Source organism: Streptomyces sp. NPDC033136 (assembly GCF_055578235.1).
Map to the genome: position 1 here is coordinate 22,420 of NZ_JBVIPD010000021.1, position 55,293 is coordinate 77,712.

General features: G+C 70.5%; 63 protein-coding genes and 1 pseudogene (1 of these 64 only partly in view). 23 read left to right on the forward strand and 41 right to left on the reverse strand.

Annotated elements, in window-relative coordinates:
* Window positions 1–146: 146 nt before the first annotated feature.
* On the reverse strand, window positions 147–743 hold the full coding sequence (locus ACZ5TL_RS30050; RefSeq protein ID WP_468593719.1) for a hypothetical protein: 597 nt from the start codon (window positions 741–743) through the stop codon (window positions 147–149).
* A gap of 516 nt (window positions 744–1,259) precedes the next feature.
* On the opposite strand from ACZ5TL_RS30050, the gene ACZ5TL_RS30055 reads away from it, so the two are divergent.
* The 4 genes from ACZ5TL_RS30055 to ACZ5TL_RS30070 all read left to right on the forward strand — a co-directional run bounded on the left by ACZ5TL_RS30055 (window position 1,260) and on the right by ACZ5TL_RS30070 (window position 5,300).
* Complete coding sequence (locus ACZ5TL_RS30055; protein WP_468593720.1) at window positions 1,260–1,865, forward strand: hypothetical protein; 606 nt, start codon at window positions 1,260–1,262, stop codon at window positions 1,863–1,865.
* Between the two features lie 1,486 nt (window positions 1,866–3,351).
* Complete coding sequence (locus ACZ5TL_RS30060; protein WP_468593721.1) at window positions 3,352–3,618, forward strand: hypothetical protein; 267 nt, start codon at window positions 3,352–3,354, stop codon at window positions 3,616–3,618.
* 298 nt (window positions 3,619–3,916) lie between these two features.
* Window positions 3,917–4,303: a hypothetical protein gene (locus ACZ5TL_RS30065; RefSeq protein ID WP_468593722.1), complete on the forward strand. Its 387-nt coding sequence runs from the start codon at window positions 3,917–3,919 to the stop codon at window positions 4,301–4,303.
* A gap of 199 nt (window positions 4,304–4,502) precedes the next feature.
* The gene (locus tag ACZ5TL_RS30070) at window positions 4,503–5,300 is read left to right on the forward strand and encodes an SAM-dependent methyltransferase (RefSeq protein ID WP_468593887.1); all 798 of its coding nucleotides are present in this window, start codon (window positions 4,503–4,505) and stop codon (window positions 5,298–5,300) included.
* On the opposite strand, the gene ACZ5TL_RS30075 is transcribed toward ACZ5TL_RS30070, so the two are convergent.
* Together ACZ5TL_RS30075 and ACZ5TL_RS30080 are read right to left on the reverse strand one after the other, a co-directional pair.
* Complete coding sequence (locus tag ACZ5TL_RS30075) at window positions 5,301–6,257, reverse strand: helix-turn-helix domain-containing protein (protein ID WP_468593724.1); 957 nt, start codon at window positions 6,255–6,257, stop codon at window positions 5,301–5,303. It lies immediately after the preceding gene.
* Window positions 6,258–6,346: 89 nt separating this feature from the next.
* The gene (locus tag ACZ5TL_RS30080) at window positions 6,347–6,625 is read right to left on the reverse strand and encodes a DUF397 domain-containing protein (protein ID WP_468593726.1); all 279 of its coding nucleotides are present in this window, start codon (window positions 6,623–6,625) and stop codon (window positions 6,347–6,349) included.
* A 305-nt stretch (window positions 6,626–6,930) separates the two neighbouring features.
* On the opposite strand from ACZ5TL_RS30080, the pseudogene ACZ5TL_RS30085 reads away from it, so the two are divergent.
* A pseudogene (locus ACZ5TL_RS30085) lies at window positions 6,931–7,509 on the forward strand (DUF5655 domain-containing protein); the annotation flags it as partial.
* Window positions 7,510–7,685: 176 nt separating this feature from the next.
* On the opposite strand, the gene ACZ5TL_RS30090 reads toward ACZ5TL_RS30085, so the two are convergent.
* The 3 genes from ACZ5TL_RS30090 to ACZ5TL_RS30100 form a co-directional block, all read right to left on the reverse strand.
* Window positions 7,686–9,053, reverse strand: coding sequence for an SPDY domain-containing protein (locus tag ACZ5TL_RS30090; RefSeq protein WP_468593727.1), 1,368 nt, complete (start codon window positions 9,051–9,053; stop codon window positions 7,686–7,688).
* 65 nt (window positions 9,054–9,118) lie between these two features.
* Window positions 9,119–10,237 (reverse strand): DnaB-like helicase N-terminal domain-containing protein, encoded by a 1,119-nt coding sequence (locus ACZ5TL_RS30095; protein ID WP_468593728.1) that lies wholly within the window; start codon window positions 10,235–10,237, stop codon window positions 9,119–9,121.
* Entirely contained in the window at window positions 10,237–11,508 is a 1,272-nt protein-coding gene (locus ACZ5TL_RS30100) for a DNA cytosine methyltransferase (protein WP_468593729.1), read from the reverse strand. Before ACZ5TL_RS30100 ends, ACZ5TL_RS30095 begins: the two co-directional genes overlap by 1 nt.
* 451 nt (window positions 11,509–11,959) lie before the next feature.
* Between ACZ5TL_RS30100 and ACZ5TL_RS30105 the strand changes: the two genes are divergently transcribed.
* Window positions 11,960–12,445 carry an NUDIX hydrolase gene (locus ACZ5TL_RS30105; RefSeq protein ID WP_468593730.1) on the forward strand — a complete coding sequence of 162 codons (486 nt, stop codon included), beginning with the start codon at window positions 11,960–11,962 and terminating at the stop codon, window positions 12,443–12,445.
* A gap of 162 nt (window positions 12,446–12,607) precedes the next feature.
* Here the strand turns inward: ACZ5TL_RS30105 and ACZ5TL_RS30110 are convergent, their stop codons facing one another.
* The 35 genes from ACZ5TL_RS30110 to ACZ5TL_RS30280 form a co-directional block, all read right to left on the reverse strand.
* Complete coding sequence (locus tag ACZ5TL_RS30110; RefSeq protein WP_468593731.1) at window positions 12,608–14,401, reverse strand: type IV secretory system conjugative DNA transfer family protein; 1,794 nt, start codon at window positions 14,399–14,401, stop codon at window positions 12,608–12,610.
* Between the two features lie 32 nt (window positions 14,402–14,433).
* Complete coding sequence (locus ACZ5TL_RS30115; RefSeq protein WP_468593732.1) at window positions 14,434–15,210, reverse strand: SPDY domain-containing protein; 777 nt, start codon at window positions 15,208–15,210, stop codon at window positions 14,434–14,436.
* Between the two features lie 2 nt (window positions 15,211–15,212).
* The gene (locus ACZ5TL_RS30120) at window positions 15,213–15,572 is read right to left on the reverse strand and encodes a hypothetical protein (protein ID WP_468593733.1); all 360 of its coding nucleotides are present in this window, start codon (window positions 15,570–15,572) and stop codon (window positions 15,213–15,215) included.
* Between the two features lie 239 nt (window positions 15,573–15,811).
* Entirely contained in the window at window positions 15,812–16,633 is an 822-nt protein-coding gene (locus ACZ5TL_RS30125; protein ID WP_468593735.1) for an SPDY domain-containing protein, read from the reverse strand.
* Entirely contained in the window at window positions 16,624–16,977 is a 354-nt protein-coding gene (locus ACZ5TL_RS30130; RefSeq protein WP_468593737.1) for a hypothetical protein, read from the reverse strand. The genes ACZ5TL_RS30125 and ACZ5TL_RS30130 overlap by 10 nt, the downstream gene beginning before the upstream one ends.
* 26 nt (window positions 16,978–17,003) lie before the next feature.
* Window positions 17,004–17,807 (reverse strand): SPDY domain-containing protein, encoded by an 804-nt coding sequence (locus ACZ5TL_RS30135; protein ID WP_468593738.1) that lies wholly within the window; start codon window positions 17,805–17,807, stop codon window positions 17,004–17,006.
* Window positions 17,804–18,187, reverse strand: a complete 384-nt coding sequence (locus ACZ5TL_RS30140) for a hypothetical protein (RefSeq protein WP_468593739.1) — start codon at window positions 18,185–18,187, stop codon at window positions 17,804–17,806. Before ACZ5TL_RS30140 ends, ACZ5TL_RS30135 begins: the two co-directional genes overlap by 4 nt.
* Window positions 18,188–18,463: 276 nt before the next feature.
* Window positions 18,464–18,871, reverse strand: coding sequence for a hypothetical protein (locus tag ACZ5TL_RS30145; protein WP_468593740.1), 408 nt, complete (start codon window positions 18,869–18,871; stop codon window positions 18,464–18,466).
* Between the two features lie 17 nt (window positions 18,872–18,888).
* Window positions 18,889–19,542: a hypothetical protein gene (locus ACZ5TL_RS30150; RefSeq protein WP_468593741.1), complete on the reverse strand. Its 654-nt coding sequence runs from the start codon at window positions 19,540–19,542 to the stop codon at window positions 18,889–18,891.
* Window positions 19,539–20,297 carry a hypothetical protein gene (locus ACZ5TL_RS30155; RefSeq protein WP_468593742.1) on the reverse strand — a complete coding sequence of 253 codons (759 nt, stop codon included), beginning with the start codon at window positions 20,295–20,297 and terminating at the stop codon, window positions 19,539–19,541. Before ACZ5TL_RS30155 ends, ACZ5TL_RS30150 begins: the two co-directional genes overlap by 4 nt.
* A gap of 25 nt (window positions 20,298–20,322) precedes the next feature.
* Window positions 20,323–21,027 carry a hypothetical protein gene (locus ACZ5TL_RS30160; protein WP_468593743.1) on the reverse strand — a complete coding sequence of 235 codons (705 nt, stop codon included), beginning with the start codon at window positions 21,025–21,027 and terminating at the stop codon, window positions 20,323–20,325.
* Between the two features lie 13 nt (window positions 21,028–21,040).
* Complete coding sequence (locus ACZ5TL_RS30165; protein WP_468593889.1) at window positions 21,041–21,886, reverse strand: relaxase/mobilization nuclease; 846 nt, start codon at window positions 21,884–21,886, stop codon at window positions 21,041–21,043.
* A complete protein-coding gene (locus tag ACZ5TL_RS30170) occupies window positions 21,886–22,674 on the reverse strand; it encodes a hypothetical protein (RefSeq protein ID WP_468593744.1) in 789 nt (262 codons plus the stop codon). Before ACZ5TL_RS30170 ends, ACZ5TL_RS30165 begins: the two co-directional genes overlap by 1 nt.
* Window positions 22,671–23,108, reverse strand: coding sequence for a hypothetical protein (locus ACZ5TL_RS30175; RefSeq protein WP_266478597.1), 438 nt, complete (start codon window positions 23,106–23,108; stop codon window positions 22,671–22,673). The genes ACZ5TL_RS30170 and ACZ5TL_RS30175 overlap by 4 nt, the downstream gene beginning before the upstream one ends.
* Before the next feature lie 100 nt (window positions 23,109–23,208).
* Complete coding sequence (locus tag ACZ5TL_RS30180) at window positions 23,209–23,700, reverse strand: hypothetical protein (protein WP_468593745.1); 492 nt, start codon at window positions 23,698–23,700, stop codon at window positions 23,209–23,211.
* A 172-nt stretch (window positions 23,701–23,872) separates the two neighbouring features.
* Complete coding sequence (locus ACZ5TL_RS30185) at window positions 23,873–25,672, reverse strand: vWA domain-containing protein (RefSeq protein ID WP_468593746.1); 1,800 nt, start codon at window positions 25,670–25,672, stop codon at window positions 23,873–23,875.
* Window positions 25,669–26,811 carry an AAA family ATPase gene (locus tag ACZ5TL_RS30190; RefSeq protein WP_468593890.1) on the reverse strand — a complete coding sequence of 381 codons (1,143 nt, stop codon included), beginning with the start codon at window positions 26,809–26,811 and terminating at the stop codon, window positions 25,669–25,671. The genes ACZ5TL_RS30185 and ACZ5TL_RS30190 overlap by 4 nt, the downstream gene beginning before the upstream one ends.
* 191 nt (window positions 26,812–27,002) lie before the next feature.
* Window positions 27,003–27,224, reverse strand: coding sequence for a hypothetical protein (locus tag ACZ5TL_RS30195; protein WP_468593891.1), 222 nt, complete (start codon window positions 27,222–27,224; stop codon window positions 27,003–27,005).
* Window positions 27,225–27,261: 37 nt separating this feature from the next.
* Complete coding sequence (locus ACZ5TL_RS30200; protein ID WP_468593748.1) at window positions 27,262–28,452, reverse strand: hypothetical protein; 1,191 nt, start codon at window positions 28,450–28,452, stop codon at window positions 27,262–27,264.
* Window positions 28,449–28,904: a hypothetical protein gene (locus ACZ5TL_RS30205; protein ID WP_468593749.1), complete on the reverse strand. Its 456-nt coding sequence runs from the start codon at window positions 28,902–28,904 to the stop codon at window positions 28,449–28,451. Before ACZ5TL_RS30205 ends, ACZ5TL_RS30200 begins: the two co-directional genes overlap by 4 nt.
* A 36-nt stretch (window positions 28,905–28,940) precedes the next feature.
* Entirely contained in the window at window positions 28,941–30,047 is a 1,107-nt protein-coding gene (locus ACZ5TL_RS30210; protein ID WP_468593750.1) for a hypothetical protein, read from the reverse strand.
* Window positions 30,040–30,783 (reverse strand): glycosyltransferase, encoded by a 744-nt coding sequence (locus tag ACZ5TL_RS30215; RefSeq protein ID WP_468593893.1) that lies wholly within the window; start codon window positions 30,781–30,783, stop codon window positions 30,040–30,042. Before ACZ5TL_RS30215 ends, ACZ5TL_RS30210 begins: the two co-directional genes overlap by 8 nt.
* Before the next feature lie 44 nt (window positions 30,784–30,827).
* Window positions 30,828–31,337 carry a hypothetical protein gene (locus ACZ5TL_RS30220; RefSeq protein WP_468593752.1) on the reverse strand — a complete coding sequence of 170 codons (510 nt, stop codon included), beginning with the start codon at window positions 31,335–31,337 and terminating at the stop codon, window positions 30,828–30,830.
* Between the two features lie 141 nt (window positions 31,338–31,478).
* Window positions 31,479–32,555, reverse strand: a complete 1,077-nt coding sequence (locus ACZ5TL_RS30225; RefSeq protein ID WP_468593894.1) for a DUF8094 domain-containing protein — start codon at window positions 32,553–32,555, stop codon at window positions 31,479–31,481.
* Window positions 32,556–32,564: 9 nt separating this feature from the next.
* Window positions 32,565–33,494, reverse strand: coding sequence for a hypothetical protein (locus ACZ5TL_RS30230; RefSeq protein ID WP_468593753.1), 930 nt, complete (start codon window positions 33,492–33,494; stop codon window positions 32,565–32,567).
* Window positions 33,495–33,679: 185 nt separating this feature from the next.
* Complete coding sequence (locus tag ACZ5TL_RS30235) at window positions 33,680–33,859, reverse strand: hypothetical protein (protein WP_468593754.1); 180 nt, start codon at window positions 33,857–33,859, stop codon at window positions 33,680–33,682.
* Window positions 33,860–34,320: 461 nt separating this feature from the next.
* On the reverse strand, window positions 34,321–34,893 hold the full coding sequence (locus tag ACZ5TL_RS30240) for a hypothetical protein (protein WP_468593755.1): 573 nt from the start codon (window positions 34,891–34,893) through the stop codon (window positions 34,321–34,323).
* Between the two features lie 11 nt (window positions 34,894–34,904).
* A complete protein-coding gene (locus ACZ5TL_RS30245) occupies window positions 34,905–36,419 on the reverse strand; it encodes a VirB4 family type IV secretion system protein (protein WP_468593757.1) in 1,515 nt (504 codons plus the stop codon).
* 28 nt (window positions 36,420–36,447) lie between these two features.
* On the reverse strand, window positions 36,448–36,909 hold the full coding sequence (locus ACZ5TL_RS30250) for a DUF6238 family protein (protein WP_468593758.1): 462 nt from the start codon (window positions 36,907–36,909) through the stop codon (window positions 36,448–36,450).
* 99 nt (window positions 36,910–37,008) lie between these two features.
* Window positions 37,009–38,481 (reverse strand): SCO6880 family protein, encoded by a 1,473-nt coding sequence (locus ACZ5TL_RS30255; protein WP_468593759.1) that lies wholly within the window; start codon window positions 38,479–38,481, stop codon window positions 37,009–37,011.
* Between the two features lie 81 nt (window positions 38,482–38,562).
* Window positions 38,563–39,948, reverse strand: coding sequence for an SCO6881 family protein (locus ACZ5TL_RS30260; RefSeq protein WP_468593760.1), 1,386 nt, complete (start codon window positions 39,946–39,948; stop codon window positions 38,563–38,565).
* A gap of 36 nt (window positions 39,949–39,984) precedes the next feature.
* Window positions 39,985–40,677, reverse strand: a complete 693-nt coding sequence (locus ACZ5TL_RS30265) for a hypothetical protein (RefSeq protein WP_468593761.1) — start codon at window positions 40,675–40,677, stop codon at window positions 39,985–39,987.
* The gene (locus tag ACZ5TL_RS30270; RefSeq protein WP_052836973.1) at window positions 40,677–40,991 is read right to left on the reverse strand and encodes a DUF6112 family protein; all 315 of its coding nucleotides are present in this window, start codon (window positions 40,989–40,991) and stop codon (window positions 40,677–40,679) included. Before ACZ5TL_RS30270 ends, ACZ5TL_RS30265 begins: the two co-directional genes overlap by 1 nt.
* A 214-nt stretch (window positions 40,992–41,205) precedes the next feature.
* On the reverse strand, window positions 41,206–41,571 hold the full coding sequence (locus tag ACZ5TL_RS30275; protein WP_468593762.1) for a hypothetical protein: 366 nt from the start codon (window positions 41,569–41,571) through the stop codon (window positions 41,206–41,208).
* 152 nt (window positions 41,572–41,723) lie between these two features.
* Entirely contained in the window at window positions 41,724–42,857 is a 1,134-nt protein-coding gene (locus ACZ5TL_RS30280) for a C40 family peptidase (protein WP_468593763.1), read from the reverse strand.
* 516 nt (window positions 42,858–43,373) lie between these two features.
* Between ACZ5TL_RS30280 and ACZ5TL_RS30285 the strand changes: the two genes are divergently transcribed.
* The 17 genes from ACZ5TL_RS30285 to ACZ5TL_RS30365 form a co-directional block, all read left to right on the forward strand.
* Window positions 43,374–44,129 carry a DNA-methyltransferase gene (locus ACZ5TL_RS30285; protein WP_468593764.1) on the forward strand — a complete coding sequence of 252 codons (756 nt, stop codon included), beginning with the start codon at window positions 43,374–43,376 and terminating at the stop codon, window positions 44,127–44,129.
* 250 nt (window positions 44,130–44,379) lie between these two features.
* Complete coding sequence (locus ACZ5TL_RS30290) at window positions 44,380–44,931, forward strand: DUF4913 domain-containing protein (protein WP_468593895.1); 552 nt, start codon at window positions 44,380–44,382, stop codon at window positions 44,929–44,931.
* Complete coding sequence (locus ACZ5TL_RS30295) at window positions 44,928–45,413, forward strand: hypothetical protein (RefSeq protein WP_468593765.1); 486 nt, start codon at window positions 44,928–44,930, stop codon at window positions 45,411–45,413. The genes ACZ5TL_RS30290 and ACZ5TL_RS30295 overlap by 4 nt, the downstream gene beginning before the upstream one ends.
* An 18-nt stretch (window positions 45,414–45,431) precedes the next feature.
* Complete coding sequence (locus tag ACZ5TL_RS30300; RefSeq protein ID WP_468593767.1) at window positions 45,432–46,130, forward strand: hypothetical protein; 699 nt, start codon at window positions 45,432–45,434, stop codon at window positions 46,128–46,130.
* Window positions 46,131–46,148: 18 nt separating this feature from the next.
* A complete protein-coding gene (locus tag ACZ5TL_RS30305) occupies window positions 46,149–46,895 on the forward strand; it encodes a hypothetical protein (protein ID WP_468593768.1) in 747 nt (248 codons plus the stop codon).
* A 147-nt stretch (window positions 46,896–47,042) separates the two neighbouring features.
* The gene (locus ACZ5TL_RS30310) at window positions 47,043–47,396 is read left to right on the forward strand and encodes an SH3 domain-containing protein (RefSeq protein ID WP_468593770.1); all 354 of its coding nucleotides are present in this window, start codon (window positions 47,043–47,045) and stop codon (window positions 47,394–47,396) included.
* A gap of 100 nt (window positions 47,397–47,496) precedes the next feature.
* Entirely contained in the window at window positions 47,497–47,979 is a 483-nt protein-coding gene (locus tag ACZ5TL_RS30315; protein ID WP_468593771.1) for a hypothetical protein, read from the forward strand.
* Window positions 47,976–48,419, forward strand: coding sequence for a hypothetical protein (locus tag ACZ5TL_RS30320; RefSeq protein WP_468593773.1), 444 nt, complete (start codon window positions 47,976–47,978; stop codon window positions 48,417–48,419). The genes ACZ5TL_RS30315 and ACZ5TL_RS30320 overlap by 4 nt, the downstream gene beginning before the upstream one ends.
* A 10-nt stretch (window positions 48,420–48,429) precedes the next feature.
* Window positions 48,430–48,843, forward strand: a complete 414-nt coding sequence (locus ACZ5TL_RS30325; protein WP_468593774.1) for a hypothetical protein — start codon at window positions 48,430–48,432, stop codon at window positions 48,841–48,843.
* Between the two features lie 42 nt (window positions 48,844–48,885).
* Window positions 48,886–49,728, forward strand: coding sequence for a winged helix-turn-helix transcriptional regulator (locus ACZ5TL_RS30330; RefSeq protein WP_468593776.1), 843 nt, complete (start codon window positions 48,886–48,888; stop codon window positions 49,726–49,728).
* The gene (locus tag ACZ5TL_RS30335; protein ID WP_468593777.1) at window positions 49,725–50,240 is read left to right on the forward strand and encodes a regulator; all 516 of its coding nucleotides are present in this window, start codon (window positions 49,725–49,727) and stop codon (window positions 50,238–50,240) included. Before ACZ5TL_RS30330 ends, ACZ5TL_RS30335 begins: the two co-directional genes overlap by 4 nt.
* A complete protein-coding gene (locus ACZ5TL_RS30340) occupies window positions 50,237–51,472 on the forward strand; it encodes an MFS transporter (protein WP_468593778.1) in 1,236 nt (411 codons plus the stop codon). Before ACZ5TL_RS30335 ends, ACZ5TL_RS30340 begins: the two co-directional genes overlap by 4 nt.
* Window positions 51,473–51,498: 26 nt before the next feature.
* Window positions 51,499–51,801, forward strand: a complete 303-nt coding sequence (locus ACZ5TL_RS30345; RefSeq protein ID WP_468593779.1) for a hypothetical protein — start codon at window positions 51,499–51,501, stop codon at window positions 51,799–51,801.
* A 48-nt stretch (window positions 51,802–51,849) separates the two neighbouring features.
* Window positions 51,850–53,094 carry an ATP-grasp domain-containing protein gene (locus tag ACZ5TL_RS30350; RefSeq protein WP_468593781.1) on the forward strand — a complete coding sequence of 415 codons (1,245 nt, stop codon included), beginning with the start codon at window positions 51,850–51,852 and terminating at the stop codon, window positions 53,092–53,094.
* Window positions 53,091–54,242 (forward strand): MFS transporter, encoded by a 1,152-nt coding sequence (locus ACZ5TL_RS30355; RefSeq protein WP_468593782.1) that lies wholly within the window; start codon window positions 53,091–53,093, stop codon window positions 54,240–54,242. Before ACZ5TL_RS30350 ends, ACZ5TL_RS30355 begins: the two co-directional genes overlap by 4 nt.
* Window positions 54,239–54,868, forward strand: coding sequence for an HAD family hydrolase (locus ACZ5TL_RS30360; protein WP_468593783.1), 630 nt, complete (start codon window positions 54,239–54,241; stop codon window positions 54,866–54,868). Before ACZ5TL_RS30355 ends, ACZ5TL_RS30360 begins: the two co-directional genes overlap by 4 nt.
* Window positions 54,869–54,896: 28 nt before the next feature.
* Window positions 54,897–55,293, forward strand: the 5' end (the start) of a protein-coding gene (locus tag ACZ5TL_RS30365) for an SPDY domain-containing protein (protein ID WP_468593784.1). Its footprint extends 470 nt past the window's final position; 397 of the gene's 867 nt are visible here — the first part of the coding sequence; its start codon is at window positions 54,897–54,899; its stop codon lies beyond the right edge, outside the window.

Below are 55,293 nucleotides of genomic sequence, written 5' to 3' on the forward strand. Positions count from 1 at the left end.
GGGGGGGGGGGTTTTCCAACGTCGGGGGGGGGGGGGGGGGGGGACTATCAATGGTGCGCGGGATCGCCGGTTTGGCTAACCGGCGATCCCGCGCTATGTTGCCCCGCCCTTCGGTGTTGGTGATCAGCGTGAACGACTGGCCAGACCTACTCCCACGGGTCTGTCCGCGGTGGGATTCTGCACGGCTCAGCCGCCAGTAGGGCTGGCTGAATTGCGGCACACGCCTTTACATAGGCCGTCCTGTAGTCGTCATCGACATCGTCGAGCACGGTTGGTGAAGAGGCTCCCAGGCGGAGTCGTCCACTCGCGGGACTTTCGGGCAACCGGGTCAGTACGGGTGTCCCTAGGCGCGCAAGTTCTGCGTCGACCTGTTCGACGAAGGCCGGTGAACAGGTGTCCGGGCTGGCCGGTGTGTGCCGCAGCACTAGACCCGCGATGGGAACACGGTCGAGCGGGATTCCGGCGAGGTTCTCGTGGCGCCAGGCCATGGCGGATGCTGCGGGACTGACTGGTACTTCACGGTGCTCGGCGATGCCGTTGCGTGCCTTGGCAGTTACAAGCCTCTCTTCGTATCTGGAGCTATGGGTCACGACGAAGTGGCTGTCTGCGGACTCTTCGATGTATGGCTCCATTCCGTAGTTTTCGTTGCAATCTACGAAGATGACCCAGTCGAAGTGATCGCGTGCCTCTTGGAGCAGGGCGTTCACTTCCTTTCGGGACCCGTATGCGGCGTAGGCGTACAACGAGCCGCTTCCTGGGACCAATCGTGCTGGTCGCCACGGAGGGGAGGGGGCGATGCTGGGCTGAGCGTCCGGGGGCCATTCGGGCCCTGTGTGGTGGCGGAGTCGCCGGCTCTCTGGGTCGGCACTGAAGTTGTGCCTGACTACGAGGACTGCACTGCCTTCGAGTGCCCAGGCTGCACCAATTTCCAGCGCAACACCTTTAAGGTTCCACTGGCTTGGACCGAAGCGAGGGGCGAGAAGTTGAGTGCATCGGCCTCGTGCCTGGCCGCCGCTTGTGATGTCGGTCGGCCGTGGTGAGTGGATGTTTGCCGCCTGCGAGCTGGTGACGGCATCGCCGTGGCTGGGGAAGCCGACCTCGCCCAGAGCTGTGAAGTGACGGGGTCTCCGCGGCTCATGCAGTTGGGGGCTGGCTGACGCAATGGTTTCCACGCGGAGGGTGCCGCGCCAGCCACTGCCGCTGCCGGCTGGCGTGAACTCCATGACGCAGCCATCACCGTCACACCGGTGGTCCCCCCGATGGGTGAGCAGGCCAAGGCCAGCAACGGGTTCGAGCAGGATCGCGGCGAGCCGGTCGTCATGGAGGGGACCGCTCGGGTCAACCTCGCGCCGGACGTACCAGTTCATCCCATGGTCCGTGCGTTCAGCGGTGACCTGGATGCCCACGTGGCCTGCCAAGCGGTCCCAGAGCCGAACCCGTCGAAGCACGGCGCTGGCGAGACCAACCGCTGGAAGATGGTCATCAATGACCGTCCGGGGCCTGGGCTTTCTGCGGACGACGAACTTCTCGGGGGGAAGCGCGCTGGGGTCGATGGTCCACAGGGGCACTCGACGTTCCGCGGAAAGAGCCGCCTCGTGGGCCTCAAGAAGTCCGCCGAGGTCTGCACTGTCCATCGAGGAGAGAGCGATGACGCCCGCTTCGGGCCGGCGTGCGAACGCGATCTCGATGCTGCTGTCGACAACCGTGGCCCACAATCCAGGAACCCCGTGGATGGTCCGCTGGCCACGCTCTCGATAGGGGAGCATCTCCAAAGCAGGGCGTACCAGGTCGCTGCGCTCGAAGCGAATTCCCAGACGTCGGGTTTCGGGAACGACTTCAGTGATTCCGAGTGGGTAGCGACTTGAATCCTGAGGTGTGCCGACGTGCTGCAGAACCAGGGATTCTAGGCTCTGTTGCGTTTCCTCGGTCCTCGGGAGGATCGATCCCCAGTCGGACTGCTCTTGGACGCGGAGTCGTGCCACACGCAACGACTCTCCAGTCAACTGCTGTCGCGCGTACGCAACCTGGTCCTTGACGGACATCATGCCCTCCTCGTGAGCGTGCCCCGACCCAGCACACAAGGCGCATGCAAATCTTCAGTTACGGGATTTACCGCGAGAGAGTCGAAGAGGGTTGTCCGGCGGTACTTAGGGTCGGTTGCAGTACCCGGAGCTGGCCGCTTCGTGGGGCCAGGTGGTGCCAGTGCAGCGCAGCCGCGGGCATGATGTCAATCCGATCGAGAAAGATCCACGCCGCCATCACCCAAATGGTGGGGGAGCGCGCCGGCGGCTTTACGGAGCGGTCAACGCCGACGTGAGTCCGGGCGTTGACGTGGCTGGCTGGGCGGCAGCACGAAGGCACAGTGGCTGACGCGTGGTGCCAGCTGTGCGTGAGGCTGACGTGGTCCGACTCCGTGGGCGAGGAGGGACTGGACCGGCCCAGACCGTCCAAGTGACCCAGTTTTTGCTCGGGTGCTGGGCAGTGAAGGCGTCGAACGGGACGCTCGCGTCCACGGTGTGCTTCCAACCAGCGGCGCTGAGAGGCTGCATGGCGGAGGTAACCGTCTTCTCGTCCATGGAGGACCGACGGCCGTGTCCCAGCCGTCGCCGTCGGCGAGGTGGATGAGCAGGTCCTGCAGCACGGGGGCGGGGCCTGTTCGCCTCTACGCCGAATGCCCCGCCCGTCTCGGTCAGGAGACGCCGCTATGTAGGAGTCATGGCCCTCTTGGAACGCGGACGACCGACTCGGGGCCTGGGGTAGTGCGGCCTCCCTTCGGCGGACAGGGGCGGCGGTGGAATACCAGTGCTGCTCAGGAGCGCCGGTTTGGCCAACCGGCGCTCCTGAGCTAGGGTGTCCCGCTTTCCCAACCGGAGGCTGTCTCGGCTGTCGGCCGAGACCGGCTCATCTATGGTGCGCTCCTCATGCGCAGCACGGGACTGACCGATACTTCCTTGCCCTCTCCCGTGGTAGACGTCGTCCGGCACGAGAGCCCGGAGAATTCAGGATTGCAGCTACGGCCGGCCTGCGATTCCCTCGAAAGAGTGATCCCTGTGGCAGAGCGCGGTCACGTTTTTCACGAGGGCGGAGATTCTCCTGTTCGGAACTGATCGCATCGTGGATCTTAGTGAGAGCGTGGCGGCGCTCTCTCTACATGAAGTGGCCGGTGCGGGCGTCCGCGTTCACAAGCGCCGAGAGTTCCCGCTTCCGTTTTCACGATTGTCAGCTCGTGCTGTAGTCCGTGCGGTGGGTCTAGCGTACGAATGCACGAAGATGGACCCCAAGTTGGCTGGCGCTCGCGTCGGGGCCCATCTCCTCGTGCTTCGTCACCCAACGCACCAGGAGGTACGGAAGTTGATTCAGCACGTCCGCAGGGGGCTGGCACGCCTTGTGCCGGCGGCGCCCGTCGGTAGCATTCCGCTGCCTGCACTGTTCCAAACGGCCGTTGCCAGCGTTTTCCTGCTCACGTTCCGGTTTGGCTCCGCGCTGACCGTCGCAGTCATGGCCGTGGCGGTCATCAAGCCCGGGGCTCTGCCGCCGGAAGTGCAGATGATGATGACGGCGTCGGCATTGTCGGATCGCAGTGCCGTCTCCTTCGTCAAAATCCGCTACGCCGACTGACGCAGCGGTTGGCAGGACAGCCCGCGTCCCGGCTGGCAGGTCGGGTCAGAGTTCAGGCGTCTGCTCGGCGCTGTTCGAGCAGACGCCCTCTTGACTCTCCTCCCTGATGACTGCACCACCACCGCGGCGCACCCGCGCCCGGCGCACCACTCTGCCCTCGTGGGAGGGGCGGCGCGGTCATCCTCCAACCTGTGGGGTGAATACCATGCTGCTGCGCCACGGCCCCGGCGGGGAGCGCGCGACTCTCCAACCCGGCCACCCCGACCCCGTACTGGCCCACCGGCTTCTGGCACCGCCCATGAGTGCACCCCTCACTTACACCGCGTTCTGCCACGACCGCTGGCCGGTTTACTGGCGGTTCGGCTGCACCGTCGCCGGCTCGCCGCACCGCGGCGGTGAACTCGCCTACGCTGCCCTGCAGGAACTCGCCGCTCGCTGGCCGACGGTGCTGGGAAGCGCATCCCTCTCGGCGGCGGCCTGGGATTTGCTGTCACAGAAGTGCGCGGCTCGGGGGACGGGACCAGCCGCGCGGCTGTACCGCGTGCTCCCTCGCCTTGAGGCCGACGCGCTCGTGCTGCGCCACAAGTTGGGGCTGACGTCCCAGCAGTCCGGCTGCGCAATGGGACTGGCGGAGGCGGACTTCGAACTGCTGCACAGCCGGGCCGTGCTGAACCTCGGGCAGTGAATATGACACCGTCGAATGCCGACTGGTGTGCGCCGGGGCATCAAGCGCCGTCAAGGGCGGCTGATTTGATTCGAGGGTGCATCGCCCGATGGTGGTGGCCGGTGGCACACATGCGAGCAACTCTCCTAACATGGGCCCACCATCGATGCCCCGCGTCAGCGCAGGTAGACGCGGGGAACTGTAGCGTGGGGAGCAGCTCATCGTTGATACAAGCAAACCCAGCGTTGCCAGAATGTATGACCACCTCCTGGGCGGCACGGACAATTACATCGTAGACCGGGAGGCATGTGATGAATTGCTGTGTCTTGCCCCCAGTACACGTGAGTTGGCGTTAGTAAACAGGGCGTTCCTTGTTCGTGCTGTCCGATATCTCGCCCGTCAGTGCGGCGTGCGACGGTTCCTCGACCACGGCTCCGGCCTGCCGACCCGTCCGAACGTTCACCAGGTCGCGCAGGAGGTCGACGAGGCCAGTGAAGTGGTCTACGTCGACAACGACCCCGATGTCCTCAGTTACGGCCGCATGATGCTGGCGGAGGACCCGGAGACGACGGCCGTCCTGGGCGCGGACATGCGTGACACGGACGCGATCTTCGAGAGCGGGGAAGTCAGACGCCTGCTACGGGACGAGCAGCCCGTAGCGGCCCTGTTCGTGAGCGTTTTGCACTGCATCCCTGATGACGATGATCCGTGGGAGCTGGTGAACCGAGTCGCCCGGCGGCTGCCTCCCGGCAGCTACATGGTGATCTCGCAGTTGGCGAGCGACGACCCTGAACTTCGGCACCAAGTAACGGAGTTCATGCGAAAAGCCACTGGCGGGCAGTGGGGCCGCGTCCGCTCGATAGAGGAGGTAGAGCGGTACTTCGAGCACCTGGAGGTGCTGGAGACGCCGGGGCCCGTCGAGGTTTCACGCTGGCTGCCGGACAGTGACTTGGCTCCGTGCCAGACGGACCCGGACCCGGAGTGGATCGAGTTCGGCGCCGTGGCGCGGATTAGGTAACTACTCGGCGGGACTACGGGACAGTTCGGCGATGCACTCCAGCAGGAAATCCAGGGTCTCCTGCTTCGACAGTGTCTTGCCCCACCACTCGTCGATCGACGCTTGGTAGACCTCCACATCGCTCGGCTCGGAGTAGAAGGTGCCGCCGCGGTTCATATCTTCCAGATAGATCGTCCGTCCGGTCGCGCTGTCGTGCGGCTTGAACAGCGTCATCGCCGTATGGACGGGCAGCTTCGACCGCGTGGCGGAGGACGGCAGGATACGGATGTGCACGTTGGGCTTGTTCTCGGCGAAGTTGTGCAGATGCCGCAACTGCTCGCGCATCACGATCTTGCCGCCCCGCGCCCCGCTTACAGCCTGCTCGTGGATCACTGCGGAATACTGAGGCCCGTCGTACTGATCGAGCAGGTGCTGGCGACGCAGCCGCAGCTCCAACCGCCGCTCCACGGCCGCAAGGTTCTTCTCCCGCGTCTTCCGTTCCGGGTAGGTGTCGTAGAAGTCCTCCATCACCGCCCGGGCGTAGCCAGCGGTCTGGAGCAGGCCGGGGATGAGGAGGTAGTGACACGTCTTGATCACCTTGGACTGGGCCTCAAGGGCTAGCAGGCCGACCATGATGTCGCCGGCCACGTCGGAGAAGTGCGTCCACCACTGCTCACCGCGGGACTGCTTCAGTAACGTCTCCACTTCTTGGCAGATCTCAGCAGGAGCGTTGTAGAAGCGCAGCAGGGCGTAGATGCGCTCCTCCTTGAGCTTCCCAGTGGTGACCTTCTCGCACCGCTGCAACGTCGCGAGGGAACCGATCTGCGGGATGTTGCTGGCGGCCACCTGTTCCAGCGTTAGCCCGCTCTGGGTACGCAGATGCCGCAGCAGAGCCCCGATGAGCTGTGCTGCGGCGATCGGCGTTGCAGGGGGCGCTTGCCCCTCCCGGCCTACCAGGGCCAGAACCTGAGTGGACATCCGAACTCCTCGCGGTGAACGACGGCTTCGCGTCGCGCGCCAAGGATGGACAGTCGGGTGGGGCGTGGGCAAGCGCTGGCCGAGTGTTTTTAGACAGGCATGTTGCTGAACTCTCCCTTGGCTACACCGTCGACGAACGCGTCGAACTCGTCCTTCGTGTAGATGAGTGCCGGCCCGTTGGGGAATCGCGAGTTGCGGACGGCGTATTCATTCTCACTGAGACGCGCGACTTCGATACAGTCGTTCTTCGCATCGCTGGCCCTTGCCTTCTGCCACTGCGCGTCAGCGATCTGGTCGGCTGCCATGCCGTTTTCCCACTTGCCCATCCCGCGCCTGCCTTCCGTTCGTGGCCAGCGGTGATGCTTCACCGCCGCGCTACCTCAGCTGGACACACCCATGTGAGTTTTCACGTCAGAGTGAAATTTTCACGGAGTGTGAGAACGAGCAGGATTCTAGACCGAGGAGGGCTTGAGCGGTGTCCCTCGAAAGGGGCGTTCTCACCTCGCAGGAAAATCATTAGTAAGATCAACAGGTGGGTGCCTGTCCGGATGGCACGTCGGGGTGAAGAATGGCCGGACTTGAACCGGTGGCGATTCTGTGAACTCGGTGGCGTGGGGATGGCGTCAGCATGGCGACGCAACATAGAATTGACGTGTCTATGTAAATCCTTGGGGTCCGTGACCGGCTCGGGGTGACGGCCGCGTCCCAGGTCCTGTGGAGCGGCCCGCGCCTGATCTGTATCGCCGGCGACTTCACCCGCTACGACGTGCATGCCGTGCGCGAGCACCGGCGCTCGATCGACCTGGTCCGCTACCGGCTCTTCGGCAGTGACCTGCTCGGGCTTGAGACCGTGGCCTCGGTGAGCGGCGGCATGCAGGTGGCCCGCCGGGCACGGCGCCGGGCGGTTGCCCGGGCGGCGGACGACGTCCAGGGCGCGTCGATGGTGGAGTTGGCGGGCGCGGTCGACGAGGTCCTGCTTGGACTCGGGGACGGCGTGAACCGGGTTGAGCGCAAGACCTACCGGGCGTATCAGCGGCTGCGGAACTTCGCCTGCTTGTGCCCGCCGCAGCGCAGCAAGCTGCTGGTCTACCTGAAGGTCGACCCGAAGGACGTCGACCTTGTTCCGGGCTTCACCCGGGACGTGTCCGGTCTCGGTCACCACGGAACGGGTGATCTGGAGGTCCAGCTCCGTACGCCGAGGGACGTGGAGCGGGCGCAGGAGCAGTTCCGGGCAAGCTACGCGGCGGCATGATCGCCTGCAAAGGCCGGCCTCGTGGCGGGCTGCGCTACGTGTCGTGTCTCGGTCGTGGGGGAGCCGTTCGACGTGCGGGCAGGGCGTGGCGGTGGACTATCTATGGTGTGCGGGATCGCCGGTTTGGCCAACCGGCGATCCCGCGCTATGTTGCCCCGCTCGTTCGGGGTCGATGATCAGCGTGAACGGCTGGCAGGTTGGCCGGCCGCAACCGCCGGAGCCGCCGACACGCTGGTGGCTAGGTGGGTCCTGTGTTCACGGCCCGGCTGCGTCTGGCGCGTGCCGGTCTCGTGGGCGAGAGTTTCGGAGAGGTCGGCCAGCAGCGGACTCGGGGTGTGCGGGGACGCGGTGATGGCCCAGGTGGGGCGGTCCGAGTCGGGCCCGGCCCAGATGGTCCAGGTGGCCAGGTTCTGACTCGCGTGTTGTGCGGCGAAGGCGTCGAACTGGACGCCCGCGTCCCCGCCGGGGGAGGTCCAGCGGATCCATCGCCCGTTCACGGTGTGCTCCCATCCGGCGCCGGAGAGCGGCTGGGTGGCTGCGGTGACCATCTTCTCGTCCACTGAGGCGCTGATGACAGTGTCCCAGCCGTCGCCGTCGGCGAGGTGGATGAGCAGATTCTGCAGCACCGGGGCGGGGGTGGCGCCGGTCGCGGTGAGGACCCACATGCGGTCCGAGACAGGTGTCTCGTAGGCGGCCACAGTCCAGGCAGTCTCGTGGGCGGGGGTTTCGTGGACGCGTTCGATGCGCAAAGTCTGCGACTCGTGGATGGCGTGGGTCGTGTCATCTGACCAGGTGCGCCACTTCTCCCAATCGCCGTGTGCCTCAAAGAAGGCGTCGAGCAGGGCGTCGTGGTCGCCGGCATCGGCCAGGTAGACCGGAACCGTCTCCAGCTCCGGGCCGGACGATCCAGGCTCGCATGCGGTGACGTTGAAGATGGCGCGGGCTTCGACGGCGGCCCGTTCGGTGTCGGTCAGGGGTGCCGGGCCGGGGCGCATGTCGGCGCCGTGGACCTTCTCGAAGGCGAGCAGGGCCTGCGCGGGTGAGTCGAATGTATCGGCGACCTGGCGCAGGTGGTCTTCGCCGTGCAGGTGGACGGACTTGCCGCCTCGGGCGAGGTAGGTGCCGACCGCGACGGTGGTGTGGCCGTCGTGGGCGTGGGCGTGGATGAGGAGGTGACCGTGGCGGATGTCGTCGTGGATCTTCTGGGCCTGATTGGAGACTTCGCGGATTTCGCTGCGGGTGCACCACGGCATCGGGTAGTTCGCCCAGGTCCATTCCTCGTCCATGGCTTCCCGGAGCCGAGGGGTGATCTCGACGGTGATGCCTTCGGCGATCAGGTGCTTGGCTGCGTCCTCGGCCCAGTACGGCTCCTCGTGATCGATGCGGGCCAGGACCAGGACGTCGTCGGCGACGACGGTCCAGTCGGCTGCCTCTAGACCCATAAGGGCGAGGCGGGCCTGGGCGCCCGTCAGGACGGCGGTGACGGCGCTGGGGTGCGTGGGGTGCACGTCAAGGTGGACGTGGGCGTCGGTGGTGGGAGTCACGTTGGGGTGTCGTCTCTTCTGCCGGTGGCCGGGCCTTCGGCTGCGGCCACCGGCGTAGGCGGGGGCTATCGGGTTGTTCGTGTGGAGCGCACGGTGTGTGCGGCCGTGGTGGTCGGCGGGCCCGCGCGGGTGGTGGGCGCCGGCCGCCGTCGCGGTGTCGGGGCGGGTCCGGTGGCGTGCTGCCAGCGGGTGCGGGCGGCGCTGATGTCGGCGAGGGAGCGGCGGGCGCCGACGACGAGCTGAAACGGGGTGTTCGCCGGATCGGCGGCGTACGCCTCGATACGCCGGCCGGTGTGCTCGGCCGTGGCCAGAAGGGAACGCTGCAGGGCCCTCTCGGCCCAGTGCTCGACGGATCCGGCCGGTTCGGCCAGCAGGCGCAGCACCTCGCCTGGTTCAGTGCCGTCGTCCAACAGGCTGCGCTGCTGTGCCTCCCACAGAATGGTGACGGGGTCGACGGGTTCTCGGCGGTGAGCAAGGGTGGTCAGGCACTGCCACAGGCCGGCGTGTAGCGGCAGGGTGAGGTCGTCGGGCAGCAGCCACCGGACGGAGTCGATGTCGGCGGGGTAGGCCGTGGCGGTGGCGAGCAGTATCTGCTCCTCCTCGACGGCTTCCGCGCGGTCGGATGCGACGGGCGGCGGCGGTGCCGTGGTGCGGGGCAGTGCGCCTGCGCGTGGCGGGAAGCGGTTCGCGATGTCGTCCACGACGGCGGCGAGCGCGTCGGCCTCGGCGAGCACCGTTTGGACGGACTGCGGGAGGGTGGCGTCGCGGACGGTGTGGATGAGGCGTTCGGCGGCCGTCAGCAGGCGGCGGCGGGCGTGTTCCGCCTCGACCATCCGGGCATAGGCGGGGGCGTGGCTGGGCCAGGGGCAGACCTGGATGAGGGTGTGCAGGTAGGAGGCGGTCAGCCCGCGCGCCTGCTCGCGACCTGTGGCGAGCACGCGGTCGAGCCACTTGGTGTTCTTCGCGTGCTCGGCAGGGTCAGGCCGGGGCAGGGTACTGATCGCGACATACAGAGCGGTGTGCGCGGCGGTGGAGAACGAGTCGGCAGCGATGCCGCTCACGTCGTCCAGACGATGCGGGTCGAAAAGGAGGGCTCCGAGGAGGGCCTGCTCGACGTGGAACACCGGCTGGGGCGGTGCGATGGTGTCGCGGTCGTTTTCGTCGGATTCGTGGGCGTGGGGCATCAGGCGGCGAGGGTGAAGTCGTCGGGGTTGAGGGTGACGCCGAGGTGCGGGGCGAGGAGGTGGCCAGCGAGCAGCGGGGGCACGGCGTTGCCGATCTGGGAGAACTGCTGGCCCTTGTTACCGGCCCAGGGGTAGTCGGCGGGGAAGGTCTGCAGGAGGCCGGCCTCGCGGGCAGTGATCCGGATCGGCTCGGGAAGGGCCGGCGCATCGGTGTCTTCGGCCGGCGGCGAGGTGGGTTCGGCGATCCAGGTGCACTCGTTCGCGCGGTGCCCGAAGAACAGCGTGCCGGCCGGCTCCTGGATTGACCGGACGGTTGCGTTGGCCTGGTTGTTGGTGCGCAGGGACCAGGACCAGCGGTGGGCCTCGGAGGTGAACGTGGGCGCCGGGGCGTCGGTGGCCCGGTTCTCGCGTGTGCCGTGCCGGGTCGCCCATCCGGTGCCTTCACGACGGGACTTGAGGACCACCCCGTCCGGCCGGGGCATCCAGGTGCCGCGCTCCCGGGCGTCGGACAGCGTCTTGCGGGAGCCCGACGGGAACGGTTCGGGCCCGCCGCCGGGGCCACCGCCCGCGCAGACGGTGGGGACGGGCCGGTCGGTCGCGCCCCATCCGAGGGCCTCGGCCATGCTGACCCAGCGAGAACGGCCCGGACCGAACAGCGATTCTGGCTCTGCGAGTTGGGAGTGCGTGGGCGTGGGTGGCTGTGCTGTACGGACGCGGGAGGCCAGGAGGATCGCTCGCTTCCTGGTCTGCGGGACGCCGAAGTCGGCGGCGTTGAGGATCCCGTACCAGACGGAGAAGCCCCACCCGCGCAGGACGGCGGCGTACTGCTTCCACAAGGGCAGCACGTCCGGTACTTCCTCCATGGCGACCCAGTCGGGCTCGCCGACCGTGTTCAGCGCGTGCAGGTAGCGCATCGGCTCGGCGGCGAGCAGGGAGCGCTCGTCACGGCATCCGAAGAGGAGGCGTTCGCGGGTGTCGCGTCCGGCGGCCAGGTCCTCGACCGCCGTGTGCACCAGCGGTTGGTCGAGCAGGCCGAGGCGCTTGCCGGCCATGCTCCACGCCTGGCACGGCGGCGAGGCGATCATGCCGTGCGTGCGGCCGATGAACGGCCAGGTCGGATACATCGCCACGTCGGTGCGGATGGTCAACTGGCCCGCCGCAGCGCGGGTCTTGCACGCCCACTGGTCCCATTCCAGCCCGACGTCGCGCACGCCGAGGACGTGCAGTGCCCTGCTCCAGCCGCCCGACCCCGCGAAGAGGTCGAGTATCACGTGGCCAGCCCGAAGTCGTCCTGCGTAAGCGCGTCGGCGTCGCCGCGGCACGCCCAGGGCGAGCAGCCGTCCTCGACGCCGTTCTCCAGCGCGTCGGCCTCGTCCGCACCGATGCACAGGGCGGTCCGCTCGGCGGCGGTGACGTGGTCGATCGGTGCCTGGCTCAGCGGGACGCGGGAGCGGTGCAGGAACGCCTCGCCGAGCAGTCGGCTGCCCGATGCGTTGGCGCGGGCATTGCCCTGCCGGATCGCTTCGTCGAATTCGACGACGTCCGCCCATTCGGACGGAGAGGTGTCCCTGATGTGCCTCCACTGCGCATTTCCGTGGAACGGACAAGTTATTGAGAATCGAGACAGGAGCGTGACCTTTCGGTGGGTGAGGGCGCGGACGCCTGGAGGCGGTCCGTCGAGGGGCGTTGCGGCGGTCGTGAACCGGCCCGTAGCGTGCTCTGATGCCTTTGCTGAACCTGCGTCACGCGGTCCGTGCGATCGTTTTGGATAGGGAGGACCGCATCCTGCTGTGCAGGTTCGTGCTTCCGGAGAGGGTGGTTTGGGCCGCTCCCGGAGGAGGGATCGAGGCCGGCGAGACACCTCAGGCGGCACTGCGCCGTGAGCTGCATGAGGAGATCGGGCTCGTGATCGACGACTCACCGCCGCACGTGTGGCATCGGAGGGTTGTCGGGCCCGGATATGTGAGTGGGTATGACGGCGCGGTTGAGGACTACTTCCTCATCCGCACTGCTGCCTTTCGGCCGAATGGCGCACTGTCGAGTGACGAGTTGGCCGCTGAAAACATCACGGGTTTCCGCTGGTGGCAGCTGCCAGAGATCGCCAACTACCAAGGGCCGGACCTCTTTGGGCCGCGTGACCTTGCAGATGCGCTATCCGGATTGATCAAGGACGGAGTCCCCGATCAGCCACTGGAGCTTGGGCTGTGAGTCTGGTGGCCCGGTGGTGACTGCACTGGTGCCAGTGGTGAGGCCGTTCGGCGCGGCTGGTTGAAGTGCGGGGGCGTCATTCGGCGTCTTTTTGCGCTGGGCGAGACACGAAGTCCTTTGCCTCACGGGAGCGGACCGGCACCAGGTGCAGGAGGGCGTCGCTCACGCGGCCTTCCCGGAGTCGGACTGCGTCGGCGCGTGCTTCGCCACGGCGCGGGCGGTGATCGCCTTGGACGCGCGGGCGGAGGCTGCGGACAACTCCTCTGCTCCTGGCTCCCGGTACCAGGGGCGCAGGTCGAGCATGGCGGCGCGCATGCCGGTGGCGAAGCAGAGAGCGGTGCCCTTGGGCAGGGCGCGGATCGCGTCGGCGGGCAGGATCCGCTCCTGCCGCATGCTGACCGAGGTCGACTTTCCGGACTCCGAGTGCGAGGTGGACCGGGTTTCCACGTCGTGGTCGCCGATCAAACGGCTGAGTTTGTCTGCGAAGTCGGGGTCGTCGATACCGGACCCGATCACCTTCACGGTAGAGGCCGACCACATGGCGTCCATGCCCGCGTCTCCCCAGACCTTCTGGCCCTGGCGGTAGGACTGCAGGATGGTGATCGGGATGATGCCGCGGCTGCCGAGGTGGGAGTACAGGTCCGGCAGGTCGCTGATCTTGCACACGTTGGCGGCCTCGTCGAGGATCGCCAGCATGGGCGGGTCCAGGCGTCCGCCGGCGCGTTCGGCCTGGGCGGTCGCCGCGCGCATCACGGAGTCCGCGCACGCGGCGATCAGCGCCGAGGCCCCGCCTCCGCCGTCCTTGCTCAGCAGGAACAGTGTGTCGGTGGAGGTGACGAACTCTGAGGGGCGGAACTCGGGAACGTCCTTCTGCGGGGTGACCCAGGCGGCGATCTCGCTGTTCAGCAGTGCGGCGGCGTACTGGCGGGCGGTCTCGTAGATGCCGTCGCGGGTCTCGGGCGGTCCCTCGACGGTGCCCTTGAGCTGAGCGGCGACAGCGGCGAAGTCGTGGTCGCGGAGGATGTCGAGCGGGGTGCGGTCGGCGGGGAAGGCGAGCCACTGCATGATGTCGGTGATCGGCCGCTCGTCGAGCGCTGCGGCCAGCAGCAGTTGGGACAGGATGTTGCTGCCGGCCTTGGACCAGAAGTCGCCCTGCTGGGAGGCGTCCACCGAGGCGGCGAGGAAGTGTCCGGCGAGCCGGTTCGCCCCGTCCAGGGTTGTCGCGCTGGCGAGGGGGTTCCACCACATCTCGCGTGCGGCGTGCGCGATCTGCTGTGGGTCCATGCTCCACACCTGCCCGACGCGGGAGCGGGCCTCGTATGTGGCGGTGAAGGCGTCGCCTGCGGCCTTGTTCGACGTCAGCAGGACCGGGCCGGGTGCGCCGAGCATGGAGGGGATGGCGAGCGAGGTGGTCTTGCCGGAACGGGGCGCCATGATGGCGACGGCCACATCTTCGTAGCCCATGCGCACCTCGTGCCGGGTGTTCTGCAGGTTGCCCAGGAGGATGCCGGTGTCGCGGGCTTCGATGTGCTTGGCGTCCTTCAGGCTCGGGCGGAGCGAGCGGGCCTTGTCGGTGATCGCCTTGGCCATCAAGGGCTCGATGTCCCGGGCCTTGGCCATGCCGGTGATCTTCTTCCGGCCGCCGCCGCGGTTCTTGTGCCGGATCCACAGGGCGACCGCCGTCATCCCGAGAGCCAGGAGGAGCAGAACGGGAACGATGCGTGCCCCGACGAGCAGGGCGTTCTCCCCGGCCTCGGGCCAGACCTGCTCGGGGTGGAGCAAGGCGTTGGTCGGCTGGTAGGGGGCCCAGCTGCCTCCTGTGAGGGAGGCGGTGACGTTGCCGCACAGCCAGGCCAGGTGGGACAGGGGGACGACGACGGCGAGCACGCCGAGGAGGAGGCGCAGGACGAGGTCGTACCCATCGGTGTTGCTGCTGGAGGAGGAGGAGGGGGGCAAGGGCTAGGTGCTTCCAGGCGGGGACGGAGGGATCAGCGCTGGCGGTGGCGCTCGGCCTGCGGCCGTTGCGGAGGACGCGTACTCGTCGCCGGCGGGCCGGATCGGCGTGCGGCGAGGGAGCGGATGCGTTCTTCCAGGGCGCCGGCGACCTGCGTGGCCGGTACTTCCCGGTGCGAGAGGCTGATGAGGTCCGGGCTGCGAGTTGGGAGGCTGGAGGGGCCGGCGGTGCGCGGCACCGGTCGGGGGTCGGCGAGCGCGGCGGTGAACGCGGTGATCAGGCGCGGTGGGGTGTGCTCGCTGAAGTGGGCTTGCCACAGCAGAGTCCGGAAGTCGCGGAGGGCGGTGTCGACCCACCAGGCCCCGGTCGTCTCGTCGGCCTCGACGCGGACGGTGCCGTCGGGTGAGGCCAGCCGGTGGTGGCTGTAGGCCGGAGTCCAGCCTGCTGTCAGAAGCGGCTCCTGCGGATCCCAGTTGTCTGCTGGATCGGCAGTGGGATCGGTCAGCGCATCGGTGAACGCAGCGATCATTTCGACGGGGGTGCGGGCATCGAAGCTGGCGAACCAGGCGGGCCGGTCCGGCGCGGGGGCGTGCTGCAGAGTCCACCATCGTCCGTCGGGGTCGGGCTCCAGCCGCAGGAGGGCCTTCTGGTCGGGGCTGGAAAGCAGGACGCGGGGCATCAGGGGGTCGTGACCGTAGCTCCAGCCGCAGGCACGGTGGAGGGGGACCGTGATCCAGGCGGGATCGCCGCCGCCGGCCAGGTGGCGCGGGGCGATGTAGTCGATGTCGACGTTGGCGGGGCGGTCAGGCATGGTCACCGTCCCCTCGCGCCGTGTCCGCTGCGCCGGGACGTCAGGGCGGGGAGCTGCGGGCGCTTCGGCCGGGTCGGTGCTTGGCGTGCGGCGGCCTGGATGTCGAGGATGGCGCGGCCGTGGCAGGCCCAGTCGTCCAGGTAGCTCCAGCACTCGGCGTGGTGCTCGTCCAGCGCGTCGACGTACGCTTCGCTGCCCGGTCCGGTGCCCTCGGGGAGCTGGGCCCGGGTCTGGCGCCATTGAGCGTCCAGGGCGTCGAGGTGGCTCAGTGCTTCCTCCAGGATGGTCAGTTGACCGGGCCAGCTGGGCCGCGTGAGGTGTGCGGGCAGGTGCTGGAGCTGGAGGCGGGCGGTGGCCAGCAATTGGCGGGCGCCAGGGCGGATGCTGGCGAACGCTGCGGCGGTGTCTGCGTCACGGACGGCGGCCCGGCGGCCGTAGGCGTCCTCGTCGAAGGGCCAGCCGTCCAGGTCCGTGTTGAACTCGGTGAAGGCGTCCCAGGACGCCAGGATCCGTTCACTGTGGCGCAGGTAGCGGTTGAGGCGCCGCAGTGAGGTGCGGCGGCCGTGGTTCGTGGTGCGGGAGATGGGAGCATCCTTTTAGGTCAGCGGCGGGCGGCCGGCTGGACGGCGGTAGGGGGCGCCGGGGGTGTCGCGGGGGCAGTCTGCTGACGGCGCACGGCGCGGGCCTGTGCGCGGAGCGTCTTCACCCGGGCGGTGTGCGCGTCGACTACCTGCTGCGGGCGCAGCGGGCTCGGCTCCCGGACGGCGCTGTAGTGGGCGGTGCGGTCGAACATGCCGCGCTGCAGCGGGCTCTGGTCGGTCAGCGCGCCCAGGAAGGCACCGGCGAGGCGATCGGGAACGTGCTCGTCGAGGAAGGCATGCCAGATCCGCCGGCCCGGGAATGATTCGTCGCTGCTTGTCCTGACCTCGATGTGCCAGGACGGCCGTTCATGGAACTCACTCATGGGGCGGTGTTCGATGCGGCACAGCGCGTCCGGAGAGAGCGCTCTCCCGGCATCCTCGTACTGCCAGCCTGCGCTGGTCACCGGCTGCCAGGGGTCCGGCTGGGGTGAGGGTGGTGTGATGAGGGCGTCGGTGAGGCCGGCGAGGACCTCGGCCGGCACGAGTTCACCGAACTCGGCGTACCAGTCGTGTTCGTTGTCGCCGGGGGCGGCCCGCAGCCGCCACCAGGCGGAGGTGGCGGACTGCGGGTCGAACTGCAGGCGGTAGCGGTGATCGGGGCTGGCCATCACGATCTCGGCGCTGAGCGGGTCGGAGACCGTGGCCCATCCGGCCGCGGCCAGGCCGTGGGTGACGTGGCGGGCGTCGCCCGGGCCGGCGAGGTGGCGAGGGCTGGTGTCGAAGGGGATCTGCCCGGCGTGCTGGTCGGCGAAGGCGTCGAGCTGGCGCTCGCTCAACGGCACCGGCTGCACCCCTGCTCGCTCTCGGCGTCGTCGTGCAGCGCGCGCAGCTCGTCCAGGACGTAGTGGAGGGTGTGCTGGTCGGTCTGCTCCCAGGCGGCGGAGCGCAGCTCGGAGATCAGGAGGTTGACGTGCGCTGTGCGTGGGATGGCCTGGTGCTCCTGGATGGTGCGGGCGAGGGCACGCAGGGTGTCGGCGAGCTGGACGGGCAGGCCCGTGTACTCGTCGAGGAGCGGCTCGACGAGGGCGAGGGCTTCGGCGGGGTCGGGATTCTCGCGCAGGTACTCGGTGACGTCCGACAGCGTTTCGGTCAGGGCGCGAAGGGTGTCCGGGGTAGGGGCAGGCATCGGGCTCCTTGAGATGGGGATGAAGGTCAGCGGCGGGTCCGGGCACCGCCGGCCGGGGTGTAGGGACGGGCGGTGGTGCGTGGCCGGGCGCTTCGGGCGCTGTTGCGGGCCCAGGTGGCGGCGCGGGCAGCTGTGATCCGAGCCTGTTGCCACGCGCTGAGCTGGGAGGGCTTGACGGAGACCGACCAGGTACGGATCTGGGCGCTGTGCGGGACACGTCCGCGTGGGCGCATCACGGGGTCCGGGCCGGCAAGTTCGGCTGAGAAGGCTTGAACCAGGTGCATCGGCGTGTTCGGCGTGAAGTGGGCAGTCCAGCCGTTGCCCTGCTTGTCCTGCGCTCCGGTCCACCACATCGCCGAGCCATCGACGCCCTGGCGGTACTGCATCCACGCGGTCCCGTCGGGGCTGGTCGCCATATAGTCCTGGCCCTCGAACCGCATGTGCCAGTTCTGCTCCTGCAGAGGTGCCCAGACGTTGGGGGCGTGTGCGGAGCGGGGGCGGGTGAGGGCGTCGGTCAGACCGGCGACGATCTCCACCGGCGTCTGCCGGCCCAGGTGCGCAGACCATTCACCGGTCGCGCCGCCTGCCCGGCCGTGGATGGTCCATCCGCCCGGCAGGATGTAGGGGTCGTAGGCGACGCGGACGGTGCGGTCCGGGCTCTCCATGAGCAGCGGGCCGCCCTTCTTGGACTTCTCCCGCCAGCCCGAGGCGCGCAGGAACTCCGAGACGTGCCGGACGTCACCGCCGCCTGCCAGGGCACGGGGCTGGACGAGGTAGTGCTGCTCGGCCTGCTCGCCCGGCCCCCAGCCCTGCCACTGCTTCTTCTTCACCGGCGCCGCCGTACGACGAGCGGGGCAGGAGCCGGAGGCTTCGCCGCGCTGGTGGCCGGTCGGGTGCCGAGGTGCTGGAGCAGGTCCTGGTGCTCGTCCAGGTCCAGGCTGATGTCGTGCAGTTCGTTGGCGGCACGGCCCAAGGCGAGCCATACCTCCGCTGGCAGGGCGCCTCGTTCCGCCTCGCTCTTGGCGAAGTGGCTGCCGGCGATGACGAGGTGAGTGACGCCGCCGAGGACTCCGTTGTCCGGGTCGAGGACGCGGGCGATGACCTGCGCGGCCTGGGGCGGGGGAAGCTGAGAGAGGTGGTCGGAGAGCTGGCCGAGCTGGCGGGTGATCTCGTCGGCCAGTCTCACCGGGTAGGGGGCGGGGTGGGACATGCTCCTCCGGGTGCGTGGACGGTCAGTGATGGTGGCGCTGCCCGACGCGTTGCGCCTCGGTGGGGACGGCTTCCGGGCGGGCGCCGGCCAGTGGGGAGGCGCGGTCGGGACCGGCCGTGATGCAGGCGCGTAGATAGCGGCGGAACAGGGCTGTTGCGAGCCGGGGTTTGAGCCCATGGCTGATCGGTGCAGGTGTGCGTTCTGCTACGGGTTTCTCCGTGGAATCGGGCGGCGGGGAGGTGGGCGGCCCCGGCGCGGTGCCGGGGCCGCCCGGGCTTACGGGGTGCGGCGGGCCGGTGCGGGGCGCGAGGGGGAACTGGCGGGCACCGGTTGCTGCGGGGCGGGGCGGGCCGCGCGCGCCCGGAGGCGGTGCACGGCCTGCTGGTAGAGGGCCTCGTCGAAGACCTCGGGGTCGCAGTTGACCGTGTATCCGGCCAGGAGTAGGGCGGGGATGGCGCGGTTCGCCAGGCGTTTCTGCTCCTCGGCACCGAGGTGATCGGGCACGGTGTGCCAGATGTAGAGCGGCTCGCCTGTGGGGTATTCGTGGCGTTCGAGGCCGAGCTGTTCCAGCAGGTCGTGGAGTCCAGCGGGGGCGCCGGTGGGGGTGTCGGCGTGGATGGTGGTCGTCAGGGCCTTGATGTAGATCTCTACGTCTGTGCCGTACTCGTCGGCCAGATTGGCCATACGTTTCTTCTCCGGGGTCAGCGGCGGCGGGTAACCGGGGCCTGTGCACGGCCCGGTGCCGGGGCCGGTGCGGTGGTCGGCGGCTGCGTTGGGCGGGCGGCGTGGTTGCGGGCGTGCAGGGTGACGCGGGCGGCTTCGCTCAGGGAGTTGGCGGTGCTGCCGAGCCGTGCGATGGGCTCGGGTTCCTCGCCAGGCGCGGCGCCGTGGAGATCACTGGCGGTGATCCAGGCGCGGACGATCACTTCTCTAGTCAGGGGCAGCAGCCCGTGCATGGGGGCCGCGACCTCGGTCAGGACCTCGGCCACCGCGCTGCTGGTCTCGGCGGCCGAGGCCCGCTCGGCGAGTTGGGTGAGGTAGCGCAGGGCTGCGTCACGTTCGCCGTCGGGTGTGGCCAGCATGTTCAGGGCGGGGTCGAGGTGGACGCTGTGGCCGGCGGCGAGCAGGGCGTGCGAGGCGGTGGTCGCCTTCAGGCGCTGCTGCTCGATGGGCAGGCCGTGCGGAAGACGGTGGTAGTCACCGCGGGGCCCGGGAGCGGAGACGAAGCCGCCGGTCCGCTGGAGAATGTCCGCGGCCTGCTCGGTGCCGCCGATGGCCACGACCAGGCCGGTGCGGGAGTCCTTGGTGATGGTGACGTACTCCAGGACCCAGAAGTCGGGCTCCCTCTGGTTCATCGCGTCCTGGCGGTGGGTGTGCGAGTGCCGGCGGGGGCCGGCGGCATGGGCGCCTGGGCTGCGGTGGGCGCGGTCCGGGCTGCCGGGTGCTGGAGAGCGGTGCCGATACCGAGCGCGTCGAGCTGCGGGCCGATCTCACGCAGCGCGCGGGCCTGGGCCTGGGAGTCGTCGCCCTCCAGGCGGTAGATGCCGCTGTGCGGGTCCTGGACGAAGCCGTGGGCGAGGAGGATCGTGCCGGCCCGGTCGTCGGCAGGGGCGGTGGCGACGCTGCCGTCCGGCTGCCAGGTCAGGACGACCCGGTCCGGCTGGGAGGGCTGGATGCCGCCCAGGGCGTTGTGCCGGACCTGGGCGAGCGCACGGTCGTAGCGGACGAGCAGGTCGCCGGCGACCTGCTCGGCACCGAGGAACGGGTCGTCGGTCAGGGCGATGCCGTTGGGCTCGGAGACGCCGCGGTACGCCTCATCCGGCAGGGCGCGGGGGGCGATGGCGGCGAGGAGGAAGCCGTCGCGTTCGTCGTGCCGGTCGATCAGAACGAGCTGCGCGCCGTCAGGGCGGCTGAGGACGGCTGCCTGCTGCAGGGGGTGTTCGGCCAGGGAGGCAGCGACCAGGTCCAGGTCCCAGATTCGGTCGGTGAGTTCGGCGAGGTCGTCCTTGTCGTCGGCCGTCAGGTGGGTGCTGGTCCAGGTGTCGGGGAGTTCGCCGGCGAGGACGTCGGCATAGGAGGCGAGGCGCTCGGAGGCGCTGTGGTCGTGCATGGTGTCCTTGGGCAGTTGCAGGGGCTCAGCGGCGCAAGCGGGCGGCACCGACGGGTGGCGGTGCCAGGGCCGGCATGGCACGCGGCGGGGGCGGGCAGGCGCACACCGCGGAGCGTTCGGTCTCGTGGTCGGGAACCTGCTCTGTGCAGGCGCGGCGGCCGGGGTGAGGGGCGTGCCGGTCGGCCAGCCGTTCGCGGGTGTGCGCGAGGTCGGAGTGGATGACGGGCAGGTATGCGTCGGCGAGGTAGCGCAGGCGCCCGGCGGTGTACGGATCGCTCGCGTCGCCGAGACCGTCGAAGAACTCCGCCAGGGCGCCGAGGGTTTCCTCGAACCCGGCGAGGATGCCGTCGTGGGGCGCGGTGAGTTCGGTGAGGACGTCGGCTGCCTCTGCGGTGTCGGTGGCCTCGCGGAGGCGTTCGGCGAGGTGGGAGACCGAGGCGCCGAGCGCGGGATAGCGGGCGGGGCGGGCTTCGGTGCCGAAGGGCTCGTCGCAGTCGACGTGGTACCCGACGGCCCGCAGGCGCCCTACGGCATCGGTGGCGAGACGGGACTCGTCGTCCTCGGTGAGGTCGGCGGGGGCGCGGTGGTAGCTCTCGTGGAGGCGGACGACAGCGACGAATCCCGCGCGCTGGAGAATGCTGTGTGCCTCAGCGTCGCCCCCGCGGGCGAGGAGTTCGCCGGAGTGCGGGTCACGGCGGATGTCCAGGAAGCGGCCGGTGGTGCGGGGCAAAGAGACGTTTCTCCTACGGAGATCGGTGAGCGGTGCGCTGGGCCGCGGCCGGTGCGGCGGCGACCCGGGGCTGGGCCAGATGGGCCGCAGTGGTGTCCAGGTCCTGCTGAATCGCGTGGAGGCGGCGGGCGATCAGCTCCAGACGGTGCGCCGTGTCCGTGCCGGCAGCCCCCGGCTGGTGGGCGATCCGGTACGCGGTGTGCTCGACCAGTCCGCGGACCGTGGCCAGCGGGCCGGCCTGCTCGTCGGCAAGCTGCGTGAGGACGCCCGCGAGCTGTGCGGAAGCAGCGGGGACCGTACGGGCAGCGGGCCGCTTTGTGGGGCCGGTGCGGGCGGGGATCAGGTTCATGTCCTGCTCGATGCGGCGCGCTTCACCGGCAAGGCGCTGCAGGATGTCGGTGGGCGGGGTGTGCCAGGTGCCGTCGAGGTGGAGCAGGTTGACGAGCAGATCCAGGCGTCCGGGCTGAGCGTGGACGGCGATCCACCGACAACCGTGCTCCGCGGCACCGGGAACCTCGATACCAGCGGCCCGAGCGAGCCGGTGGGCGGCCTCGGACCACTCGTAGCCGGTCAGCTCCCGGTCGTCCGGGTGGAGCCGGATGTCGAGGTGGAGGATCGCCCGCCGGTCGTCGTCCGGGCTGGCCGCGAACGGGTGCTCCAGGTACGGGTCTTCGAGGTGCTCGGCCCACTGAACGGACGTCCAGGTTCTCTGCTCGTCGTCCGGGGTGTAGTAGTCCAGGCCCGGCCAGTGGGCGACCACGGTGTACTCCGTCAGGCACTCGTTGGTTGAAAGGGGCCGACCGAGCGCCTCGTCGAGCGGTTCGCGCGGCGAGTAGGTCCGCGCGCGCACGCAGGGCATCATGACGGCACCCCGCTCGACGTGCGGGTGGTCGACCGGTACTGCTGAAGGTCGCGAGCCGCACAGATCAGGGAACGCTCGCGGACCAGGTCGGCGTGAACCGAGATGTCTCCCGGCGGGAGGCAATCGATCGCCCTGTCGATGGCGCCCAGCCCTTCGTCGTACCGGCCCAGCCGGCGCAGGGCCCCCGCCACGCGGAACAGGACGATCGGATCGGTGCCTGTGGCGAGGGCCGGCCGGGAGCTGAGGGCCAACAGACGCTCCGCGCCGTGGTCCAGGTCCTGGCCGAGCCACAGTCCGTGCAGCAGGACGTGCAGGGTCTTGATGTGCTCCTCGGCCTGGGTGAGGACCTCGTCCATGACCGTCAGGCCCTCGGGGCGGGACTGGCCCAGCAGTGCGAAGGCGTACAGGGCACGGGTGTAGCAGTCCAGAGGCTGACGCGTGGGTTCCGCGAGTTGTTCGACGAGTTGCTGGAGGGTGGGGCAGCGGAAGTCGAACCGCAGGGCGCTCAGGTACAGATGCACCAAGGTGCGGGTGGTGATCGGATTGCGGTTCGTTGCGAGGACATCCTCCGGGGACAGCAGGCCCAGGACGCTGCGGGCGGCTGACCGTGCCGCCCAGGCGGCGTCCGCGCACACCTCGGCTGAGGTTTTCCAGTCGGCCCGGATGCCGTGGAGGTCTTCGGCCAGGCGCAGCGGCCAGGAAGGATCGTCCGGAGTTGCGGTGGCTCGGGCCCTGGCCTTGTGGAGCGCAGCGGCACGGTCGGGGCGGTTCGTGGGGGGAGTCATCGGCCGCCCCTGGTGTCTGCGGTGTGCACGAGCTGGCCCAGGGCGGTGGTGGTGTACCAGCCGCAGTCGATCAGCTCGTCGCGGTCGGCGAACCGTGCGAGGAGGGCGTCTTCCATGGCCCGCAGGTAGATCAGGCAGTCCGGGCAGCGGCGCGAGAGGTGCACGAGGTAGCGGGGGTGAGCGGTGACGTAGGACTGGGCACCGCCGGTGGGATCACGCAGTCGCCATCCGTCCTCGTCGGTGGGGGTGTGCCAGGAGGGGGCGACGATGCGCATGGAGTCTCCCCACAGTTCTCCGCCGGCCACGCCCTTGAGGACGACGACGGTGTCTCCGGCCTGGAAGTGGGCGTGGGTGATGTCGCGGGTGGGAGTGAGTGGGTCGGGGGTGAGGGCGGTGACGGGGGTGGGTTGATGGTCCCAGGACGGAGGGAGCACGCGGTTCCTTCCACGCGATGGCTGGCGGGGTGGGAGCATCAATAGTCCGGAGGAACGCCGGTTTGGCTAACCGGCGTTTCCCGGCTATGTTGCCCCGTCGTCAGCGGAACGGGTTCTCCGTCCCGCGGTCCGCCTCGGTGGCTGCGTCGAGGAGTTCGAGCAGGTCAGTGCCTTCGGAGTCGCGCTGGTCGATCCACCATCCGGCACGGGTGATAGAGCGGGCTTTCTCCTCCAGCTCTGCCCAGTCCGCCTCGTCCCAACTGCCCTCTATGACCAGGGCGGTGTGCGCGGCCGTCATCAGCTGATGGCGGGAGCGCTCACCCCAGTCCAGGGCCTTCTCCGGGCCCTCCAGCTGCGGCATGTCGAACTGCTTGGCCCAGGTGGCGGCTGCCTCCTGCTCCTCGGCGCGCTTCTCCGCGAGCCACTTTTCCTTGGACTCGGAGTCGGCGTCGCGCGCCGCCTTCCAGCAGTCGGTGCAGTCCTTCGACGCGAGCCAACGGGCGAAGCCGGCCCGCTTGTCGGCGGGGCGGTTGGACAGGTCATGATCTACCCGGTGAGAGCAGGCGTGCTCCACGGTCCAGTGCGTACTCACCCCCGGGGAATTCCGTTTGATGGGCGTTACGTTCGAGATCGGGCTGCTGGTCTGGGGCTTCAAATCGAGTGCCTTTCGTTGACGGTTGGGGTTGCACGATTTATGCGGCGGGCGGAGGTGGTCTGGAGTGCTTGGTGGTGGTCTCGGGGACGCTTGCGCCTTCTGCGTCGTCTCAGCGGGTCCTGCGGATGGCGTCTGTGGCCGCCGTGGCGATGGCGACGGGAGCGCTGGAGGGCTGGGGCAGGTGCAGCAAGGTGGTCCCCGGCAAGTGGCGGGATTCCGCGGTGAGGGTGAGCTGGAGTACGGCGCAGCCGGCGGTCGTGAGCTGCTTGACGCGGGTGACGGCTTGAGCGGTTTCGTCGCTGCCGTACCGGGCGTCGGTGACGATCACGAGGAGGCGGCCGGCGCCGGGGCGGCTGAGTTCGAGGCCGTGGTCGAGTGCGTCGATGGCGTTGGCGAGGTTGTGGTGGCCGCCGGTGGCATCGAACGTCGTCACGCGCTCTGGTGCTCGGTGGGTGGGACGGGTCAGTGCGGTCAGGTGCCTGTCGTAGGCGATGGTGGCGGTACGGGAGTCGGGGTCGGTCAGGGCTGCTGCGCGTGCCACGATCCAGGCAGCGGACGCGACGGGCGCGCAGGCGGCACGCATGGAGCCGGAGACGTCGACGGCGATCCCCACACGCAGTGGTGGGGTGGGGGAGTTCCGGCGGCGGGTGTGGGTGAACGGTTCTGCGGTGGGGACCGACCCGGCCGCGCGCTGAGCGTCGCGGGCGAGGGCCGCGCGCATGTTGAGGCGGCCGGGCGGGGTGGGGCTGGTGGTCCGCTCCTCGGTCCGCTCGCGGTAGGCGGCGGCACGCAGGGCGCGGCTCAGGCGCGCGGCGGCGCTCTGCTCGGCGGCGGTGGGCCTGCGGGTGCCGGTGACCGGGTTGCCGGAGGGCGCCGGTGTGCCGTCGGGGTTGACGGTGGTGCTACGGGCGTTGAACACCGACTTGGCGGTGGCGGCGGCTTTGCGTCGCTGGCCGGCTCGCTGGGCGCGGTCCTGAGCCTGCGCCTTGGACCGTGACGCCATGGCGTTGACCGCTGCGGCCTGTGCCGCGAGGTCGGCGGCGTCGGTGGCTGCCGTGCTGTCCATGACGACCTCCACGGCGCCGGACAGCAGATCGGTGAGGTTCTCCGGCACGGGCAGGGCGGGGGCCGCGGCGTCCAGAGCGTCGCACCATTTTTGAGCGTGCGCGAGCATGGTCGTGGCGTCGTGGTCGGCGCACTGGTGGGCTCCGGTCCAGATGCGGGTGAGGGTGGTCAGCAGGTCTGCGCCCAGCACCTTTTCGCACAGATCGGCGACGGCCCGGGTCTCGCCGGCGTCCAGGATGCCGACGTCACGGCGGCCGAGGATCAGGGCTGCCACGGCGGCGGCGTGCTCGATGCCCTGGAGGGTGGGGTGGGCGATGTCGGGCATGACCAGGGTTCGGGCACTGGTGCGCAGGTACGTGCGGTCCGTGGGCCGCGTGATCAGGTGTGCGCCTTCGACACGGCTCTCCTCCAGCAGGAGCGCGGCCTCGACGACACGGGGGTCCGCTCCGGCAGGCTGTGTCCAGACGGAGTGGGCCGCGTGCGCGGCCTCGTGGACGAACACTCCCCAGGCGGCGGGATACCGCTCCTCGTCGCCCATGATCCGCGGATGGATCTCGTGGGGCTGGAGGGGGGCGAACAGGCGGGCGTCGAACTCGACCTCGCCCAGAGTGGGGAAGAACGCGGCCGGTGCGCCGCTGCGCGTGCCGGGGCGGCAGGTGACGAGGAGGTCCTGGCGGCCGGAGAGGTCGACCAGCCGATCGCCGAGTTCGGCTCCCACGCGCAGCCACGCGGCCGGGGAGGAGCGGGGTTGCGCGGGCGGGGCGCCGTCGTCGTCCCAACGTGCGAGGTCGGCGTCGTCGTCCGGCGTGGTGGCGGGGGACTGGACGTGGTGGTGGGCGCTCATCGCGGGCGGCCCCGGTGTGCGGAGCCGGTGCTGCCCGGGGGCTGCCGGGCGGCTGAGGCGGGGAGCTGCTTGCCGAGGGTGAGGGGCGCGATCTTCTTGACGCCGACAGCCTTGGTGACGGCGGCGGCGACGGCGTCGCGATCCTCCACAGGAGCGATGCCGACCAGGTTCGCGAGCGCGGCTTTGGTGCCGAGGACGGCCTCGGTCTTCTGGTAGCTCAGCAGTTCCCGCAGTTGGGGGGCCCAGCCCAGCTCGCCGAGCTCGACCTGGTGGGCGAGGTGTCGGGCGACCCGGACCACCCGGGCATCGATCCTCAAGGCCAGGGCGAGGTCGTAGTCCGTGCCGATCTGGATCTGCACGCTGAACCGGCTCGCGAGCGCCTCCGTCAACACCGCGCCGTGGACGCCGGGATTGTGGCCCGCCACCACGTAGAAGCCCGGCTCGGCCTTGATGGTCTCGCCCTTGTGGGCCTTGACCTGGATCTGCCTGCGCCCGTCCATCGCGGGATACAGCGCCGCCAGGACCTTCGGTGAGATCAAGGTGGCATCGTCGATCAGCAGGGCGCGGCCCTCGGTCATCGCGGTGACCAGCGGACCGTACTGGAAGACGTAGGCTCCCGCGTCGTCCTGTGTGTACTCGCCGATCAAGTCGCCGACCGTGGTGTCGCCGTCACCGGCGACGGTGAGCAGGTCCGGGAACGCCGCCTCGACCAGACTCGTCTTGCCGGTGCCCGGAGGGCCGTAGAGCAGCACCGGCACGTCGGCGTCGCGCAAGCGATTCAACGCCTCGACGTCGGGCAGATCGGCCAGCTCCCGGGGGTGGTAGAGCTGGCCCCCCGCGCGGCGGATCGGGCCGCTCTGCCGGGGCGCGGCTGCTGCGGTGTAGGTCGTACGGGCCGTGGCCGCCTGGGCGCGGGGAGAGTGGGTGCCCGGTGGGCTGATCACAGCGGTCTGCGCGGCTGCGGCGGTTTTCGCGTTCGCGCGGAACTCCGGTTGTCCGGTCCCGCTTTGGTCGGCCTCGCCGCGTCGCACCAGGGTGAGGGCGGCGTTGCGGACGGCGCCGTGGGAGTGGCCCAGCTGCCTGGCCATGTCCCCGATGGTGAGCTTGTCCGCCGGCCGGTCGGCCAGCAGTCGGGCCACCTTGGCCCGTAGTTCGCCGCCCTTGGTGCGCGCTGGTCTGGTAGGCCCGGGTGTGGTCAAAACGAGACCCCTTCAACAGGTGTGGGTGGGGACGGGGTTGGCGATGCGCTGGAGAGGCTGGCTGCTCTCGGAAGGGATCACGGACTGTGCCGACATCGGCGACCGGGCCAACCGGGGCGTACCGTCGGCGCTCACCGGCCGACCGAGGGCTCGGTCCAGGTGCACGGGATGGCCGGCGACGAGCAGCTGGCTGGCTGCCGAGCAGGCCCGTGCGTCCGCTCCGTACCGGGTTCCGTGGCTCGGCAGGCGCAGCCTGGCGTCTCTTCGAAGCCGGCCTGGAGCAGGATCCGCCGGGCGGCGGCGTTGTAGCCGGTGGTGGTGATCTCGCCGGTGATGGTGTGCCGGATCGGCATGAACGGCTCTGCTGGTGCTTCGGGCAAAGCGGATCTCCTATCGGTGGCGGGCGGTCGTGCTGGCGCGGGGCGGCGGCGCGGGCGGTGTGGTGTCCACGGCCGGGCGCGGGCGGGTGCGCAGCACGGGGGTGCGGTGCGGGGGCAGGACGGCGACGGTCGCACCGAGGTCTTCGGCTGCTTCTTCGACTTCGCGGGTGAGGAACTCGATCTGCCGGCTCAGCGCTGACAGGCGTGCGGCGATCTGGCGGGCTTGCACGGTTTCCAGGGCGCTGGCGAACTGGCTGCTGGTCTCCAGGAGTTCCTGCAGGCGGACCATCGGGCCGGCGGCGTAGCCGCGCTGGACGGCTCCCAGGAGAGCGTTCGAGGCGTCACCGGCACTGTGGCCTTCGACGACGTCGCGGATGAGGTCCTGCAGGGACAGCTCCGGGGCCGGTGCCGGGCGGTTGAATCGGGAGATGTCCGGGCGCAGCACGCCGGGTGGGACCGGAGCGGGAAGGGCCTTGCCCGCCTCGTGCTCGTGGGCGAAGTGCCCGATCACTTGCCAGCCCGGTACGCCCGGGTCGCCGCGCAGCGCGACCACTGTGGAGTCGTCGTCTTCGACGAGGTAAGCGAGGGTGATCGGCTGTCCGTCGGCGGCGTACCACGACTCGGTCGGCTCCAGCGCGCCACGTGTCTGCGCGGCCCGGGCCCTGTCGGTCCACTGCTGCTGTTCCTCGTCGGTCAGCGGAGCCTTGTGGTGCTGGCCGTCGCGCTGGTCGGCGAGGTTGCTGGCGATCGGGCTGTGGTCCGCCCAGGCGGTGAGGTGCGGCCACAGGGCCGCGTGCTGAGCGCGTTCGGCGGGGGAGCCGGGCGCGGCGGGCCGGTCGAGGGCCCGGCGGAGTTCGGCGGCGGAGGATGCCAGGCCGTCCAGGACGGCCCGCCACCCGGTCAGGTGCCGGGCGGGTGGCAACGCGTCGAGCGCGAGTCGGGCGGCATCGAGGAGAGCCTCGGCGTGGGGGGCGAGGTGGGTGGTGTACGCCTCCAGCGCCGCCTTGTCACGGTGGGCTCGTGCGGCTGCGGCGGCGTCTGCGTGGACGGTGCGGCCGTGGCGGTCGCGTGTCATGTCGAGGGCGGCATCGGTCTCGCAGTCGATGACTGCCATCCGCAGCCGGAAGTCGCGTGCCTTGCTGGCCAGTGCGGACGCTGTCAGCAAAGGGCTGTCGGGGGCCGGGCTGTTCGCGGGTGTCATCGGGACCGCCCGCCGGCTGCGGCCGTCAGGTGGACGGTGGGAGCGTAGGTGGGCTTCGGCGGGATCGGCCGGGCCGACGATGAGGTGGTGGGCGGTGTGGAGCGCTGCGTTGTGCGGCCGGCGGCGGCCTGGGCGAGCCGGCTGCGGCGCTCCAAGAGTCCGTTGGGCCGGACGGGGCGCGGTGGGCCGGTGGAGAGGGCCGGGTCGAGGCGGATGTCGGCCTGCACGGTGTAGCCGTGGCGGCGCAGGTCGTGGACGGCCTGGCGGGTACGGCGGGGACCATCGCGCTCGGGCTCGCTGAGGCGGTACAGCCCGGGTTCACCGGGGACGGGCTCGAACTGTTCGCGCTCCAGGAACCAGTGGGCGAGGTGCTGGGGAATCGAGGAGGTGAAGGAGGCGACGAAGCCGTGTTCCTTGTGGTCGCCGAAGGAGAAGTGGGTGCCGGGGTGCAAGGGAGCGGGAGTCTCCAGACTTGTTCGAGGGAACGGTCAGTGGCTGCGGTACGCCGACCGGGCCGCGGCGAAGGGGCGGGCTGGGGCTGTGACGGGGAGGGCCGCGCGGCGGTGGGGTGCGCTCAGGCGGGCCTGGCGCAAGAACGCGTCGCCGTCGGTGAGCCAGGTCTCGATGGCCGGCCACGCGCGTGCTCGGCGCTCCTGCTCCGGAACGGAACCACCGTGGACGATCTCGTCGAGCAGGGCTTCGGCATCGATCACGGCGTCTGCCAGACGGGAGAGGGCTGCGGCGTCGTCGGGCCACGGGCTGTTCGCGGGCCGGCACCGGTCGAGCAGCGTCGGGGCGTGGTCGACGACGGTCAGGAAACGGCGCCAGGCGTGGTCGAGGAACAACTCCGTCGCGGCGCCGAGGGCGGCGGCGCTCAGCGGGGTGGTGTCGCTGTAGCGGCCGGAGGCGTTCATGGCCTGCCAGGTGTCGTGCTCGGAGCGGATGTCTCCGAGCACGGCGGCGGTGGCCGCCGTCTGGCGGGCATGGACGGCCTGCTCGTAGGAGGGAAGGTACCGGTCGGTGAGGGCCTGGGCAGCCCGCCCGGGAAACGGCGGCAGGACGATGCTGCGCGGGGCGTGGGGATCGCCGTAGCCCCCTTCGAGCCCTTCCGGCGAGAAGGCGCCTGCCAGGTAGTCGAGTTGATGGCCGGGCCGCTCGATGAACAGCAGCGTGGTGCCCTGTGCCGCGTCGGTGAGGAGCGCGGCGTAGGGGATCCGCTCGCTCTGGACGGCGCGGCCGAGTTCGCCGCTGTCCCAGATCCAGGGGACCAGGTCTTCCTGCCAAGCGGGATGCGCATAGATCTCGACCGAGGCGTGCCACTGGCCGGGCAGCAGGCGCGCGAGGTCGCGGGCGGCGTCGCCGATGAACCGGCGGCTGCTCGTGTGCACGCTGGCGCGGTGCCGCTTCGCGCACGTGACCAGATCGACCACGGTGGTCGGGGCGCCGCCCGCGGGCAGGTGCCAGACCCCGTCGTTGTCCCGCTGGAAGCCGCTTTCCGTGAGGGCGGTGTGCGCCCATGGGTACTGCTCGCCCGAGGCGATGGCGACGATCCCGGATTCCCGGCTGTGCGACAGGATGATCTGCGCCTCAGACACGGACCAGGTCCTCGCCACCGCGCAGGACGGCGCGCAGGCTGCGGCCGTACGCCCAGGCGTGCTCCCGGGCCGCCGCCTCCAGCTGGTCGTATCCGACCTGGGCTGTCATCTGTCCGTTCCACTTGCGGTACCGGTACACAGGGACCGGCAGCAGGATTCCGGGCGCGAGCGCGGTGACGCCGAGGGCCGCGCAGTAGTCCTCGCCCTGGACGAGACCGCCCATCGGCGCGGCGCGCACGAGGTCGGTGCGGGCGAGGATCGTGGTCGGCCCGATGGGGATCGTGTCCGTCGGCGACTTCCAATACGTCCACACGTCGCCGGCCTCGTGCCGGCCGGGCGGGGTGGGGCAGCGCCACAGGGTGGTCGAGCCATCGGGGTGCTGGTCCTCGCTCCAGCCCGCGCACCAGCCGACCCCGGTGGATTCCAGGGCGTTCAGCCGTACGGACATGGCGTCATCGGTGAACTGGTCGTCATCGTCGGCCCAGTTGACGTAGGGGGTGCGCACGTGAGTGAGGGCCAGGTTTCTGGCGCAGGCGGCGCCGACCGGCCGGGGCAGCGTCAGTGTGCGGATGCGGGAGTCCTGCGCGAGCGGGGCCGGCAGGTGTTCGGGTGTGGTGCCGTCGAGCGCGATCACTGCCTCCCACGGCACGGACTGCCGGGTGAGGCTGGCGTGCATGGCGGTCAGGTAGTCGAGGCGGTCGTCGTGCAGGCGGGTGGCGATGACGACCGTGATCAGGGGAGTGGGCAGGGGAGTCTCCGGCAATGGGGGGGCGGTGCGGGTCAGCGGCGGGCAGCCGTGCGGGGCCCGGTCGGCGCTGCTCCGGCAGCGGGCCGCGGCGGGCGCGTGGCGCGCGAGGTGGTGGGCGTCCGGCGTGTGGTGATGGCGGGCCAGTGCGCCGGGTGGTCGCTGAAGGGGGTACTGGGGTCGGTGTCCCAGGCGACGAGGGGGCCCGTGCCGGTGTGAGCCATGCTGATCACTTCGATGCCCTGCGGATGCAGGATGTAGCCCCACTGCATGCCCAGTTCGCCGGCGGTGGTGTCGGTGACCGTCATGCGCACCGGGGGCGAGCCGTCCGGAGTGATCAGGTGATCGAGGGTCCGGCTGGGCCAGTGTTCGCCGCCGGTCAGCGCGGTCACGAGCGTGGGTGGGGCGTCGTCGAGGAGGTCGGTGCCGAGTTCGTCCCAGCCGACGGCGATGTCGTCGATGAGGTGCTGGGCCATGGCCTCGATGTCGCGTCCGAACTTGTACTGGTAGGCGGCCAGGAGGAGCGGGAGGTGGTGGCTGGGCACGCCGTCGAGCTGGACGTGGATGCCGCTGTACCCCGTGCCGGCGGTGGGGCGGGCGATGAAGGAGTGTGTGGACAGGGAGTTCTCCGGAGCGAGCAGGGGCGGGGGATGTCCGGCGGCCGTCCAGGTGGCGGGCGGGTGCGGCTACGCGCGGTGTGACCAGGAGGCGACCGGGGGGCCGGAGGCGTCGGTGCGGGCGCAGGTGTAGCCGATCAGCCGGGAGGGCTCGGCCTTCGCGGGGACGGTGGCGGCGTCGTTGCACACGAACGTGTAGCGGATGGAGGTGCGGGGCACGTCGTGGAGCCAGGCCCGGTCGTCCTTTCCAGGGTTCATCTGCAGGCCGGAGTGCGCGACGGCGTCGGTCTGGGTGTGCGTGTGGGAGAAGAGGACCAGTGCGCCACCGTCTGCCGTTTTGAGGGCGTAGGCGTCCGTGAAGCGGTTGTCGGCTGCGTCGAAGACGCTGGTCCCCTTGTCGCCGAAGCGTGTTGCGGCATCGCTGTGGACCTTGACCTGCCGCTTGCTGGCCTTGGTCGGCGCGAATACCTTGCTTCCGGTGTTCGTGCCTCCGGTGGTGAAGTTGTCCAGCACGGCAGTACGCAACAGGTTGGCGTCGGCGGCCAGGTGCTTGTTGTCGGTGGCGGCGACGGCCGTCGCGTATCCCTCGCGGTCGAGGGCGACGTCGGGCAGCTTCTGGCTGTCGAGGTCGACGACGGACACCATCTCCCAGCGCTTGTGCTGGGGCTGTTCGGCGAACACGGCCAGGCGGGAGGGGGCCTTGCCCTTCTCGCTGGAGAGGGCGGCGGCGAACCAGCGGTCCTGTCCGTTGGCCAGGCGGGGGATGTACAGCTTGGCGCTGGCGAGGTCGTAGGACCAGGGCTTGTACGGCTCGCGGTCCGCCGCGGGGAGTCCTTCGGTCTCGGTGTAGTCCGAGACGGACATCGCGTACAGCGGTCCGTCCTCGACCGTGTCGAGCAGGCGCCGGTCGCGATCGGCGTTGGCCTCGTTGTTGATCTTGGAATAGCGGGTGATGACGTCGCGGGCCTGGGCGGTGCTGAGAGCGGGCGCGGGCTTCGGGGCGGTGCTGGCGCTGGGCGTCTGCCGGGCCTGGGCGGGGCCGTCTTCGCCGGAGCAGCCGGTGAGGGCCAGGGTGAGGCAGGCGGCGCCGATGATCAGCGGCAGGGTACGGCGGGCGGTGCGGATGGGGGCTCCAAGGTTTCGCAGGGGAAGGGATCAGGGCGTGCGTCTGGCCGGTGGGGCGGCTTTCGGCGATGAAGGCGGGAGGGCCCGGGGCGGGAGGGGTGACGCGTTGGCCGGGGTAGAGGGCAGTCGCGGTGCCGGTGCGAGCGGAGTGAGGGCCCGCATGCGGTCCTCGGCCACGTGCAGGACCTCGGAGAGGTTGCGGATCTCGGCGGCTGCGTCGGCGAGGTCGTAGGACAGGTCGAAGCCGTCGTCCTCCTCGGCTTCCTTGGCCTTCTCCCCGGCTGCTTCGAAGAACTCGCCGAGCTGCGCCAGCAGGCCCTCGGTGGGTTCCAGGATCTGGTGCAGCAGGGCAGCGGCATCCGCAGGTGACTCGGCTGCGTTGAGCCGGTCGGTCAGATCGCGCAGCGCGTCGCCGTAGACGTAGCGGAGGCCAGGGTGTGGTGTGCCGGGGACAGCCCGGGTCTCGGGCGGGGCTGGGGGAACGTGGGGGCTTTCGTGGGGCAAGGCGGGGTGCGGTAGCAGCCCGAGCTGGGCGAGGCGGTGGTCGATCGCCTCGATCAGGGGATGGGCGCTGCCGCCGTGGCGGGCTTCGGGCCGCTGGGGAGCACTGGGGTCGTCGGAGGGAGCCGAGTCGTAGATGACCTCGAACAGCGTCTGGTCGTCGGGGTGCTCGCGAGTGGCGATCCAGCCCTCCGGGTCTCCGGGCGGTCGCTCGGAGGGCGGGTCGTGCGGCGGACTGATGACCAGGTAGCTGTCGTCGGGGAGCGAGACGCGCACGTTGTAGGTGCTGAGGCCGAATTCGATGTCGCACTGCAGTCCGCGTGCCCGCAGTGGAGTGATGACGTGTGCGTGGCGGCGCCACAGCTCCTGCCACCACGGCGTGTGCACGTTGCGGTGGTCGGGAAGCGGCGCGAGCGGTACCGGGCTGGGTTCCGGAGTGGTCGTTTCGTCAGCGGCCATGGCTCCTCCTGCGGCTGCCGCCGCTTGCGGCCCGGAGGTAGGGGTGCGGGTCGTCGGGGCGCGGGGGAGAGGTCAAAGGGTGTGATCCTTCCTGCCGGCAGGCAGAACGGCGACGGCTGTGGCCGTCGGGGTGATCCGGGGTGCAGTGGGTCAGGGCGCGTACGGGCACGGCCGATGGAGAAGAGCTAACGGCGAGGCGCGGGGCCGGTGGAGGGGGGAGCGGGCGGCAGGCTCGCGGCGACTCCATGCGAGGCGTCGGCCGGCGCGGTGGGGGCGGGGGCCGGGTCGTAGGCGGCGCGCAGCCTCTTCAGACCGGCTTCGTCGGCGAGAGCGAGGGCGGACAGGGCCCGGCTGGCTGCTGTCATCAGCAGGTGTGAGGGGGATCCCTCAGCAGCGTCGCGGTTCTCGCGCCGCCACCGGGCGGCGGCGATGAGGTAGTTGCTCAGGGCGCGCAGTGCGGGTTCGGCGGCGTCCAGGACGTGGTCGGTGACCGCGTCGATCTCCGCCGGGGTCCGGGCCGCGGTGAGGGCGTCCAGGTACGGGCCGAGGTGGGGTGCGGCCCAGGGCTGGTCGGGCAGTGGGTGTGCGTCACGGAAGGCCCGTGCGTCCCGTCGTGCCCACCGCTTCAGGTCGTTGTCGGTGGCGAGGTTGTACCGGGCGGCATGGATCTGGTCGGCGTCGCGGCCGACGTTGTCGTAGAGCTCGAAGTCTGGGTCGCGGGGGATGATGCAGGAGTCCTTCGGGCTGGTGCGGGCTGCAGGTCGTTGCGGTCGAACTCCGCCGGGGCGGCGATCTGTTGCACGAACAGTTCACGGCTCAGACGCGGTCAGCGGTGGAGACCGCCAGGCGGGGACGGCGGAGGCTCCGGTGGTCCCTCCCGGCGGGTCAGAGGCGCAAGGAAGCGCTGGACGCCGAGGTGGTCGTCGAGTTCCTTGGCTGCGTCGCGAAGGGACTCCGAGGCACGCCGCAGAAAAGCGCGCGCTGAGGCGTGGTCGATGACCATGCGATTCGTGAGGTAGTGCCGGTCGGTGGGGTTGGCGGTCCGGGGCAGGGCCAGGGCGTTCTCCGCGGTCTCGGTGAAGTGCGGGGCTGCGTGGCTGGAGATGGTCGCCGCCGAGGCGAGGTGCTTCAGGACGGTCCGGCCGGTCCGGGTGGTGTGGTGGGGGCTCCGGGCGAAGTCAGCGGCCAGCCGGAGGACATCGCGGGAGAGGTCCTGCGCGTCGGTGGCGTGCTGGAGCAGCGCGGTGTAGGACGGCGCGGCCGGAACGTGCCCGTTCTCGTCGAGCAGCTCCCACCGCTGGGCGGTGTCGTGCAGTTTGTCCTTCACGGCGTGGAGTGCGTGGATGAGGTGCAGGGCGTCGTCGCGCGGGATCAGGTCGCGCGGGAAGTCGGGGTTCACGGTCCTCTTGGTCAGTGCATGCGGGCGTCGGTGTCGAAGAGCGCCAGTTCGTGGCTGTGCAGGAGGTGCTGCACGATGAAGGATCGGCCGGCGACCTTCCACAGGCCGCGCCCTCGGTTGAGGTGGGCGATGGCGTCCATCTCGACGGAGGTCAGGCCGAGCAGGGAGGCTGCGGCGTGGAGCTGGTCGGTCTCCTGGCGGTAGATGATCCGGGTGGAGCAGTCCGCCAGGAGGCCCTCGGCCAGGGCGCGGCCCTGTGATCCGGCGTCGCCGGCGGTGAGCAGGTCGGACAGCCGGTGGATCACCATGAGGTTGGCGATGCCGAGGCCGCGGCTGAGCTTCCACTGGGCCTGCATGCGCTGGAGGAGGCCGACGTGCCGCATCAGGCGCCATGCCTCGTCGTACACGATCCAGCGCCGGCCGCCGCCGGGGTCGGAGAGGGCGGATTCCATCCAGGCACTGGCGCAGGTCATCGCGAGGACGAGGGCGGTGTCGTCCCCGGAGCCGCCGAGGCGGGACAGGTCGATGGTGAGCATCGGCGCGTTGGGGTCGAAGGCGACGGTGGAGGGGGCGTCGAACATGCCGGCCAGGTCGCCATGGACCAGGCGCCGCATGGCGTGGGCCAGATCGCGGGCTGCGTCACCGAGTTGGCCCGACATCATCCCGGCGGCCTCGTCGAGGTCAGTCGGGTTTTTGAGGGTGGCGGCGATGTCGCCGAGGAGCGGGGTGCGGTGTGTGTCGGCGGCGCGGGTGACGACAGCGTCGAGGGCGACGTCCAGGGCGGTGTGCTCCATGGGCATCAGGTCCCGGCCCAGGACGGTCCGGGCAAGGGAGCCGAGCAGGAGCAGGCGCCGCTTGCGGATCTCGCCGACCCAGTCTGCCTCGGCCACGCTGTCCGGGCGCGGGGCTGCGTCCAGGGGGTTCAGACGTCCGGGAAGCCCGGGCCCGAGGGCGACGGACCGGCCGCCGAGGGCTTCGGCCACCGGAGTCCACTCGCCCTTCGGGTCGCACGGCACGTAGACGCGGTATCCGAAGGCGACCGACCGCAGCGCGAAGGACTTGGCCAGCGCGCTCTTGCCCTGGCCGATCACGCCGGCGAGGAGCAGGTTCGGGTTGGTGAACCCCTCGACCTTGCCGTACAGCGCGAACGGGTCGAAGACGAATGATGCTTCGGCGTGGACGTCGCGGCCGATGTAGATGCCCTCGGCGCCGAGTCCGCCTTCGGCGAGGAAGGGATAGGCGCCGGCCGCGACCGCGGTGGTCATGCGCTGGGCGGGCAGCTTCAGCCGATTCCCGCGGGCGGAGGCGGGCCCGGGGCGCCCGCCCGGTGGGTAGAGCGCGGCGGGCATCTGCTGATCGGGGCGCGTGCTTTCGCTCTGGTGGGCGCTGGCTTCGGCGCGGGCTTTTGCGGTGGCCTCGGCGAGCTGGCGGCGGGCGGCCTTGCGGCTGGCGCGGTCGGTGCCGTGGGGGGTGAACAGCGGGCTGGCGGACGCGCGGCGGGCGCGACGGGCGGGCCGGTGGCTCATCGGGGGCCCTCGATTCTGCGGGTGGTGCTCATCGCACGCAGGCTGTGGTGTGCGGGCGGAGGTCGGTGGGGGTGGTTTTGCGGCGGACGACGTGTCCGGCGGCGAGGTGGCGTTGGCAGATCGTCAGCACGGGCGGGCCCTCGGGAAGCCGTTCCGGATGACAGGCGCTCGTCCTGGCGGTGTCCTCGGTCGTGCCGGGCAGCAGGTGGAAGGCAGCGTGGACTTCGGTGGTGGCCTGCCAAAGCCTGGCGTGGGCGGTGGCCAGGTGACGTCCGGCGGCCGGGTGAGGGGGCCGGGTGTTGTCGGCGAGCCGGTCCAGAAGCTGGAGCAGAGCGGTGAGGTGGGCGTGCAGTACGTCGATGTGCAGACGGTCCACGGGCTTGGGCGGGTCTGCGTCCGACGGCGCCAGGGCTCGCGCGTGGTGGCGGATGCCGGCGCTCGCGGCGCGGAGGTAGGGGTGCGCGTCGTCGGGGCGCGGGGGAGAGGTCAAAGGTGGTGGTTCTTCCGCCGGTAGGCAGGGCGGCGACGGGCGTCCCGTCGCGGGTGATCCGGAGTGCAGTGGGCCAGGGCGCGCACGGGCGCTGCTGGTTCACAGGGCATTGCGGGCGAGCGGGAGTGCGGAGAGGGTGAAGGCGTCCGGCTGCTGGTAGTTGAGTCTGCGGAGGTCGACGCCGGAGGTGACGGCGTGGGTCTCGATCTGAGCGCAGGCGGCGTCCAGGAGGGCGTCGGTCTCGGCGGTGACGGAGACCAGGCCGGTCAGGGCCACGTCCGCGTGCCCGGCGATGAGCTGGCGTTCGCGGGTCTTGACGTCGGCATACTCGACGGAATCCTCTTCGGAGTCGACCTGCCCGCGGCGTGCGCGCTCGTTGGCGTCGGCGATGATCGCGGCCTTCTTGCGCTGGACGTCCCGCAGTGCCGACTCGAGCCCCTGCGGCACGTAGATAAGGGAGAGGCTGCGACGCACGCCGGCCGTGAACATCAGCCCGTGCAAGAACCCGGCCCCCATCTCGGTCCTCGGCCAGTTCTCCACCCAGTACGTCGCGTGCCGCGCGCTGTCGGTGGCGAGGCGGTCGTACTCCTCGAACTGCACGACGGGACCGGCGGCTGCAGGGTCGGCCTCGGCACGGCCGGACTCGGACCACTGCTGGAGCGCGGCGAGCGCCTTCGGGTCGTAGGCGGTGCGGATGACGGCGGCGATCTCCCGCGCGCTCAGCCAGCAGGTGACCGTCAGGCCGGCGTTGCGGGCGGCCTGGGCGATGGAGGCGGTGGTCTGCTGCATGACGGTGAACGCCCCGGGCAGCCCTCCGCCAGCCTGGTTGATCAGGCGCCGGGCGGCCTTGAGGTCGAGGGAGATGGCGAGATACGTCTCGTGCGGTGCGGCGGCCGGGCCGGCTGAGGCGACGAGTTCGGAGTAGACCTGTCCGGCGACGGGGGCCTGGGGCTGCCCGTTCTGGGTCCAGTGGCGGGTGAGCGTGTCACCGCTGTCGGGCACGGTGCGCTCCAGCACCTGCACGGTGGCGACGTGCCCGGTGCGGGCGATACCTGCCAGCGCGCGCCCCCAGCTGCTCACATTGTGGTTCTGGGTGGCCGGGTCGAGGAGGGCGAAAGCACGGCTGCTGACGCGGGCGATGGCGGTCAGGGTCTGCTGGTGCGGGTCGTGGACGGCCGCAGCTCCGTTGGCGGAATCGCCGGGCGTGACGACCTTGAGGGAAGCGGCGGTGCCGGGCAGATGGAGGACGCCGTCCTGCCGCGGCCGGGTGACGGGCCGGGCGAGCCAGAGGGTCTGGCCAGTACGGCGGCGGTGCGCGTACCGAGTGACGATCGGCGCCCAGTCGATCAGGGAGCGGCCATGGCGGCGGATCGCGACCAGTGCGCCGGATGCTGCCCACAGCGGTGCCAGGGCAACAACGCCGAGCAGTCCGGTGGAGATCACCGTCATCAGCAGCAGGGCCAGCGTGCAGGAGACGAGGACGAGTTGGGGCAGGGTGAGGCCGAGGAGGATGCCGCGGCGGCTCCGGTGGGGGAACTTCACCGTGACCGGAGCGACAGAAAGATCAGTCATGGGGGCGGGTCCTGGTGGCGCGGGTGGAGTCCGGGGGCGGGAGGTGGTGTGCACGTCCCGCCCCCGGGAGTCGGGCAGGGGTCAGAGACCGGTCGGAGGCGGCGGAGCCGACCCGCTCGACGCGGCGTCCTGCGAGCCGGAGGACGGGGGTGCGCCCTGCGGAGGCGGTGTCGTCGTCGGCGGAGTGGTCTGCCATCCGCCGCCCTGGCCGGACGCGGCATTCGCGCCGGATCCGCCTGGGCCGGGGCTGCCTCCCACCTGGCCGCTGGTGTCGTCGGACACGCTCGTCGGCGCGGGCTGGACGGCCTTCTCCAGGCCGGACTTGACGGCATCGCCGCCGGGCAAGCCTCCCGTTCCGCCGCCCTGCGAACCCTCCTTGCCTTCTACGCCTCCGCCGGTCGGGTTGGCGGCGACGTCGCCGGGGAATCCTCCGCCGTCGGGGCCTTGCGGGGCGGCACCCCCCATGGCGGCAGCGCCGCCAGCTCCGGCTGCGGCGCCACCGGTTCCGGCGGTGGCCGCGGCTGCGGCGGCCTTGCGGGCGGCCTTCTCGGCGTGGGCCTTGGCGATCTGGGCCCCGGCGCCACCGGCACGGTGGATGGACTCGCCGTCGGTGCCGTCGGCTGCCCAGTGCACGAATTTGAAGACGGCGTACGGGCACAACAGCACCAAGACCATGATCACGATGCCGGACATGACGTCGGCCAGAGCGGCGATGCCGTCCTTGGCTTCGGTCTTGCCCATGGCGGCGATACCGAGCACGAAGATCACGGTCATCAGCAGCTTGGAGACGACGAGGGTGGCGGTGGCTTCGATCCAGCCCTTGCGCCAGCGGCGCGCGACCTCCCAGCCGCCGCCGGCGGAGGCGAAGACTGCCAGGGTGACCATGACGAGGATGCCGACCTTGCGGACCATCATCACGCACCAGTAGAGGAACGCGCCGATGGCAGCGCCGAGACCGGTGACGGCCGCGACGAGCCAGCCCAGTGCGGACAGGCCCGGGATCTGGCCGACCTTGACGATGCGGCGCACGGCCGACTCGATGTCCAGGTTCGCTGTCTTGAGCAGGCCGGCGGACAGGGCGTCGACCACTTCGACGGCGACCGTGGTCAGGGCGATGGCGCAGAAGGCGAACAGGACGCCGCTCATGGTGCCGGTGAACGCTTGTGTGAGGGCTTGTCCGTCGCGTCTGACGGCGGCTCGGACCAGCTGTGCGCAGAACGTCGCGACCAGCAGGACCAGGCCCAGCGGCAACAGCATTTCGTAGTTGTCTCGGAACCACCCGGCGTTCAGGTCGACCTTGGTGGTGGTGTTGACGGCCTCGGCGGCCAAGTCGGCTGCGGCGGCTGCCAGTTCACCGGCGGACTTCGCCATCCAGTCACCGATGGCTTTGCCGGGGTCCGAGGCGAAGTCCACCGCGTCGCCGACGGCGCACAGCTTGTCCGCCAAAGGGAAATCACAGAAACCCACGAGGAGTTACTCCTCCTTTCTTGTGTCAGGCGCGGGTCACTGCGTGACGCTCGGTGCGAGGGCGGCCAGGGTGCAGTCGTGGTTCGGGCGGCATTGGACGGCGAGGGTCACGGCCCGTTCTTCGGCTCCGCCGCCGCCCTTCTTCCAGGCGATCTGCTGCTTGCCGTTGACGGTGACGACGTAGATGTACGCCTCGGTGATCGCGGACGGATCCTCGGCCAGCGCCTGTTTGAACGCGCCGGGGTAGTGGCCCTCGGTGACGCTGGCGGTGGCGTGCTGGTCCTGGTCGGCCATCCGCGACCACAGCACCGGGTCGGGGACCTGGCCGGAGACCGAGGCCCAGTCGGCGTACTTGGGCTCCGTGGTCATCCAGGCGCGCATGCCGGCGAGTTGCTGGTCGCGGCTGGTGTCGCGGGTGTCGTAGGACCACAGCATCTGGGCCGCTGCCTTGGCGTAGGCGACCGGCTCGGCGATCTGCGGGGGCTTGGGCACTGATCCGGATCCGGAGGAAGGTTTCGGGGCGGCCTCGGTGGAGGACGGGCTGCCAGTCGGGGCGGGCACGGCGGTGCCCGGAGCTTGGTGGCCGTTGCCGCCGCCGGTCAGCAGGGCGACGATCCCGGCGATGGCGAGCAGGCCGGCGACGGCGGCAGCGACGATCGCTATGCGCCGGTTGGCAGACCAGCCCGCGCCGTACGAGGACAGCGAAAGGGAAGGGAAACGGTTTCGCATCAGTGGACCTGAGACCCCAGGCCGGAGAAAAAGGCCACGATGCCGTTCGCGGCACCCAGACCGAGGGCGGCGCCAGCGGCGACGACCGCGCCCTTCTTTCCGTTGGCCTCGGCCTGGTGTCCACCGGTGTGGTGGCCCCAGGCCCATACGCCGAGCGAGACGGCGAGGGCGCCGACGACGGCAATGATCCCGAACATGTTGATGCTGTTGACCACGTTCTTCAGCACGGCGAGGCCAGGCAACCCGCCGCCCTTGGGCGAGATTCCTGGGTCGTAGGCGAGCTGTATGACGCGGTCTGCGAGAGGGACGGACATAGGTGTGGCGGGCTCCTTGCATACGCGGGCCAGGTGAGGTCCGGCGGGAAAAGCGAAGCGGAGGGGGACGTGCGCTCGGGGCGCGAAAGTGGCCGCGGCGGCGGCTTGCCCGGACCTGCGTCGGGCAGAGGCGGGAAGAGTCCACTCCTCGGGCCGGGGCGCGGCTTCGAAGCCGCTTTTTCTGCTCGGGGCCAGGGAGGGCTGCAGGGGCGCGCTACTTCGGAATCGGCGGCTTCGGTGCCGGATTCGACTCGTACGGGTTGGCGCAGTCGTAGATCATGTATCCGCGGATCTTCTTGGCGTCGGACTTCCGGGTCACCACGCCGCGGGTGTACCAGGTCTTCTCTGCGCGCTTGTACGCGAACTGGTTATAGGCGACCTTGTCGTGCCGGTAGGCGATGCCCACGACGGCGGACTTCTTCGACGGATCCTTGTGGACCTTGACCGCCTTGCACGAGATCGTCGTGTGGCCGGTGTCGTACGCCTGGGCTGTGGAGGCGCTGGCCAGGCCGCCGGCGGCAACTGCGAGGCCGATCGAGCTGGCCGCGAGGGCGCGCCGGACGCGGGAGGGGATTGTCACGTGGATGCTCCGGGGGTTGGGAGATAGAGAGTGGGCCGTTCGACTCGTCCTGCTGGGCGGTTCGTCGGGCGAGACGGCGAGTGCGGAAGGGGTTGGCCTCCGAGCCAGACCACTGGCGAGGTCCGGCTCGCGGGCCTGCGGGCTGACCGGGGTCAGAGGACGCGGCGGGCGGCGAGAATGTCCCAGTCCTTGATCGGGGTGATCCGGACTGGTTTGGTGGTGCGCGGCGCCTCGATCACGAGGCCCTCGCCCATGTACATACCGACGTGCTCAGGCCGTGCGGCGCTGCCGCGGCTGAAGATCAGGTCGCCGGGCTTGAGGTGAGCGGGGGAGACCGCCTTGCCTTCGTTGACCTGCGTGTACGTGGTGCGGGTGAGCGTGATGCCGGCATGGGCGTACGCCTGCTGCATCAGGCTGGAGCAGTCGCAGCGGCCCATGGGGTCGGGGCCGTGCGCGTTGGTGCAGGATCCGCCCCACTGGTAGAGCGTGCCGAGTTGGTGCATCGCCCACTCGATGGCCTTTCGGGCCTTCGGGTCGGCGTCCTTGGGGATCGAGTAGCCCTTGGGGACGCTCCCTTCGGGGATGCGGCCGAAGCCGGAACCGTCCTGGCCCGGCGCGCAGCCGGTCGTGCTGGTCGACGGCTTCTTCCCCTGGTTCGTGTCCTTGTCGTCCGCGCTATCGCCGGCGCCGGGGAAGGTCTTGGCGATGGCGCTCTGCAGCGCGGTGGCCAGGCTTTCCCACTGCGCATACGCGTCCGGGAGACCGGACTTCTGCACGGCTTGGGCAGCCTGGGTGACGGTCATCTGCTGCCAGCCGTCCACCTTGAGCAAGTGCTTGTAGAACTGCTCGGAGGCGTAGACCGGATCGCGGATCTGCTGGGCGCTGCCCCAGCCTTGGGAGGGACGCTGCTGGAAGAGGCCGAGGGAGTCACGGTCGCCGTAGTTGAGGTTGCGCAGCCGGCTCTCCTGCATCGCCGTGGCGAGCGCGATGATCTGTCCCTTCTTGGGGACGTCGAGGGAGAGGCCGGTAGCCACGATCGTCTGGGCGTTGGGGACCTGCTCGGCGGGCAGGTCCAGGCCCTCGACGTGTACGTCCTTGCCGGAGTCGCCGTCGAGGATCTTGGTTACCTGCTCGGCGACCTTGTCGCTGTCGATGTCGCTCAGGCAGCCGCTGAAAGAGCCGCTGCTCTGCACGGCATCGGCGGAGGAGGCCAGCATCATGCCGGTGCCGGCGATCAGGATCGGGGAGAGGAAGACGACGCCGATGCCGGCGGCGAGCCCCTTCAACCTGAGGGGACCGCTCGCAGGTCAGCGTTTTCGGGCATGGGCGGGTAGCGAGACGTCATGAACGGCTCCTTGAGAGGTGCGGTGTCCGGCGTGCCGCGTGCGCGAGGCTTGGTGGAAGGGCGCGGTGGCCGGGGGTGGGCGATCGGAGGCGGGCCGGTGTGGGCGAGTTGCCGCTCGCGCCGTGTGGCCGTGCCGTGAGCTAGGTGTGCCGGGGCAGGGGGTGCCTCCATGAGGTGTGGCAGGGGGTAGCCAGCGGAGGTGTGCGCCGGGCGGTTCAAAAACAGTAGGCGCGGATTGGCGGTTGACCAAAAAGTTCGGCGTGAGGTGCCGGAAACCGGCACCTCAGCACGGCGCTTCTTGGTCGTCGGCGGATTCGGCTCTACAGTTTTTGGACTCCCCCTCGCCTTCCTCCGCCTGTGGCCATGGGCTTCTGTATGCCCATTTCCGGCCCGCGAGGACTCCTGTGCGAGGCGGGCGCCTCCATCCGCATTTCCGCACCCGAATTGGGGTTCCTCTTTGCCTTTTTCCCTGTACCAGGGCGACGCTCTGGCCGTTCTCTCCGGTCTCCCGGACGGCTGCGTCGACTCCGTCATCACCGACCCGCCGTACAACAGCGGCGGCCGGACCGCGAAGGAGCGCACCACCCGCTCCGCGAAGCAGAAGTACACCTCCGCCGACGCCAAGAACGACCTAGCCGACTTCACCGGCGAGAACATGGACCAGCGGTCCTACTCGTTCTGGCTGACGCAGATCATGACTGAGGCCCACCGGCTGACGAAGACCGGTGGGACCGCGCTGCTGTTTACCGACTGGCGTCAACTCCCCACGACGACAGACGCCATTCAGGCCGCCGGATGGCTGTGGCGCGGTGTGCTGGCCTGGCACAAGCCGCAGGCCAGGCCCCAGAAGGGCCGGTTCACCCAGAACTGCGAATTCATCGTCTGGGCGTCCAAGGGGCCGATCGATGGCTCCCGGAACCCGGTCTACCTGCCGGGTATGTACTCGGCTTCGCAGCCCTCGGGGTCCAAGCGCCAGCACATCACGCAGAAGCCGGTCGAGGTGATGCGCGAGCTGGTCAAGATCAGCCCCGAAGGCGGCACGGTCCTCGACTTCTGTGCCGGCTCCGGTTCCACGGGCGTCGCCGCCCTGCTGGAAGGCCGGGACTTCATCGGCGTGGAGAAGACCGAGCACTACGCGTCGATCGCGGCCGACCGGCTCACCGAGACGATCCGCGCAACCCTCACCAAGGACGACGTGGTTCTCGCCGTCTGATCCGGGTCCTCTCCTGCCGCCAACGCAACCGGCTCCCTGCTGAGCCGCTGGCGGAGCACCGCCGGAGCGGACGTGCGATTTCGCTGTCCGGTCCGTGCAGGACGCTTTCGCCCTTCTCTTATCCCGTGTCTCGTAGGAGGCCGAACTTTCAATGTCCGAATCCGCAAAGCCCTCTGACGATGTGGAGTTGGAGCCGGTTCGTATTCCGGATCCGCAGTTGGAGGGAATCGAGGCGAGCGTGCGGCGGCTCATGGAGCAGTCGGCGCAACAGGCTCAGCAGCTGGACCACCTCGCTTCCGCGCCGGCGCCGAGCGGGTCACCGTTCGCCGCGTTCGGCATGCCGGGACTCGGCGGGCCTCCGGCCGCCGCTCCGCCGGAGCCCCGCCCGATCCTGGAACTCGACGGGGAGGAACGGGAAGACGAACTCGACGCCCTGTCGGACTGGGTCGACGACTTCTTCCTCCCGGTCTACGGGGCGGAGGTCACCACCGCGGCGCCCTGGTGCCTGCAGTGGCAGGAACACGACGACGTCGTGGCCTGGCTCCACGCCCTTTGGCTCGCCTACCAGCAGCACAAGGACCCCGAAGCTGGGCTCTCCGGGTTGTTCGTGTGGCACCGGGACTTCCTCACCCACGCCGTCGCCGCGATCCGCGCGCCGGGCGGACCACTGTCGGCCTGCATGACCTCCCCCGACCGGCCCGCGCACCGTCTCCTGCCCGGCCCGCCGCCGTCCGTGCGCACCGAGACGGCGGCCACGGCGGATGGCGTCGGCACTGCCGAGCCGGGCGAGCCGACGCCATGAGCGCGGGAGCGGGACAGCCCGCGTTTGCCCTGAGCTTCGACCCTCGCGCGCTGACCGATCTCCTCCAGGCCCCCAGCGATATCCGTGACCTCACCCTTGCCTACCTGCAGGAAGTGGTGAACGCGCAGCGCTTCGGACAGCGCCTCGACGGTGACCTGGAGGGATTTCGGAAGCTGTTCGTGGACCGCCGCAAGGACTGGCGCGTCGTCTACGGCGTCCGTCCGGCGCCTGCGGAATCCGCCCACTCCAAGGAGATCCACGTCGTCGCGATCCGGCCGCGTGCGGGCAACGACGTCTACGACGAGGTCGGCCGCCGCCTGGGGATGACCCGCCGGCCGCTGAGCGCCCGCACGCACGCGGCCCGCTCGCGTTCCCCGCAGTTGACCACCCGTGCTCCCGTGCCCCGGCCCGGTCCGCCGCCTGCTGCACTGCCGGGTCTGCCCCGTCCCGCACTCAACCCCGCGCACCATCCCACCCACTGAACGCACGGAGCGTCGCCTATGCCCCCTCCACCCGGGCCGACACCCGCCCGGCGTGCGGTCACGCAGCTCGACCACCGCCTCGAAGCGGTCACCGGGCACGACATCGAAACCCTGTGGGCCTACCGCGACCGCGGCGTCCTCGACGAACCGCACGCCCAGCTGGTCGACCGGCACCGCACGCTGGCCAACGCCCAGATTGGCGTCACCTTCTATCTCAAGCTGCTCAACCGGCTCACGGGCGGTGAGTTTCCTGTCGACGGCGCTCTCTTCGTACGTATCGACCGCACCGTGGACCAGCTGGAGGAAGCCGCCAACGCGCGCGACGCCGCCGCCCAAAAGGTGCTCGCCGCCCTGGAGCCCATTGAGGCCGCCGCCGCAGCATCGATGCCCGACGGAGGACGGCTCTCGACCGACGACCAGGCGGCGCTGCTCGCCATCGCCGGCGGTGCCAAGCTCCACGAACACCTGCTGACAGGCCGACTGTCCGTGACCGCCTCCTCCGGCACCCGCATCCCCTATCCGCAGATGCAGCAGCTGGAACGCGCCGGCCTCACCGTCCGGGACACCAGCCACCCTGTGCATGCCGGCCAGCCCGTCTCCCTCACCGACGCCGGACGAGCCGCACTGCTGGACGTCCGCCGGACTCCTACGACGCATGCGCCGAAGAGCCCGGCTCGCCCGGGCGCATCGCCTTCCACCCCAGCGAAGCGGCGCTGAACTCCACCGAAAGGCCCTTTGTTGTCTCCCACCGAACCGGCGCCAGCTCGGAAGTCCATCCCTCAAGTCGACTTCGACCTGGACGACCTCGACGCCGACGAGGAGAAGTACCTCGACTTCTGCCGCAAGGTCGGCGTCCACGAGGACATGCTCGTCCCCCTTGCCCAACACCACGACGGGCCGCAGAGCTACTACGTCTTGTTCGACCGCACTGCGACCTGGGGCCACCCCGGCACACCCCAGCTGCTGGCCGTGCATCTACAACGGGACTACGAAAAGCAGACGTTCAGCTTCGAACAGGCCCCGCTGCCGCTGCCCGCGATGGCGCAGTCTTGGCTCATCCACCGCGGCTGCCCGCCCGACGCCATCGACCTCGACCCCGAGCTGGGACCACCACCGGCGGACGAGGCCACACGAGCGCTGGAGCGACGCCTCGCCGAAGACGGCGACCACTACGCCATGGGCTACTCCTACACCCGTGACGACCCGGAAGACATGGTCGTCGTCGTGGTCCTGCGCGCCATGGACGAGCGCGCCCCGTCACCGTTTCGCGTTGTGGTCGAAGAGGTCGACACCGACGCCTGGACACACACCCTGCGCGAAAGCGGCTTCGACACGGTGGGCGAAGCCCTGCAGTGGTGCGACGACCGCCTCACCGGCAAGGCCGGGCCGCTCCCACCGGCCCGCCCGGCAGCCGCCGCCAGCCGCCCGGCGGCAGGTGTAGCGAAGGCCCCTGCCCCGCGCCCGCCCGGCCCTTCTCGCTGAGCGCTATTCCAATCGCGGGCGGCGCAACATAGCCGACGATCGCCGGTTAGCCAAACCGGCAATTCTCCGGACTCTTATACAGCCGCCGGGACACCTCCCGCGGCCTCTTCCCCGCATTCCCTGTGCCTTCACGGAGGTTTCTTCCGCATGCGCTCCACCCGAATTGCCATATCCGCGGCGATGCTCGGCGCGCTCGCGCTGCCGGCGCTGTCCGCAACCCCCGCCAGCGCCGCGACCGTACCCACCGCAGCAACCGCCACCCCCGTCGTGAGCTGCCACAACCTGCCGCCGCTCCCGTACGCGGTGCACGCCAAGGCCGTGACCATCCGGTCCAAGGCCAGCTCGAAGTCCACCGCGCTCGGCGTGCTCTACAAGAGCCACAAGTTCAGCGTGGCCAAGAAGAGCGGCAACTGGCTCTACATCACTGACAAGACGACCGGCGTCAAGGGCTGGGTCTCCGGCACGTACGTCTACCGCGACGTCCGCATGTGCCTGGACTGACCGACCGGATCCAGCACGTCCCGCCAAGCAGCGCGGGCGCCGAGTACAGCCGCCCCTCACATTTCCCAGGCACCGGCCTTTCCAGAACAGGAGATCCCTTTTGACTGACGGCATACCCGATGAGTCTGCGGATGTCGTGGGCGTGCTCACCGAACGGATCGAGGCCCGCTTCGACATGGGCATGGACCAGTTGAAGGCCGCGGTCGCCGCCGCTCCGACCGCGAACCCCGACGCCACCGACGTCGTCAAGTGGCACGGCCTTCTCGTCGAGGCCCAGTCCGTGTTGGAGCGCGCGGAGGACGACCTCCTCGCGGCCCTGCAGACCCAGCCCAGCGAGGTCGACGACCCGACGATGGGCCTCGCTCACCGGGTGAACGCCGCCGTCACCGCCCGCGACGGCCGGGCCATGGTCGTGCGTTGGCTCCTCGACCCAGACGCCCCGGGGAAGAAGGACCTCGCCGCAGAGCGCCTGGCCCGCCTCCGGCCCCGGAGCGGCCCGGCGGTGCAGACCAGCGCTCCCCTTCGTCCCGCAGGGGCACCCGCGCCGGCGTCGGCGTGGCGGCCGGCAAGGTCCGCCCGATGAGCCGGGACAAGGCCAGCACGATGGACGCCGACCTGCAGAAGGTCTTCGGGAACCCGGTACCCGAGCTGTACGAGGCGGCGTCCGGCCCCGATGCTCCACCCGCGCTCGCCCGCGCTCTGGAGCTGCGCTCGTTCCTGGCGCTCACCGAGGAGCAGGTCGCCCGCGTCCGCGACCGCGTTCACGCCGACATGGATCCCGCCCGCGACATGGGCGAACTGTCGGCGGACACGCTCCGCTTCGACGCGCAGTGGCTGGAAGCGGCACTGGCGGCCCGCGACGGCTACCGCGCCGCCCTAGGCGAGCTGCTGCGCACCGTGCGCCCGCCTGCTCAGCAGGCCCGGCCTGTCCGTACGGCACAGCTCAGGGCCACCGCCACCCTGCGCCCGCCTGCCGCCCCGGCACCTCAGCGTGCCGGGGCGGCCCGGAGCCGCCGACCGTGAAAGCCCCCGATTGCCCCACCTCACGTCCACCGACATAGCCGGACGGATCGAGGACCTGTACGGCGCACCGCTCGCCGACCTCGAAGCCCACGCACAGGACCAGCCACCCGGCATGCTCTCCGCCCTGCTCGGCATGCACGACACCCTCGCCCTGGCCGAGCGCAGCATCGACTTCCACCGCGACCACCTCGCCCGCCTCATCCACCCCGAGCGGCAGATCGGCCCGCACGAGGTCTCCCACCTCCTCGACGGCATCCGTCGGCTCACCGAAGCCGTCGCCATCCGCGAGACCCAGGCCAAGTCGGCCGCCGCCGTCCTGCAGAGCCTGGTCCGCGTCCCGGCTCCGACCTCTGCCTCTCCGGCTCCCACGCTGCCTGCCCCGGCCGCGCCCCTTGCGGCGCAGAGCGCGGCACACAGCCGCTGACCCCCAGGCAACCCCCTTTCCTTTCACCCAGGAGTTCCTCCCTTGGCCATCACCGCTCTGCCCCCCGATGCCGACGCCGACATCGCCCGGGTCACCGAGGCCCTCGCCATGATCACCCCGCGCTGGAACGTGAGGATCCTGCTGGCCCTCTCCGGCCCGCCGCTGCGCTACAGCGAGCTGGCGGCCAAGGTGTCCTGGCTGCAGAATGGCCAGCTCCACCCCAAGCTCAAGTCGCTGTGCGACGCCGGACTCGTCGAGCGCACCGAACACACCGCACGCCACGTGACCTACGGCCACACCGAGCGAGCCACTGCTCTGCTGCCGATCCTGCCGATGATCGTCACCTGGGCCGAGGAGCACTTGGAGAAGGCGGAACGCCCGCTGGCCGCCATCGAGCAGATCGAGGACAGCCTCACCCTGCTCACCCGGCGCCACGCCGCCGCCATCCTGTGGGTGCTCAAGTCGCGCGAGGAGGTCAGCGGCCGGGTTCTGGCCCGGATCGTGATGCCCAGCAGCGACTGGACCAACATCTATCCGCCGTTGCGCCAGCTCGTTGCCGACGGTCTGGCCGACACCGAGGGGAACGGCCGGCCCTACCGGCTGTCCGCCGCCGGCGACGCCCTGGGCCCCGTCCTCGGCACGCTCTCCGCCTGGTCCGCCGGGCAGCCCCTCGACCAGGCGGCCCAACACCCCGTCTGGGGCCAGCCGCAGGCCAAGAGCAAGCCGAGGCCGTGGGTCAGCAGCCCATCACGGCCGGCGCCCGCGGCGCTGCCACCCGCTCGGGCGGTTGGGTCGTCCCCGGTGTGGCACCACCGCGACCTCTTCTCGCACGCTATGACCAGCCACCCGAAGGCAGCCATCCCGGCGGGAGGCCCGCGCCGATGAGCACCCCCTTCGCCTCTGCCGTAGCGCGCCCCGCTGTCGACGTGCTCGCCTCGCGCTCCCTGATCCGTCTGGTCACCGAGATCGACGACAACGGCGCCATACCGCCGCGACGTCTGGCCGGGACTCTGTCCGACCTCTCCCCGCACCAGCTGCGAAGCGCCTCCGACACGGCCCGCACCTACGGTCTCGTCCGGGTCGCGCCCGGCGCCGGCCTGGAACTGACCGAATCCGGGCGGGAACTGGCTGACCTGTACGACGCGCTAGCCCGGTGGGCGCGGCGTCACTCGGTCCCCGCCGCCGTCTGCGAGTTCAGCAGCCGTGTCCGGCATGTCCTCGGCCTGCTGGCACCATCGCTCACCCCTGGGAATGCCGACCGCCCCGGCCCTCTGGCCGATGTGCGCCCCATCAGTGTGGAGGCTGAGGCGGAGCTGGCCTGTGCCCGCACGTCTCTGATCCAGTGGCTGGTTGGCAACCCCCAGGTGGCCAGGGCCGAGCCCGAGCGGGCCGCGTGAGCGCAGCGGTCACCCCCCGGCACGCACGCCACACTGCCGGGCTGATGAGCAGCATCTACCTGCCGCGCACGGCGGATGCCTTGGCGTTCGCGATGTCCACCTACGGCATCCCGTTGCTCGTCTTGGCCACGACTGGCTCCGCCGTGCTGACGGGGGCCGCCTTCGCGCTGGAGTGGATCCCGCGGTTGGCTGCGTTCGGGTGGGCCGGATCGATCGTCGACCGGCGCGGCGCCTCGGTGGTCTTCCACCTCGCTTCCCTGGGGCGGGCGTTGGTTCTCGCCGCCGGCGCGGTGCTGCTGTACCTTTTCCCGTCCGGCACCGTGGCGAGCGCGACAGCGATGGTGCTCGCGGCGGCGACCGGCGTGCTCACCGAGTTCAGTTACATCGCGACCGAGACCGCCGGAGCCGCCGCTGGCCGCCGAGCCGGACCCCGGGCCCACCGTGTCCAGGCCGTCCTGCTCGGCATCGACCAGACCGCGACCTTGGCCGGTCCGGCGCTCGCCGGCGTGCTGCTGCTCGCCGGGCCGCCGTCGATGCTCGCGGTGGTCACCGTGCTCTCGCTGCTCGCCGCGATGCTCGCCCTGCGCACACCGCCCTCGCCCGTTGCCCCGGCCCGCGCGCCGAAGGGGCGGCCCGGCGCCGGGCTCGTCACGGGGTGGCGCACCATCCGCGCGCTCCCCGCGCTCGGCTGGTTGGTGGCCGGGCTGACCCTATCCAACCTGTCTATCGGCCTTCTCCAAGCAGCCGGTCCGGTGATCGTCGTCCAGCACTTCGGGCAGTCCACCACGGCCGTTGGCCTGGTGTGGTCCGCTGCAGCGGCGGCCACCCTGGTGGCCGTGACCATCTGCCGGTTCGCGTTGGACCGCCTGGGCCTGTGGCCCGTGGGAGTCGCCTGCTCCGTCATCGCTTCGCTCGCCTGTCTCGCTGCCGCCCTGGCCCCCGACTACCTGTCCTACCTGGTCATGGTCGCGGTCCTGATGGCAGCCGATGGCGGCCTGGCGGTCGTCCTGCGCACCCTGCGCTCCCGCCTGATCCCCCCAGAGGCGTTCGGCAGCACCCTGTCGGCCACCATCCTCATCCTCCTGTTGCCCTTCCCGGTCGCCGGCGTGCTCACCGCGCTCACCCCGCCCGACGCGCTGGGCCACGTCATCACCGCCTGCGCCGCCCTGCAAACCCTCGGCCTGTTCTGCGCCTTCGCTCGCCTGCGCACCGACCCCGCCCTGCGCACCTAACGCGCCCCCGCCCGTGGAGAACCCTTATGACCATCGCCGCCCTCGGGTCGCACCGAGCGACCGGCCGCACCATCACCGAGCAGTTCCATGCCTTCGACGCCCGCAACCCGCACGTATACCGCGCTCTGGAACGCATGGCCGCTCGCCGCCTGGCCGCCGGCGCCACCCGGGTCAGCCTCAAGGACCTCTTCGAGGACCTTCGCCGCCAACTCCCGTACGGGATCGCGGGGCTGAACAACAACTTCACCGCTCTCTACGCCCGCCGCCTCATCGACGACCACCCCCACTGGGCCGACGCGTTCGAGCTGCGCCGTCGCCGCGCCGCCTGAGACACCCCCTATTCCTGCCCTGCCGTCCCCCGATACGGAGAACCCCTCTTGCCCGCTCGTCCCGTCGTGCTCGTCGTCGCTCCCGGAGACAAGAACTACCGCGGCTACTGCCTGGAGCAGGTTGCCGACGCCTACGACGTCGTGCTGCTCACCGGCACCGAACCCTCGTGGGAGAAGCCGCACATCACCGATCACGCCGTCGTGGACCTCAGCGATCCTGCCGCGCTGCTGGCAGGGGGTCGCGCCCTGGTCGGACGCCACGACCTCGCCGGTGTCATGACCTGGGACGAGTGGAGTGTGGTCCCGACCGCCCGCCTTGCCCGCCAGCTCGGCTTGCCCACTACCGCCCCCGAAGTGATGCAGGGGTGCCGCAACAAGGCCACCGCTCGGTCGCTGTTCGCCCGCCACGGCGTGCCCTCGGCCGCCTCGGTGAGCGTGCGCACCCGCAAGGAGGCCGAAGCCGCCGCCGAACTGATCGGCTACCCGGTAGTGCTGAAGCCTGCCTCACACGCGGGTGCCATAGGCGTGCTCCGCGTCGACGACCGTGATCAGCTCACGGCCGCCTACCAGGCAGCCGAACGGACGGCCGGTCAGGGCACCGAGAGCACCAGCGTCCTCGTCGAGGAGTACCTCGACGGGCCGGAGATCTCCGTGGAGTGCGTCACCTACCGCGGTGCCACCACGGTCGTCGCGGTCAACCGCAAGATCATCAGCCCTCCGCCGCACTTCGAGCAGCTCGCCCACAGCGTGGACGCCGACGACCCGCTCCTGGAGACCGTCGCGCCGGCCGCCTGGGCGGCGATCAACGCCCTCGGCATCACCGACGGCGTCAGCCACATCGAGATGCGGCTCGTCGAGGGCAGGCCCCGCCTCATCGAGGTCAACGCCCGCCTCGCCGGAGACATGATCGGCCACCTCGTGCGGCTCTCCACCGGCATCGACCTGCCTCGTGCCGCAGCCGACATCGCCTGCGACCGTGCCCCCGACCTCACGCCCACCAGGTCCTCGGCCGCCGCCATCCGGCTCCTCTACCCGGACGCCTCCGGTGCCCTCACCCGCCTCACTTACGACGGACCTTGCCCGACGTGGCTGGACCGGTTGCAGTTCCAGTGCTGCCCCGGCGAGCAGCTCCTCCTCCCCGCCGACGGAGGGAACCTGTACACGGGCCGGCTCGGCTACCTCATCACCATCGCCGCCACCGGCCAGCAGGCGCGTGCACGCGCCGAGCGGGCCGCTCGTGCCGTCGTTGCGGTCCTCGACCAGGCCCCCGGCACCCGCAGCACCGCGGCGTGAGCGCGGTTTCTGCGGCCGACCGGCACAGCCGGGCGCTGCTGACCGGGTACTTCCTCGGCCTCGGGGCCATCATGGCGGTGTGGGGCGCCCGGATGCCTGCCGTGCAGCAGGCTGCCCACCTCGGCACCGCAGGGCTGGCCCTGGTTCTGCTGGCCGCCGCCGTCGGCATGGTCGCAGGGCTTCAGCTCGGAGGCCGCTACGCCCGCCCGGCACGGCTACCGGCCCTGCTCAGCGCTGGGGCTTTTGCCTTGGCCGGATGCCTCGTCCTCGTGGGCCAAGGCGAGAGCCTGTCCGCGTTGCTGGCGGCGGCTCTCGCGTTCGGTCTCGCGCACGGCATCCTTGATGTAGCCGCCAACACCGCGGCCGTCCGCTGCCAGAACGCCTTCGGCCGACCCATCATGTCTGGTCTTCACGCCGCCTACTCCCTCGGCGCCCTGGCCGGCGCCGCCCTGGCCGTCCTCACCGCCCACGCCGCGCACAGCACTCTCTTCACCGCAACAGGTGCCCTCCTGGCCGGCATCGCGGTCGCTGCGGTGCCGGTCACCCGAAGCCTGAGCGGCGCGGACCGCCCCGCAATGCGCGCCGGCGCCGGGAAGCTGCCCCTGGTTCCGGCGCCGGGAAAGCTCTGGCTTCTGGCCGCGCTGGCCGCTGCGAGCCTGCTGGGGGAGGGAGCCGCCGCCGACTGGGCCGCCGTGCACCTGCACACCCTGGGCGCCCCGACGGCCGCGAGCGCCACCGCGTTCGCGCTGTACAGCGCGGCCATGGCCGCGGGACGGCTGACCGGTGACCGGCTCACCGCAGCCTTCGGCGCCCCGACGGTCGTACGGGCCGGTGCCGTTCTCGCCGCCGCAGGTCTCACGATCGGTGTTGGCGGGGCGAGTGCCCCGCTGGCGCTGACGGGCTGGGCTGTTTTCGGACTCGGCCTGTCTACCACTGTGCCCTCGCTCATCACCGCAGCCGGAGCCAGTGGCGCCAAGGCCGTGGCCACGGTCACCGCCACCGGTTACCTCGGCCTCCTCGCCGGCCCGGCCCTCATCGGTGCCCTGGCCAGCGCCACCACCCTGTCCACGGCCCTGCTGCTGCCCGCCCTCCTCGCAGCCGCCGTCGCCGCCCTCGCCCACCGCGCCCTGGAGAACACGACCCCTTGACCCCTGCCACCGCCCAGGCGGGCCTGGACGCTGTCATCCTCGACTACAACGGCGTCATCGGCCTGCAACCCACCACCGACCAGTGGCTCCGCCTGGCCCACACCGCCCTGTGGCCCGAGGACGACCTCCCCGCCTTCCAGAACGCCTTCTGGAACGCCCGCTCCGCCTACGACGCCGGCCAGCTCAGCGACCTCGCGTACTGGGCCACGGTCCTCGGCCACCACCCCGGCGCCCGCCGGCTGCGTGAACTCCGCGACGCCGACACCGACATGTGGACGTCCACCGACGACCGCGTGGTCGAGGTCCTGGACTACGCCCACGAGTCCGGGCTGCCGCTGGTCCTGCTGTCGAACGCGCCCCGCCACCTCAGCGATGTCCTCGACCGCCACCCGTGGCGCCGCCTGATGACCCACGCCTTCTACTCGGCCCGGCTCCAGGTCTGCAAACCCGACCCGGCCGCCTACCAGCACGCGATGAACGCCACCGGCGCCGCCGACGCCGACCGCGTCCTCTTCGTGGACGACCGGGCCGACAACTGCCGCGCCGCCCGCCGTCTGGGTCTGCGCACTCTGCACTACACCGGCCGACCCACCGACTTCGCAGCCGCCCTGCAGTCCCCGAACTGACCCGCATCCCCCTTTCCCCCAGGATTCAGTGCCTCACGACGACCACGACACCATCGACGGCGACGTCTACGTCTCCCCACGCCACCTGGCCCGCGCCACCGCGGTCGGTGACCCCGGCCTCGACCCGCTGCGCGACCTCGGCTGGGATCTGCACCACGACGACCTCGGCAACGCCTACCTCACGGCCCCCGACGGCAAGGTCCGCCTCGGTTACCTCCCCGAAGGCGACGACGACGGGCTGTGGCGCATCAACGCCTACAAGGACGCCTTCGACCCACCGGCCTGGGGCGTCTGCTTCAACGACGCCGCGCCCACCGAGTTCGTGACCGCCTTCACCACCGCCCTCGCCGAGGCGTACCGGCAGGGACCGGACCACTACCTCGCCCGGCCGCTCGCCGGAAGCACCGACCGCGACCCCTTCCTGG

Bases quoted from the DNA above. Each gene is read 5' to 3' on its own strand.
- ACZ5TL_RS30055 (WP_468593720.1), top strand. From the start codon at position 1,260: ATGGGTGAGCAGGCCAAGGCCAGCAACGGGTTCGAGCAGGATCGCGGC.
- ACZ5TL_RS30065 (WP_468593722.1), top strand. From the start codon at position 3,917: ATGAGTGCACCCCTCACTTACACCGCGTTCTGCCACGACCGCTGGCCG.
- ACZ5TL_RS30075 (WP_468593724.1), bottom strand. From the start codon at position 6,257: ATGTCCACTCAGGTTCTGGCCCTGGTAGGCCGGGAGGGGCAAGCGCCC.
- ACZ5TL_RS30095 (WP_468593728.1), bottom strand. From the start codon at position 10,237: ATGCCCCACGCCCACGAATCCGACGAAAACGACCGCGACACCATCGCA.
- ACZ5TL_RS30105 (WP_468593730.1), top strand. From the start codon at position 11,960: ATGCCTTTGCTGAACCTGCGTCACGCGGTCCGTGCGATCGTTTTGGAT.
- ACZ5TL_RS30115 (WP_468593732.1), bottom strand. From the start codon at position 15,210: ATGCCTGACCGCCCCGCCAACGTCGACATCGACTACATCGCCCCGCGC.
- ACZ5TL_RS30130 (WP_468593737.1), bottom strand. From the start codon at position 16,977: ATGCCTGCCCCTACCCCGGACACCCTTCGCGCCCTGACCGAAACGCTG.
- ACZ5TL_RS30140 (WP_468593739.1), bottom strand. From the start codon at position 18,187: ATGTCCCACCCCGCCCCCTACCCGGTGAGACTGGCCGACGAGATCACC.
- ACZ5TL_RS30145 (WP_468593740.1), bottom strand. From the start codon at position 18,871: ATGGCCAATCTGGCCGACGAGTACGGCACAGACGTAGAGATCTACATC.
- ACZ5TL_RS30150 (WP_468593741.1), bottom strand. From the start codon at position 19,542: ATGAACCAGAGGGAGCCCGACTTCTGGGTCCTGGAGTACGTCACCATC.
- ACZ5TL_RS30155 (WP_468593742.1), bottom strand. From the start codon at position 20,297: ATGCACGACCACAGCGCCTCCGAGCGCCTCGCCTCCTATGCCGACGTC.
- ACZ5TL_RS30165 (WP_468593889.1), bottom strand. From the start codon at position 21,886: ATGCCCTGCGTGCGCGCGCGGACCTACTCGCCGCGCGAACCGCTCGAC.
- ACZ5TL_RS30170 (WP_468593744.1), bottom strand. From the start codon at position 22,674: ATGACTCCCCCCACGAACCGCCCCGACCGTGCCGCTGCGCTCCACAAG.
- ACZ5TL_RS30185 (WP_468593746.1), bottom strand. From the start codon at position 25,672: ATGAGCGCCCACCACCACGTCCAGTCCCCCGCCACCACGCCGGACGAC.
- ACZ5TL_RS30195 (WP_468593891.1), bottom strand. From the start codon at position 27,224: ATGCCGATCCGGCACACCATCACCGGCGAGATCACCACCACCGGCTAC.
- ACZ5TL_RS30200 (WP_468593748.1), bottom strand. From the start codon at position 28,452: ATGACACCCGCGAACAGCCCGGCCCCCGACAGCCCTTTGCTGACAGCG.
- ACZ5TL_RS30230 (WP_468593753.1), bottom strand. From the start codon at position 33,494: ATGGCCGCTGACGAAACGACCACTCCGGAACCCAGCCCGGTACCGCTC.
- ACZ5TL_RS30235 (WP_468593754.1), bottom strand. From the start codon at position 33,859: ATGACAGCAGCCAGCCGGGCCCTGTCCGCCCTCGCTCTCGCCGACGAA.
- ACZ5TL_RS30245 (WP_468593757.1), bottom strand. From the start codon at position 36,419: ATGAGCCACCGGCCCGCCCGTCGCGCCCGCCGCGCGTCCGCCAGCCCG.
- ACZ5TL_RS30255 (WP_468593759.1), bottom strand. From the start codon at position 38,481: ATGACTGATCTTTCTGTCGCTCCGGTCACGGTGAAGTTCCCCCACCGG.
- ACZ5TL_RS30265 (WP_468593761.1), bottom strand. From the start codon at position 40,677: ATGCGAAACCGTTTCCCTTCCCTTTCGCTGTCCTCGTACGGCGCGGGC.
- ACZ5TL_RS30270 (WP_052836973.1), bottom strand. From the start codon at position 40,991: ATGTCCGTCCCTCTCGCAGACCGCGTCATACAGCTCGCCTACGACCCA.
- ACZ5TL_RS30290 (WP_468593895.1), top strand. From the start codon at position 44,380: ATGGAGCAGTCGGCGCAACAGGCTCAGCAGCTGGACCACCTCGCTTCC.
- ACZ5TL_RS30295 (WP_468593765.1), top strand. From the start codon at position 44,928: ATGAGCGCGGGAGCGGGACAGCCCGCGTTTGCCCTGAGCTTCGACCCT.
- ACZ5TL_RS30300 (WP_468593767.1), top strand. From the start codon at position 45,432: ATGCCCCCTCCACCCGGGCCGACACCCGCCCGGCGTGCGGTCACGCAG.
- ACZ5TL_RS30310 (WP_468593770.1), top strand. From the start codon at position 47,043: ATGCGCTCCACCCGAATTGCCATATCCGCGGCGATGCTCGGCGCGCTC.
- ACZ5TL_RS30320 (WP_468593773.1), top strand. From the start codon at position 47,976: ATGAGCCGGGACAAGGCCAGCACGATGGACGCCGACCTGCAGAAGGTC.
- ACZ5TL_RS30335 (WP_468593777.1), top strand. From the start codon at position 49,725: ATGAGCACCCCCTTCGCCTCTGCCGTAGCGCGCCCCGCTGTCGACGTG.
- ACZ5TL_RS30345 (WP_468593779.1), top strand. From the start codon at position 51,499: ATGACCATCGCCGCCCTCGGGTCGCACCGAGCGACCGGCCGCACCATC.